This is a genomic window from Microcoleus sp. C2D2, assembly GCF_036702495.1.
Taxonomy (GTDB): domain Bacteria; phylum Cyanobacteriota; class Cyanobacteriia; order Cyanobacteriales; family Microcoleaceae; genus Microcoleus.
Map to the genome: position 1 here is coordinate 58,291 of NZ_JAUBTO010000005.1, position 57,671 is coordinate 115,961.

A 57,671-nucleotide genomic window follows, 5' to 3' on the forward strand; every position below is an offset into this window, starting at 1 on the left:
TTCTTGTGGAACAGGCATCTTGCCTGTTCATAAAGAGTGAATTTTCTTGTGGAACAGGCATCTTGCCTGTTCATAAAGAGTGAATTTTCTTGTGGAACAGGCATCTTGCCTGTTCATAAAAAGTGAATTTTCTTGTGGAACAGGCATCTTGCCTGTTGATAAAAAGCTTCTTGAGAATGGTGCAACATCTCAGATCGAACCGGGTTGCTTTGGTTGTTAGTCATTAGTTAACTGTGATTTGATAATTTTATGATCCAAACCTTAATTGAGCCGTTGCAGTACGGATTCATGCAGCGATCGCTCGTAATTGCCATTCTCGTCGGCATCGTCTGCGCGATCGTCGGCAGTTACCTCATGGTACAGCGGCTGGCCTTGCTCGGAGACGCCATCAGCCACTCGGTTTTGCCCGGATTGGCGATCGCATTTATCCTCGGAGCAAATATCTTTATCGGCGCCTTCATTGCGGGAGTTTTGAGTACAGTAATCATAGCTTGGATCAAAACTCGATCGACAATCAAAGAAGACGCCGCCATGGGCATCGTATTTTCGGCATTCTTCGCCCTCGGCATCACCCTAATTACGATCGTCCAAAAAGACAACAAAATCGACCTCAACCACTTTCTTTTCGGCAACATCCTAGGCGTTACCGCCGAAGATGCGATCGACACAGGCTTCATTGTCGCCCTAGTCTTATTAGTTGTAGTATTCTTTTACAAAGAACTGCTATTTTACACCTTCGATCCATTAGGAGCGCAAGCAACAGGCTTGCCAGTAAACCTGCTCAACTTCGGACTGATGGTACTCATCGCCCTCACAATAGTTGCCAGCCTCAAAGCCGTTGGCGTAGTGCTAGTCTTGTCCCTATTAATTACACCTGCAAGTACCGCCTATCTCCTAGTCACTCGCCTGCACCAAGTAATGATTTTAGGCGCAATAATCGGAGTTATTTCCAGCATTAGCGGAATGTACCTCAGCTACTTCTATAACTTGCCATCCGGGCCCGCAATAGTTTTAGTTGCATCGGGGTTATTTGTGCTATCATTGCTGTTCAGTCCCACTCAAGGAATCCTCACCCAGCCCCGCACAAGCTCCGGTCAAATGCCTCCAATATGGCGGGAATTAAAAAATTTAACTAAAGGCCGATAACAATTAACTTTGTAGTAACTCACATCTTGCACCATTCTCATGAACAGGCAAGATGCCTGTTCCACAAGAAAATTCACTGTTTGTGGAACAGGCATCTTGCCTGTTCCTAAAAGGCTTATTGAGAATGGTGCAACATCTCAGTAGTAACGCTTCAGCATCCCCCTCCCATTGTTAATAAGAATCTGCGTTAATCCGCGTGCATCTGCGGTTCAAAAAAGCATCTCCTTTTAGGAGTGCGAGAAAGCAAGAATGGGATGATACCGAATCGGGCGATCGCAACTGCGAACTATTGCTCAAAACAACTGTACAATAACAAAAGTTAAATTTTCACGCAAACAGAGCTACTCAGTTAAAAAACATGACAGTCAAAGTAGGAGACACCGCCCCCGATTTTACCTTACCATCTCAAACTGGCACATCAGTCAGCCTCAAAGATTTTCAAGGTAAAAAAAACGTCATAGTCTACTTTTACCCCAAAGACAACACACCCGGATGCACAACCCAAGCTTGCGCTTTTCGAGATAGTTACGAAGTCTTCAAAGACGCAGGTGCAGAAGTCATCGGAATTAGCGAAGATTCGCCAGAATCGCACCAGCAATTTGCCACCAAATATCGGCTACCATTTACACTGCTGAGCGATACTGGCAACAAAGTGCGGCAATTATACGGAGTTCCAGCTACACTGTGGATTATGCCCGGTAGAGTAACTTATGTCATTGACAAACAAGGCGTTGTCCAGCATATTTTTGACTCGATGTTAGACTTCCAAGCACACGTTGCACAAGCACTCAAAACTTTAGAAACCATCAAAAGTTAGATGGATTTGCTTAAATATATTGTTTGTAGTGAGGACGAAAGTCCTGATTGTCTAAAAAACCAAGAAGACACTAAATTCCTGACTGCGAACTAACGGTTTGTAGGGAAAAGGGAAGTTCTGAGACTAAAGATTTTCCCCTACCCAGCTTTTAAAAGCTTGAATAGCGCGGGTTCGGCCAGCAACTTGACTCTGCTGAGTGTACTGATTCACCAGTTGGACAATCGGGATATTGGGGAAAGTGGGACTCACATCAGACTCAATATATTGTTCGGCTTGCAAGACGTTGATTTGTAGCCCTCGCCGTGCGTATCGCCAAAGTTCCGGCACTCCTAGAATTTGATAATTATCCAACTGCGTGCGAGAGGTGAGATCAATTTCTATAGCTAAGTCTGGGGGCGGATCGACACTCATATCGAGGCGATTTTTACCGATAACGGCTGCTTGATTTTGAATGTAAAAACAGGTATCCGGTTCGACAGCCTGACTCATGCGTTCATTTTTCAGCGTTGTCGAACCCAAGGACTCAAATGCTATTTGTCGTGCTTCCAACAAAATTTTTACCATGTCGCCAATAATTTCCTTGGCTTTTTCATGTTCTGGCAAAGGAACCATAATTTCTAACCGTCCGTTACTGTAGGAAAGTCGGGAAGCACGACGTTCTCCTAATTCCGCCAAAATACTTTCAAATTGTTGCCAGTTCACATCCTCAACCAGTAATTGCTGACCCGGTTGAATCTTCAATTGTCTTAACTCCAATAGCATAATTGTTCATCCATTTTTTCTAGGAAATATCAGCAACATCCTTACTACGAATCATTATCTAAAAAAACCAAGAAAGGACTACGATCCTTACTACAAACCAGGAGTTTGTAGTGAGGACTTTAGTCCTTTTTTGCTAAGGGCTTGCAGCCATTAACTATTAGCAGTCAGCAATTATCTAGCTTTTCGCAACACTCGATTTTTCTGATGCAGCGCTTTCGGCATTTTTGCCATTTTTGCTATTACCGTTACCGTTGCTGTGGCGGGGTTGGATAACTCCATAGCCACCGTGAGTCTTTCGTTCGTAGAGTACGTTAATTTCGCCTGTTTCCGCATTACGAAACATATAGAAATCGTGATCGATAATCTGCAATTGTTCCAAAGCTTCTTGCACAGTCATTGGAGGCATAGCAAAATACTTAGTCCGCACCACCTCAGCAGGTAGTTCGGGAGTTCGATCGCCAATCAGATCCGCTGCTACAGGATGTTCCTCAACTACCGTAACCGTTTTGGCACTATTCTGGATCTTATTGTCGTGGCGTTTTTCCTTAAATTTCCGCAGTTGACGAGCTATCTTGTCGGCAACCAAATCGATGCTGGCATAGAGGCTTTCCGTGCTTTCCTCAGCCCGAATCACGCTGCCGTTAGCATAAATTGTCACCTCAGCAGTCTGCTTAGGATTGATCCTGGGGTTACGAGCCACCGATAGATGTATGTCCACTTCTGTCGTCAAATTTTGAAAATGGCTAACTGCCTTTTCAACCTTTTGATTGACGTACTCGCGAATCGCATCGGTGATTTCTATATTCTTACCCTGGATAACAAGCTTCATAGAGCTCCCTCCCTTCTGTAACGTGGGTCTAGTTTATACAGTAGCACTATGTATTCTCGAAAACACTTATCTTCCAAATCTTTTTTTATATGTTGACAATTCTTGATTTAAACTGCGCCAATAATCCGTAAAAACACTATTGATTTTTTCCATGATTTCCCCTCCGAACCCTCAACAGCTAAATGCACCACCCTGCTTGCTCTTCGATTGGGGACAAGTGCCCTACTCCCAAGCTTGGGAAATCCAGCAAAAACTCGTGCAAGAACGCCGCGACAAGCCTGATTTGCCTGATGTCCTGATTTTGCTGGAACATCCGCCGGTTTACACTTTGGGAATGGGAGCAAAGCTGGAATTTCTGAAATTTGACCCGGGTCAGACTGGGCCGGAACTGCACCGAGTTGAGCGGGGCGGCGAGGTGACTTACCACTGTCCGGGCCAATTGGTGGGCTATCCGATTTTAAATTTGCGCCGTCACCAACAAGATTTGCACTGGTATTTGCGGCAGTTGGAAGAAGTGCTGCTGGGGGTGCTGGAAGTTTGCGGGTTGAAGGGTTCGCGGGTTCCCGGTATGACTGGGGTTTGGGTGGATGGGTGCAAGGTAGGCGCGATCGGCATTAAAGTCAGCCGCTGGATTACGATGCACGGTTTTGCTTTAAATGTTTGTCCGGACCTGGCAGGTTTTGGGCAAATTGTACCTTGCGGGATTCCCGATCGACCTGTTGGGAGTTTAGAGCAGTTTATCCCGGGAATTGAGGTCGATCGAGTGCGATCGATCCTTGTCGCTGAGTTTGCTCGCGTTTTTGCAGTGGAAATTGTGCGATCGAATGTGTAGGGTGCGTCGCTGTCAACCTTGCTGCTAACGATCGCAGTCGGTTTTTTAAGTGCGATCGGAATTTTCCTCCTCATACACCATTAAATCTCCCGGTTGGCAGTTTAGTGCTTTGCACAAAGCATCAAGAGTGGTTTCATCAATTCTTGTCAGCCGGCGGCGGGTTTTGATTTTAGAAACAGATGTTGGGTGCATCCCAACTCTAGCCGCCAATTCTTTATTGCTGATATTGCGATCGGCCATTACAACTGCCAATTTCCAACGGATCACTGCGGGTGCTCAACTACTAGCCAGGACTTTGCAAGGTGATGTTAGCATCCTGCAACCTTCACTAACACTTGTTTTGCCGTATCGGCAATATTTTTTGTCGTATCGCTTGACTTGCAGCAGCGAATGAACTATGCTGAGGATGTACAAACGGAAAAGCGATCGCCCCTTTGCCTCGAAAACTCAAGGGCGATCGCTATCCGACTATTGTTTAGTTAAAACTCATGATATCACAGCCAAAGTCAGTTCCCGAACTCCTGCGCGAAGAAATTCCCGACGCACCCATCGGAAAGCAACCGATCCGATTGTTGATTTGCGGGATTCCCAAAGCAGTAGAAAGCATCATCAATCTGCTGCACGTTTTAGGTTTTGCTGAAGTTGGGGAATGGAGTCCGCCTTTACCGTCCCCGATAGCAGGTGAAGTAATGCGGATTTTAACCCGTTACTGGAAAGAATAATCTTTAAGGGCGATCGCCCTTTCTTGAGCAAAGTGCGATCGCTCTTAAATTATCAAAAACATCAGGCTTAATTCTTCACCCAATCGCTTAAAAACTCCAGACTAAGGATGCTAAATATCGAATCGAATTAACGCGGCGGTGTTTGCGAGACTTGGGGGTAAAATGCGCGACCGCGGGCTTCTCTAACCTTAGAGAGAAGCAACAGCGATGCAGAAATACGTCGTAAGAGTTTTGCGATCGCCCCTAGGGTCAGGTAAGCTTCTTGTTAATTATTGCGCTCCGCTCTGGAGAAAAAAATTATGGCAGATATGTCCGGTCAAGACCCCTCGGAAATTAAAATGGCGACGGTTGATGAAGAAGAAAAAGGCGCAACGTTTAGCGGTACGGTCATCCTTGCTATCGATGCCGAGGAGGGTGGGGAAGTCGTTTTCTTCAGAGACTTTTTGATTGAAGATTATAAAGGCGAACTTACCGCTTATCTGGGAACAGATGGCAATATAACAAAAGGCATTGATTTAGGCCCACTTAAGCATAAGAGCGATAGCTTTAAGCTGCCAATTCCGCTGGGAACCGATACATCACCCTACAATACAGTCGTGCTGCGCGACGAAAAAAGCAAGAAAAAAGTTGTGACGATCGAGCTGTAAAATTTGCAATTTAGCTCGTAGTTGGGCCAAATTCGTTAGCGCAGCCCTCGAAGAGGATCGCCCTTTTTTTCCTGAAGTGCGATCGCTCTTAAATTAAGGTGCGTCACTTTCGATCGAACAGTCCAGTTGTAAAGTGATGCACCCTAATTTTTAAAATGGAATCGGATCGTAATCGGGATTGTCAGCTTCGTTAGACGAACCCTCCTTGCGATCGGACTCAGAATTTGACGACTGATTCGAGTTCCAATCCGAACTAGACGTGCGGTTAGCGCCGCCTGGAGCGCTGTTAGAACTGCGGTTCCGCGAGCCTAAAGGCACTACATTGCTCGGCACATTAGCCGGCGCGCTGTCGCGAATTTGAGCCGGTTCGGGGGCGGTTCTAGCTGGGGAAGCAGCACTGATTGCATCGCCGCCGACACTGTAAATCCTTTGAGCTGTCAGTTCAGCGCGCTTTTCTTTAATACCATCTCTTTCGATCGTATTCATGCTCAGCCGCCCCTCAATAATCACGCGATCGCCCTCGTGATATTTCTCGTGAATTTCTTGAGCAAAATTTCCCCATCCTATCACTTTCAAATGTTCGGGCGGATCTTCAGGTTTTGGGCCTGGAAACTGCACCAGCATCTCAGCGATTTGAAGTTGATTGTCAGGAGTATAACGGAGTTGCGGTTGTTGAATTATTTCCGCCATCAAAATGCAGCTATTCATCAGTTATCTGTACGTAATTGGGAATTGGAAATTGGGAATTGGGAATTGGGAATTGGGCATCGGGAATTGGGAATTGGCGAAACAGGGAATTCGGGATTGGGAATTGGACATGAACTTTCAAGTAAAAAGGTAAAACTTAAAATAACGCATTTTATTTTTTTACTTTTGCATTACCAATTCCCCATTGCCAATGCCCAATGCCCTGTTTGCCCAATGCCCAATTCCCGATTACCCATTACCAAATTTATCTTGGCGAACCGCCGCCTCAGTTTGGCTGACAAAATCGTGAACCAGGCTGCGGTACTCCTTCAAAGTTTCCGATACCCAATCTCGGTCATCACTGTTGGCGAAGATATGAACGGTCGGTTCGCTCGCATCGGGCAAGACTAATACCCAATTGTCGTCGCTGTAGTTAAAAATCTTCACTCCATCTATTAATTCTAAACGATCGGGCGAATGAGTTTCTACTAAATGTCGCATCAGCGAACCCTTGATAGTCCAAGGACAGCGGACGCTGTAACTGCGGTGGGTGACGCGGGGAAGTTCGGCTTTGATCTGTCCGAGCGATCGCTCCTGAATCGTCATCATTTCTATCACTTTAGCAATGCAGAACATCCCGTCAAATCCGGGATGCAATTGCGGGAAAATAAAACCCATAAGGCCGCTGCCGCCCAAAACCACATTCGGGTTCCTATTAGCGGCTTCCATCAAAGCAGTTGGGTTCGCCTTAGTGCGGATTACCTTGCTTTGATAGCGGCGGGCGATCGCCTCCACTGCAGAAGACGCATGCACCGGCACTACTACTGTACCTTTGGGATGAGAAGTCAGCATCAAATTTACCATCAACGCCGTCAGCATTTCCCCGCGAATCGCTATCCCAGACTCATCTACCAAAATGAGTTGTTCGCCGTTGGCCGACACCTGCACTCCAAAATTAGCGCTGAGTGCTTTCACCACCCGGCCGAGTTGGTCAAGCAAATATTCCCGTTCCCCGTTGCTTAGAGAAGTCTGCTTGAGACTGGCATTGAGCACCACCGCATCGCAGCCGAACTTGGCGAGCATTTGCGGCAGAATTGCTCCGGAAACTGCGTAAACGTAATCGATTACCACCTTAGTATTGCTGTAGCGTATTGCCTCAACATTCATCTGCCGCTCAAAAATGCGGTTGTAAACGTCGAGAGCTTGGTTAAAGTACGTCATCTCTCCAATTTCCGGAATTAGAGCCCGCCGCAAATCTTCCTTAAAATAAGCCCCCTCGATTTTTTTCTCAGCCCCTTTAGTAATATTGATGCCTTTGATATCGAAGAATTCAATTAAAATGTGGTCCGAGCGATCGGGCGAAATGCGAACGTGAATGCCGCCAGCAATCGACAGCGTAGACGAAACCGTGCGCGCGATCGGAATCGCCGTCGATTCCAAATTGACCACATTAATTCCCACCGACATCAAACCCGCAATCAAAGACCTCGAAACCATCCGCGAAATGCTCCGCTGGTCGCGAGAAACCGATACCGAAGTCCCGGGTTTCAAAGTCGAGCCGTAAGCCGCGCCCAATTTCACCGCGAATTCCGGGGTAACATCCACATTTGCCAGTCCTTGAACGCCACGCTGACCGAACAAATTCCGCCTAGCTTGTTCTCCCCAAATTAAATTTTGATTTAACAGAGCGCCGGATTCAATATTTTTGCTCGGCCAGACGCGCACGCTTGGCCCGACTTGCGCTTCTTCTCCCACTATCGACATCGAACCGACGATCGCACCTTCCAATACATGAGCGCGCCTGTCTACGCGGCTGCTGCGGCAAATCACGCAGGCCCTAAGGTGAGCGTCTTCGCCGACAATTGCTCCGTTCCAGACGATGGGACGTTTGAGGTTGGCATCGGCCCCGACTGTCACGTTATCTCCGAGCACCGTACCGGCATCAATTTTAACTCGGGCTCCAATCCGACAATTGTTGCCGATCATGGCCGGTACTTCGACGATCGCGCTATCGTCAATAAAAGTATTCTGACCTACCCAAAGTCCCGATCGAACTTGGTTGTAGTAGTTCAAATCCAGTTTGACCTTTCCCCGCAGCGCGTCGTACTGAGCTTCCCGGTAAACATCAAGCTGGCCGACATCGCACCAGTAACCCTCGGCGATGTAACCGTACATCGGCTCGTTTTTTTCCAGCAGCAAGGGAAACAAGTCTGTCGAGAAGTCGCACTCTTTATGTGCAGGCAGGTAGTCCAATACGGACGGTTCTAAAATGTAGGTGCCGGTATTGACGGTATCGGAGAAAATTTCGCTGCTAGAAGGCTTTTCCAGAAAGCGGCTGATGCGGTAATCTTCCTCGGTAATCACCACCCCGAATTCCATCGGATTGGGAACGCGAGTTAAAATTAACGTGGCTTTGGATTGCTTGCTGCGGTGAAATTTCAGAGCTCCCGTCAAGTCGAAGTCTGTGATGCTGTCGCCGCTGATGACCAGAAAAGTTCGATCGAGCAATTCAGCAATATTTTTGACGCAACCAGCCGTACCCAGCGGTTGGTCTTCCTCCACAGCGTAAGTCATTTGAACGCCAAACTCTGCCCCGTCAGTAAAATATTCGCGCATGACATCGGGAAGGTAGTGCAGCGTAGCAATAATTTCCGTAATCTGATGCCTTTTTAGCAAATTGATAATGTGTTCTGCGATCGGGCGATTGAGAATCGGCACCATCGGTTTGGGCAAATCGCACGTCAGAGGTCTGAGCCTCGTTCCTGACCCCCCAGCCATCAGCACTGCACGCATAAAATCCTCCTTGCTTAAAAAGCACTCCTGATTCTTTTTAACTAGAACGAAAATCTAAAATTTTTGGGTCAGCCGTCAGCTATCAGCTCTTAATTAATTATTATCCGCGAGTCTCAGTAATCTTGGGAGGCAAGTTTAACCCTTGGTAGCGAGCGCTACCGATAACAATTCTTCAAAATTGCTTTCGGTCTGAGAAATGATAGATTAAGAGTAGCGCTTTGGCTCGCTCACTCTTAATCCAACTTAATGTGGCAAAGGGTCGCCCGTCATAACGTTTCGTTTGACGGGTGGGGAATTACCACCAGCAAACAAATGCTTCATCATCATTTTCATAATAAGAGATAATAAGAGCGTTGACATAATGCGTTAAGTGATTTACGGTTTTTGTATGATCGTAACTTACCAGTACCAAACCAACCCCACTCCTGACCAAGTTTCCCTGATGGATCATTGGTTATAGTTGTTGCTACGGCATGGGAATTATGCTTTGGGGCAGCGACTAGATTGGTTGCATCGGACAAGATGCCAGATTGACCACTGCTCAAATATCTCAGAGCCAATGGCTCAAATTCATCCTCTGGTAAATTATTACACTCAGCAAACAGCACTCAAGGAAAGTTTTTTTTGCTGATTACAAAAATATTTATTCTCAAGTTCAACAAATCAATTTTCAACGATTAGATAAAACTTGGCGGCGTTGGCTGACACCTGACCAAACCGGAAAACTTGCTCGTAGACCATGCTTCGACAGCGCCAAGATTTTCACTATAAAACAGCACATAAACTGGTGAGGAAATATGACTTAATAGCAGTTGAAGACTTAAATATTCCAGGACTTGCTCGTACTCATTGGGGCAAATCAATCTTAGATGCAGCATGGGGAAGTTTCATGACAATAGTGGAAGCAGTGGCGGTAAAACGCGGCGTTCACCTGGTGAAAGTTAATCCTAATAATACATCACAGGATTGCTCAGGATGTGGAGTTAAAGTCAGAAAAGATTTATCACTCAGATGGCATTCATGCCGTGATTGCTATACTGAGTTAGAGCGAGATATTAATGCAGCCATTAATATTTTGAAGAGAGCAATCGCAGATTTTAAAACGGTGGGACTCATCGTTTCTGCTTGTGGAGGCGATAGCGATAGCTCGCTGTTGAAGCAAGAAGCAAAGGAAATGTTAACTGGTTTTCAGTTAACTCTTTTCTGAGAAGCCCCCGCAGCCAGCGTTTCGCTCGGGCGGGGGAGAACGTCACTCAGTAGTTTAGGGGGTTATTTGATGGGATCGTTAATTGGATTGGTGTTGCTAGTCGCTTACGGCGGCGGTATTTGGAAATTGTGGAACGGTTTCGATCGCACTAACTTCGAGAGAAGTTTTGCAAATCGCCTGAAGCTGTCGCTGCTGTGGCCGGCGTTAATTTTTAATAAGCCTTACCGCAAAAACTTTACAAAAGCTCTTAAAGCTTCTAAAAGGTAACTCAAGAATGTCTAAAAAGTCCGATCGCCCCGCCGCGGGTCAGGAGCAGACTTGGTTTGCTAAAGGAAAATCAGATAGCTGGCAAGTTTTACTGTCGCAAGTTGCTTCTCGGTTCGATCGCGAATACCGAGGAGAAGCTTTCGCTTTACCCGAAGAAGTCGAAGCAATGCCGATTTTCCTGGAATCAGTCGCAGGAACTCTCCAAGAAAAAACAGTTTCTCCCTTCTGGAAAATTGCCAAACCTCAAAAAAATCAGCGCTGTTTAGACATTGGCTGCGGAGTCAGCTTTCTCATCTACCCTTGGCGGGATTGGGAAGCATATTTTTACGGTCAAGAAATCAGCAGCGCAGCGCGAGACGCCTTAAACGCTCGCGGCCCTCAGCTCAATTCTAAGCTGTTCAAAGGCGTAGAATGGGCCCCCGCTCACCAGTTAAATTACGAAGAGGAGCAATTCGATTTATGCCTCGCTACAGGCTTTAGCTGTTACTATCCCCTAGACTATTGGAGTATTGTCATGGGAGAAGTAAAGCGGGTACTAAAACCGGGCGGTCATTTTGTTTTTGATGTCCTCAATCCCAATTCTCCTCTAGCAGAAGATTGGGCAATTTTGGAAACTTATCGAGCCGGGGAAGTATTTTTAGAAACAATAGAAGAGTGGGAAAAAATGATAAAAGCTGCTGGCGCTAAGGTAGTAAAAAAGCAAAGTGGCGACTTATTCCAAATGTATAAAGTTCAATACACTTGAGAGGTAATTAATAATTGGTAATTAATAATTGGTAATTGGTAAGGAGTTTGATGGCTATCCTATAAAAGCAAGCAACGCTTGCGAGGCACAGGATATTCCACCGGAAAATCAACGGTTTTAGACTACGACGAGCTAAAAACGCCAGCGGGGGCTTACGCACGCTGACTGATGAAACCCGGTTTCTTCCTATATTTCTCGTTTCTGTTGGCAAAACTCGGAGAAACCGGGCTTCTAGCCCCCATGTGCAAGACCTAAAACTGTCCAAAGTGTTGATACTTCTAGCCAGTGAACTAACCTGACGGTCAACGGATTACCGTTAGACCGCAGGCTTCTTTTTCCTTTTTTGCAAAGGCTTTTTTGAGTGACGGAGTTCCCCCGCCACTTTCTTCGCTTAGACCAATCTTCTTTATAAGTTTGGCTGAATTTTCATCTCGCTCCAAAGATTCTCCACACTGACAAGAATGCCATCGCGATGACAATTCTTTCGGTACTTTGTTAAGGCAATTCCAGCAATGCCCAGATGTGCCTTTGGAGTCAATAAATAGAACCGTTTTACCTAACTTCCAAGCGACATACTTGAGGACGCTGGCGAATTGCCCTAAAGCAGCATCAAGCATTGATTTATTTAAGCCACTTTTAGCTGACTGACCGTTTGGCAAATAAACCAAATGGCCATCCTCAATATCGGTCTTGGGCTTGGCACGTCTAGTCAGATTTTTGACACTCAAGTCTTCAATAACTAAAACATCACATTTGCCAAATAGCTCATGTGCCGTTTTGAATTGAAAATCCAGTCTAGCTCTAGCTATAAACTGATGGAGTTTGGAAGTCCTGTCCTTGATAACTTTCCAAGGCTTGTCACCCTTAATTTTTTTAGCTAACTTCGCTTGAAGTCTTGCCAGTTTCTGGGCCGACTTCGTCAAGAATCTAGGATTTTCAACTCTTTCGCCATTAGAAAGATAAACGTAATTAGTGATTCCTAAGTCGATACCAACAGTCTTTTTGTCAGTCGGTTGAATTTCTGCAACCGTTACGGGAACCGTCTTATATTCTAGCGTCAGGGAAATATACCACCCATCCGCTTCTTTGACGACTGTACCCGTCTTAACCTTAAATCCTGTTGGTATTGAACGATGGAAAACCATAGGCACTTGACCTATTTTTGCCAGGTTAATACAAATCCTATTTTGCTCATCCTTAGCAATATCTAAGTTGTCTAATTGAGAGTAAGTGAAAGATTTGTAGTAGTGAAACCCTTTGAACTTTGGTTTGCCTCTACGATTGCCATTTTTGTCCGGCGTGGTGAAATTTGAAAAGGAAGTTTCCACTCTGTTTACAACATCCTGCAAAACCTGCGAATCCAACACTTTGTAATCAGGAAATAGTTTTTTAGTGTTTTTCCCGTCAGCAAGCTGTATGGTTTGCCACTGGACGTAACCGCCTTCAATATTTGAGAAAATGTCACCTTTTCTGGTCAAAGGATTGCCTGACTCATCCTTTTTTCTACCATCCCTAGTCTGCACCCTAGTTAAGGGAATATTTTGATAAATCTCCTCAACAGGGACTATAGAAACAATCAAGGGGCAGGCATTGATAGGTGTTCTCGTGGCTTCCCACCACCTAAATCTTTCGCGCCCGTCGGTAGTTGTACTGCCGACGACAGAGTTCTAAATGAGCCACAATTGTTGCTAGTTGGGCTTTTGTGGGTTTGAGGCGGTATTTGTATGTCAGTTGCATTGGAAACTTCCTTTTTTCGACCTACTTTAATGTACCATTTTTTCAATTTAATGTTTAGAAAGTACATCAAAGTTAAAGGTACTTGCAATGTCTAATTGTCGGCTTCCGTCCCTCCATCCGACGCTTCTGGACATCCCTGCGGTAAATTATTCGGGGTACGGGGCGCAGCGCTCAGATTAATCCCCTTTAAATATAGCGAGGGACTTCCCGGCTGATAGTTAAAAAACCCGGCCATTGCGACGCATCGCGAACAATGAGATCGTATTCACAATAGCGAAGCAAGCAGATTTGATATTAGCAATTCCCGATTCCCCATTAGCCATTACCCATTAGCAATTAATTTTCGGTAGTAGCAGCAGGAGAAGGCGAAGGCGAAGGCGCAGGTGATGGCGACTCTTCGGCGGCGGGAGATGGCGCCGCTTCCGGCTGCGGCGACACTTCAGTGGCGGGAGATGGTGCAGCTTCCGGCTGCGGGGACTCTTCGGCGGGAGATGGCGCAGCTTCAGGTTCAGGTGACACTTCCGGGGCAGGAGATGGCGCAGCTTCGGGCTGCGGGGACTCTTCGGCGGGTTGCGGCCTTGGTGCTGGCGACTGTTCGGTGGCTGGTTTAGGTTGAGGTGAGGGCGACGGTGGGGCTGCGGGCTTTGGTGCGGGCGGCGACGGTTGGGCCTCCGGCTGCGGTTTGGTTGACGGGGCCGGCGGCTTCTCTTCAGCAGGCGCTGGGGACGGAGGCTGGGCTGTTGGTCTGGGCGGTGTCGGGGCTACCCCTGGCGGCTGCTCGCCTCCTGGGTTGGGCCTGGTTGGGGCGGTGGATGGGGTGACAGGAGTGCCGCTGCAAACTTTTTCGTCGTATTTAAACGGGACAGCCAGTTGGTAAAGCTTGTGCGTGCTGGCTGCTGCAAATGTTAGAGAAGGGCTAATAATCGCGGTTTTAGCAGTATTATCGAGAATACTGTAACCCGTGGGGACGATCGGCTCAGGCACTGCGCGGAGCAAGCCTTGAGGAGTGACAACTGCTCCGAAAACTGCTGTTCCTTCGAGTTTTTGCGAGCAAGCTGCTTGGGGATAAGGGACATTCACAGGAGTCGGGCCCGTCATTTCCAAGTCAGGATAAGCCTTTCTGAATCTCTCAAACAAAGCAAAATACGTATTTGCAGCCGCAAGCTGTGTCTCTCTGTCGCGGGGTAAGTTTGAACCCAATGGTTCCAGTTGCCCCCTCCCTATTTCTTGGGGAGTTTCTAGGATTTCATTCCTTCCATCGGGATTGTTTGGAACCTCTGTTCCTACTTCAGCGCCTACGGAATTCCTGCCTGGTGGTAGGTAGTCCCTTGGCGAAGCAATTTGATTTGGATCTGAAAGACCGGGCACTCCGTCTTCAGCTATTTTACGTGCGAGTGCCTCACTGTCATCTTCCGAAATTCCGCCTGCAGGAAAGCTAGGCAATTCTCTCAGCGGTAGCGGCGATGGCGGTGGCGGCGGGATATTGGGATCGAAATTACCGGATAAGGGCGGGAAAAGCAAACCGCTGGGGGGCTGTTGCTGCACGGGAGCGGGTATATTCAGCGGGGGGTTTTTCGCTGTTGGGGATGGAGTTTTCGGAGGTGGCGGGGCTGTTGGGACGGGAGAGGGCGGGAGAGGGGAATAAGGAAGAGGGGAAAAGAATCCTGGAGGGGGCATTCCCGGCGGTAGGGCGGGCAAGTTGATAGTTGGAGGTGCGGGGGGCAAGGGCGGGGCTAACTTGGGCGAGGGCCGAAGGGGAACTGGTGCGATCGAAAACGGCTGATTGGACGGGCGCGGTGGTAGGGTTTGTGGCAGGCGGCCGGCCTCTGTGGGAGTTAGTTCTACCAAGCCGACGGAACCGGGGATATTTTTTGAGGAATTTCCACCATAAATAATGTTTGAGATCGTCGGGGCGCTTACTCCGAAGACTCCGTGAAGGCTGACAGAAGCTAGGGCTGCCCACCAATAAGGCTGGCGCAGCGGTTCGGAAAGGGTGTTGGCTAGGGAGGAAGAGTCAGTCATGACTGTGGGGAATGGGGAATTGGTAATTGGTAATTGCTAATTGGGAATTGGGAATTGGGAATGGCAAGTTAATAGTTATTAATTGATATTTTTTTATTTTGAGCGATTTTAAAAGTGGCTGTTGGCAAATCAAAGGTATAATTTTAGCACGGTGGGTATCGAAATAGCCCGATCGACTTTTATTTAGATTCCGTGACGCTCAACTCCAGCACTCAAGCCCAGAAACCGGGTTTCTTGACGGCTTCAACCCCAGAACCGAGATTTTTCCTCGCTGTTGTAGCACCGCCCATACGCTTAGGACGTGGTTAATTGCTGAAAGCATTGTTTTTCTTGCCGAATGCCTTTGGCTTTTTCCCAAATGCCCTCTGTTATACCCGGTTTCTCAATGATTGTTGACAATGGTGTTGGGGGCGTCAAGCGGACCGGACTGGGGCGAAGGAAAAAACAGACGGACCCGCTGCCATACCGTCTTTTTCCGGGTTCTGGGGCCCTACTAATTCATTACACACGATCGCTCGAACGGATCGATCGGCGTTTCCAATTCGGTTACGAGTTCAAAAAACTCAAAACTGATCGAGTGGCTGCGCCTTGTAGGCGCCGGCTGTGGCGGCAATCTCAAAACTCCCTTGATTCACCAGCGATAGCGGTAATTTTTAAAAGGAGCTCCCTCAACGGTGAGCAAGTCCATGGGATAAATTGGAGCCCCGCTTGCCATATATTGAAACATTTCGCGAACTTCCTCTCCCCGCAGAGACAACTGGTCTAATTCTTTGAGAGAATACCAGCCAGCGCACAAAGTATGCTCATCCGGCTTGCTCTTGGGCGGCGTCTTATCTTCTGGACGAGCCACAAAAATGACTCGGAGGCGCACATTACCCCTAGGCATCACTGTGTGCTCTACCCTGAGAATTCCCTCAATGATGACGGAAATGCCCGCTTCCTCGACGGTATTGCGCATAGCAGCATCCAGCAAAGTCTCCCCTTTTTCCACTCGCCCTGCTGGGAGATACCACTGCTGCTCGTACTTGCGCTCTTGTACCAGTAGAAAACGGTCTTCTAAGTGAACCACAACTAGGGTAAAATACCATGTTTGAATCGGCTCGCGAGCCATAGAAGTAGATATTCCCTAAGCAAAAAGTTTAACGAGTGGCAGATGTTAGTCATCCAAAGGATGCTTGGGCAAGCGTCTTTGAACTTGAAAAATAGATCGTAGCACTCCGGCCGCAAAATCTAAAATCTCAAATCTAAAATCTCAAATTGACAATGCCATTACCAACCGTGATTTTACCCGGATATTTTGCTGCTGCTTCCGACTATCGCGAATTAGAAAAATCTCTGGTCGATCGAGGTTTCCCAACAGTAACAGTGCCTCTGGGCAAGGGAGATTGGTTGCCGACTTTTGGCGGGCGGTCGATGGTGCCAATTTTGCGACAGCTCGATCGCACGGTCAAACAAATGTTACAGCAATACGGCGTTCCCCAGATCAATCTCGTCGGTCATTCCGCCGGCGGCTGGATTTCTCGCATCTATTTGGGGGAAAAGCCTTACACGATTCACGGCGACGTGCTTGAGGACGCGGGTTTGTGGGAAGCTCACCCCTGTGTGAACACTTTAATCACTTTAGGCACGCCGCACGTCTCTCAAGAGCGCTGGACGCGCAAAAATCTAGATTTTGTCAAAATTCACTATCCGGGGGCTTTTCACCCGCAGGTGCGCTACGTTTGCGCTGCTGGGAAGGCTGTTTTTGGCAAGCGGGGTTTAGGGACTTGGCTGGCTTATAAAAGTTACGAGTTGACTGTGGGGAAGGGCGAAACTTGGGGAGATGGAATTACGCCGGTGGAAGCTGCTGTTTTGGACGGGGCCGAAAATTTGGTTTTGGAGGGAGTTTGGCATTCGCCTCGTTCTCCGGGGAAGTGGTACGGTTCGCCGGAGGTTTTGCCGGCTTGGATTGGGTATTTGTGTTAGAAACGAATCGCTTTGAGGTTGTCTGCCAAGTTTGCCGGCACCTCGTAGATGAAAGGGAACCTCAATAATGAAACGGCTTCTGGAGGCGAGCCAATATCTCCACTAAATCCTGTATCGATGACAAATTCGATCGGTAGAGTTGAGCCGTTGGGCAGCATTCATGTCAACGTGACGGTTGCTTGTCTATCAATTACAATCCCGGAAATCACTTGTAGGCACGCTTCTTTATTCCACCGAATGATACAGCTACATTATATCCCATGCGAATGCCGCAGAGACGGAAATGTGGATGTTTTTTACTGAGCTTGCGGGCTGGTTTTAACCGATTTTCATCAATTTTGTAATCTCCTGATTCAAAGTCGATGATGACCGTGTTGCCGAGGTTTTCGTCCGTCTCCACTTGTTGACGGATGCTGTTTTTGTACAACTGTCTTGCACGCCGTGCTACTTCTTCACAGCTTAAAATGATGGTTTGCATAGTTTAACTCCCCATCGCTCCGCTACCTTCTAGAAACTCGTTTATGATATCTTTTACGGGTAAACAGGGCGGACATTGCTAGCCCTGTCAAGTTTTGTACGTGGGTTAGAAATACGAAGGCCTATCTAGGGGATAGCTTTTAGTGGGCGATCGCACTCCGTAGAATCATCGCACTATTTGGTATTTGGTGTGAGGGGCGAGACCCTTCGCCATTGAATAGCAGCTCTGCGATCGGTCAAGATACTGGTAAGGGTGAGCAGCTTTAAGGTAAACTAGAATTGCTCCTTCTGGAGTCGGGCTAGGAAACAAAGAAACTGATCTCGCCTATTGGATGTGATGGCATATTGCTTCTCCCAATGCCCGCTGAGTTTAAAAATACTATCGAAAACATAGACAAAGATGGTTAATCTGATTCAGGAGCGTGCTACTAAAGAGCAACTTGAAGAAATGTTAGAAAACCTTAGCAGTTATATTAAAGTAGCAGTGGATATCGAACGGGGAATTTTGGCAGGCGGTGGAGAACATCACGCTGATTGCGAAGCTGTGTTGCTCGAATATGGCAGCAAGTCGGTAGATATTTGGCGAGCAGATTGGTATCCACTTACACAAGATGTAGGCTATGAATTTTTAACCAATATCAGCCCCCGTCAGAACAATCGTTCGATGGAAAGTCAAGATCGGAGTATTATAAAACAAGTTGCTCAGATCGTTGAACAGTTATTAGGAGGATTATGAGAGAATGGTATACTTTAAAGGAACGCTATTTGCCAGGCTAGCTACAGATTCGTCTGGGAAATTTAGCACCGAATTTAGCACTCATTAAACCTCGCTCTCAAAATGCAGCTAATGGCGAAATAATTGAAAGTCTGCTGCAAGAAAGTAAGCTGTTTATTGAATAAACTGCTCAAGATGCAGAGATAGAAATAGCTGCTGAGTTAGTTGAGTTGCAAATTCAGTTAGCTTGCTGGCAGTATTCTTGGGCAAGGATTTGGGAGGATGCGACGCAACGAAGGAGAGTTGGAGAACCGGGAAGGATTTGGTCGGAAAAAGTGCTGAATATGTCGGGTTTGTTGGCGGTGAATTAGAGAAGAGGGCGATCGCCCTTTTTTTGCTGGGGCGATTCCCTACTGGATAGCTACGCTTCACGCCCTGTGTGCAACCATCGCACTTTAAAATTGTGGAAATGGATAAGATTGTAAGTGGAAAAAGAAGTTGGGTGACACCAGGGTTAATAGAATATGCTTGGTGGGGCGATTGCCCGTCAGAACTAGCTATAGTATAAAGTATTGACAAACTAGCTAACCTGTATAATACAGTTATTAGGAGGATTATGAGAGATTGAAATGCTTTAAAATAACGCTTGCTGATTGCTCAGGCTCAGATATCAACTATCAAAAACTCTTTACTGTAAAAAAATGATACAAATTACCACGACTGAATTACCCCAAACCCTCCAGACTCTATTTATAGAGGTGGAACGTACTAAAACCCCCCTCACCATCATCCATGAAGGGAAACCATTAGTGGTTATCTATCCTGCGACTACCCAAACCCCACGCCCCACGTTTGGCATAATGAAAGGAAGCGGTGAAATATTAGGAGATTTAATTGCTCCTGTCGCCGAACAGTGGGAGGTTTTAGAATGAAACTTTTACTCGATACCCACATTTGGCTTTGGTATTTACTCGGCGATCGACGCCTATCGCTCCAACTTCAAACGGCGATCGCCGATCCTAATACTGAACTTTGGCTCAGTCCAATTAGCATTTGGGAGACTCTCATCCTTGCAGAAAAAGGACGGATATCTTTACAGCCCGATCCGGTTACATGGGTTAACTTAGCTTTAAAAACTCTGGAAACTCGTGAAGCCCAAATGAATCACTCCATTGCCATTTTAAGTCGCGAGATTGCACTACCCCATCAAGACCCCGGAGACCGATTTATTGCGGCCACAGCTATTTATTATGGGTTAATATTAGCTACAGTTGATGCCAACCTTACAGGCACTTCGGCGCTACAAACACTCAGTTAGGCAATATTCTATATTTCTGTGGGCGAGATCCCTTTTTTTGCTAGGGCGATCGCACTCCGTAGAATCATCGCACTATTTGGTATTTGATTTGAGGGGCGATATCTTTCTAATTCAATAGCACCTATACAATTCGTCAAAATACTGGTAAAGGTGAACAGTGATCGAGGTAAACTAGAATTGCTCGAACTTTCTGGAGTCTGACATGGAAACAATGAAACTGATGTCGCATATGGGATGAGATGGTATATTGCTTCTCCAAATACCCGCTGAGTTGAAAGATACTGCTATTGAAGTTGTAGTAGTTGTACAGCCTCTACGCTCTGAGGGAATTCAGCCGAAATATAACACTTAGGGAAGTTGACTACTAAAAAATCTATTCAAGCAGCAACTGCTAGAATACTACAACTGTGACAAGAAATTGCTTTGGATAAAAGCTCAATTCGTGAAATGATAGAAGAAGGGCGCAGATTTTAAGGTAGTTTGTATGGGATTGTTCTGTAGCAATCCGGGAGAAATGCCAGAGACGGATCCTATGCAAGCACAGATAACCGGGAAACTGTCGGGCCTGATTTGTTGTGCTGTGCGCGCTACCTAGACTGTTGCTTGAACAAGCATATCCTCTACCTGCCTAATTTGCTTCCAATCAATTACTGCAACCCAAAGACTTTCCTCTTCTGAATATTGCACTACGCCATCGACTTCTAACTCTTCGCCATACAATGCTAGCAATTGACCATCTTGCAACTTAATATTTTGGCGACTCAAATCTTCAATCGTACCCACGCAATTTAGGCGAAGACGACCCTGCTCATCCGCATTATGAAAGTCTGCAAAGATTCTGGGATATTTCATATTTTTGCTCAACTCAGGATAATTGTTGTGATGGATTAGGAATCGTGGGTGTCAGCAGAAGACTTGCTTTTTCTGGTGTTAAGCCAGTTAATGTTGCATGATTTGGACTTCGGCCAGAAGTACGGATGACATCTCCATCGGAGGAGCGAACCTCGCCTACTGTCGTCACACCAACTTGTCCATGAGGGATTGTCACTGCTAACTCTGCTACAGATAATCCTACTGCACATTCTACAGAAATTCCCGTGATGCCGCTGGGGTGAGTTGCCGTACTGCGTTTAATATCTTCTGGGCGATTACGACCGCCACGAACTACTAAGGCCTCGTTTGGAATTCTTTCCACAAGTGTAGGCTGTTTGATTTAAGTACGCGCTATACTTTAGCAGAAATCTTTGTCCATAGGGCGATCGATGTTTGTTTTCCTAAAGTATCGCTTTTTGTAGAATCATCACCCTGTTTGGTATTTGCAAAAAAGAGGTTGGGTTGACACAAGGAAACCCAACCTACAAGAGCTGCGAGCACACTAACCTTTAGTCGTTCCTAAGATGTTGATTAGCGGCGGCAAGCTGTTGAGCAATGGTAGAAAGCTGATAAGCCGTTGCCACAAGTGCTTTACCAATAGCAGTCAAGGCGGCTATTTGCGCTGATTCGGGACAGGTTCGTCCCGTGTTTTCTGCTTCGAGGAGCAGAGTATTTGCCGACTTTAATAGGAGGTTTTCTTCTGACATTAGTTTACTTTTTCCATCTGAAAGATTGTATTTGTTCAAAATAGTGGGTTGACGCAAGCTAGCCCCACTTAACAATAGACGCGCTCGCACTAATAAAAATTTCCTACTCTTCCAGATATTTGATTTCGCGTTTTCTATTGCCAGCAGGAGACAGCCTCGCAAGTTCCGCTGCTTCCGCACCATGTGGGTTGTCTGAGTAACCAAACGAGAACCACAAATCATGGCCCTGCCCAATCAACATATCAATCGACTTACTGCCACGACCACTCAAGTGCTCTTTCAGTCTACGACGGATATTGTTTGATCTTCCAATATAGGCAAGAATATCCCCTACGGTTTCATCATATATTGCGTAAATGCCACCCGCATCAGGTGCTGAATTAACATTGGAACTGTTGAACGGTCGTACTTCACCTTCTCTCATTTCTTCTCCTCTGCCTGGTCGAGTTAAATGAACATATACTGGTTGAAGCACACTTATGGAGTGTAGCCTGACTTTTCCCATTATCCTTAATCAATTAAAGCTTTGTCGAGTCCAAAAAAGTTCAATTTTGTCGAGAAAATTTTCCCTATTTCATTCTCTTTAATCTGTTTTTGTATAAATATGTACAAAAAAGTGCTAAAAAGCAGGCAAAGGTGAGCTACAATAGACCCAACTATCCCATCTCCCTAGCCAGATGAATCTTAAAGAAGTGTTAACCCTCGCCGATCGCATAGTCTTCGAGAAAACGGGTCAGCACCTTGACGATTTACAAGAAGCGGTACTGCGAGGAACTCTACAACGCGAGACATACAAACACATAGCCAAAAACTTTGACTGTTCTGAAAGTAGTGTGAAGCAAGTTGGTTCGGAATTATGGCAGATACTTTCAGAAAAGTTGGGAGAAGATGTTAATAAAAAGAATTTTATATCTGCCATTTACAGGTTCCAAGTCTCTAATGTTTCAAACTTTGCACAAAACGTCAGCGAACAATACATCAGTGGTAGTTTTAACACCTGTGGAGAAGGTAGACACCCGCCAAATATCCCAAACTTACAGCCACCAAATCAGGAAACATCTAACTCAAAACAAATTAAAACTCTACATCAAGATTTAAGCGAAATGCCAGAGTTGGGTGATTTCTTCGATCGCACCCACGAACTCCAAACCCTCACAACCTGGATTCTACAACAAAACAGCCGCCTCATAACCCTCACCGGCATCACCGGCATCGGCAAAACATCCCTAGCAGTACAACTCGTAAAACAAATCAAAGACGAGTTTGAGTACGCAGTTTGGTACACGCTAGACCAATTCACCAGTATAGAAAAATTTCAATCTAACCTAATACAGCTTTTTTCCAATTCCGAAAAACAAGATTCATCCCCAACAAACCCAAAACGCTTACCGCTGATTAAGTATTTACAAAACTATCGCTGTTTAATAATATTAGATGACGTTCACAACCTTTTCTGTAGCGGCGACTTGGCAGGAAAATACAAACCTGAATGCGAAGAATATCGCTCTTTATTCAAACAAATAGAAAAATTATCCCATCAAAGCTGCTTTATGTTAATCGGTTGGGAACAACCGAGAGAAGTGACTCAAGTTAAAAACCAAAATACTTCTATTAGCACCTTACAACTCAAAGGTTTAGACATCGCAGCCGGACGAGAAATACTCAGAGATTATGGGTTAGAAGAAAGCGACAACAGTGAAGCACTCATTCATCGCTACCAAGGCAATCCCGTATGGTTAAAAAGCGTGGCGAATCTGATTCAAGACTTGGGAGGAGGCGTGACAGAGTTATTACCAAATGATACTATATTGTTGCCGGAAGATTTGAAAGATGTTTTACAGCAGCAGTTCGATCGCCTATCCGAACTAGAAAAACAAGTAATCTTCTTGTTAGGGAAAGAAAGCCAGCCGATCGATCGGGCAAAATTGCTAGAAAATGACATACTTCCGGCTTCAGATTTGCTAAATGCCGTGCAATCTCTATCGCGGCGCTGCTTGATAGAACAACAAGCAAATTTTTACACGATTTCACCTGTACTGAGGCAATATGCGATCGCCCGTGCACTGTAATTGATATCTCTTAGTCTGCGGAGGCAGACTTAGTTTGTATACTAGCGAATTCAATCGCCGAGTGATTAAATACATAAAATCGCACAAACAAAAACCGGGCAACTTCAAAGCTACCCGGCAATCGAAACTTTAGACCTCAGACAAATCTAAAATCTCAAACCTAAAATTTTTAAACAGCCACAGTTTTCTTAGCAGAAGAGCTCAATTCGCCCTTAGCATACTTAGCTGCAAAATCGTCCAAAGACACTTGCTTAATCTTTGTACCGTTACCGGCGCAACCGAAAGAGTTGTAGCGATCGCTACAAACCTTCTGCATATACTTGATCGACGGCTTCAAGAAGTGGCGGGGGTCAAACTCATCGGGCTTCGCAAACAAAGCTTCGCGCACCGCAGCGGTAATCGCCAAACGGTTGTCAGTATCGATATTGATCTTGCGAACGCCGCACTTAATGCCCTTTTGGATTTCTTCCACAGGTACGCCGTAGGTTTCGCGGATTTTGCCGCCGTTGTTGTTGATGATTTCCAGCAATTCTTGGGGCACAGAAGAAGAACCGTGCATTACCAAGTGAGTATTTGGCAAGCGGCGGTGAATTTCTTCAATGCGGCTGATTGCCAAAATTTCGCCAGTCGGCTTGCGAGTGAACTTGTAAGCGCCGTGAGAAGTGCCGATCGCGACTGCTAGAGCATCAACGCCGGTTTGCTCGACGAAATCAACAGCTTGTTCAGGATCTGTCAGCAACTGATCGTGAGAAAGCGCACCTTCAAAGCCGTGGCCGTCTTCTGCTTCGCCCATTCCTGTTTCCAGAGAACCCAAGCAACCCAGTTCACCTTCAACGCTAACGCCGATCGAATGAGCAACATTCACCACATCGCGAGTAACTTGAACGTTGTACTCGTAGCTGGCGGGAGTCTTAGCATCCGCTTCCAGAGAACCGTCCATCATCACGCTGGTGAAACCTTGGCGCATGGCAGAATAGCAAGTGCCGGGGGCATTGCCGTGGTCTTGGTGCATGGAAATGGGAATGTGAGGATAGGTTTCAACTGCTGCCAAAATCAAGTGGCGCAGGAAATTTTCGCCAGCGTAGGAGCGAGCGCCGCGAGAAGCTTGCAGGATCACAGGGCTGTTGGTTTCGTCAGCAGCGCGCATGATCGCTTGGATTTGCTCCATGTTGTTGACGTTGTAAGCCGGTAGGCCGTAACCGTTTTCAGCCGCGTGGTCGAGCAGCAGTCGCATAGGTACAAGCGCCATAGATATTCCTCCTAATTATTTGTGATTTCTGGGCAGTGAATTTTGGACAGTCTCAATTCTTACGATAATATTAAGACAATTTGCCACCGATCGCGCACTATCTTTCCAGATTTACTTAAAAGTTCAACAAACAAAATTTTGAGTTCCGAGCATTCCACTCAAAACTCAAAATTTTTCACTCACCAATTTTTTATGGGTCGCCCGGGATTTGAACCCGAGACCAATCGGTTAAAAGCCGAATGCTCTACCGCTGAGCTAGCGACCCTGGAATACATTGTTACCGCACACAATTTCTAATAGTAGCACCCATGATGTGAAATAGCAAGTGTTTTTTAAAAAAAAGTTGCACTCAGGCGAACCAGCATCTCGCAAGTCGCTCCCGGCTGCAAATAAATCAAGTGTTCGCCAGTGTTGAGGGCATTTCTAGGAGCAGTCCAAGGTTCCAAACAGTAAAAATCCTTGCCCTTCACCATCCAGAAAACCAACTTCCCATAGCTGGAGTTGTAACTGAGGGTGAGCCGCAAGTTCTGGGCCGCGTCAGTGACAGTAGCAGCAAGACCAGTGAGCTCGTCAAAGGAAACATCAATTTCATCCAGGGTCGGGTCAAAAACCCCGGTGAAGTAACCCTTGGCGTGGGTGTTCTGATCTCTGTACTGCATCCCGGGAATCTCAAACCGGAGCTTAGATTTGTCCCTCGCCAAAAAGTAGGGGTGGAAACCGCTAGAAAAAGGCATGGGTTCGGCAGACAGATTGGTGTATCGCTGAAAAATTTCCAAAGAATTGCCTTTAATCTGATAAGTGAAGGCTAGTTGGAAATCAAAGGGATAAACAGCCAGCGTCTTGTCGCTGCTGTCGAGAATCAGGGTAAGAGCGGCGCAACCCTCCGTAACTGGTTCCGCTATTCTCCAAGGCAAGTCTCGCGCAAAGCCGTGCTGTTTGAGCTTGCGCTGCACTCCCTTGTGGGTGTAAGTATTGTCAGGGAGATTGCTGCAGATGGGAAACAGGATGGGAATCCCGCCGCGTACTGTCAGATCGGGATTGGCGAACCGTTCCGCGTCCAAGTAGAAGATTTCTTTGCCTTCAACCAGCCAGCTAGTGGCAATACCGCCCCGTTCCGGCACAACTTCTAGAGCAGAGTTAGCGGTTTCGTCGGAGAGGATATAGGTTTTGTACTGCTTTTGCTTGAGCGCGATCGCAAACACATTTGTCATCGGTAGTAGGTCATTGATCATTGGTTGTCAGTAAATTGGTCGTTAATATTGGTCGCTGCTATGTTGATGTTCACCCATTACCGCCCCTATCCTCCCCCTGCCTTCTCGCTCCGACCCCCATCGGCTAACCAATGCTCCCAGCTATAGGAGGCAGGGCGAGCCGCGGCCCGGAGCGGTCGCTGCTTGTACCTGGAACGATCGTGGAGGTCGGCTGCTCTTTGAGTGCGACTTCAAAAGATACAGCCCGAGTGGGGGGAAGATAGCTTTGGGGACTCGGCACTGCTCCTTGACTGGGAGATGGGGGCGAAATAAACGGTTCTTTGATGAATGGCTCTTTCGTAAACGGATCTGCTTCCCCGCTGGGATTTTGAGGTTGAGTGCGGTAGATGCGCGGCGGCAAATTTAGATTCCTCGGCGGGTTTGACTCAATTGCAGGTTCCGTCCCGTTCGGGAAAAATGAGGAGTTGTCCGGCTGTTTGGGCGCAGGTGGCAAAGCCGGCAAAATCAAAGTTGGTTTGGGTTGTCCGGGGCCTTGCAGATTGCTTTCACCGTCGCTGGCCCCGGAACCCCGCCCGGGCCCGTAGGTACCGCTCTTTGCTGCTCCTGGCAATGGAAAAGAAGGAGTTTTTGGTGCCGTTCCTAAGTTCATTGGGGCCTCGAGAACTACAGAAGATCGCATCGGCCGATCGAAAATACTAGAAATTTGCTCAACGTGTTTGAGGATGCGCTCCGCAGCGGCTCCCTTCACCACCTTGGGCTGAAACTTTTTCACCTCCACAGGCAGAAACTCTACCTTCATATTCCTGTCTTTGAGGGATACTTTCAGGACTGCGGTATCGTAATCCCTGCCAGCATTCGGGCCGAATATAAAATTACCCAGCGAGTAAACTATCGGGCGGCCCTTGTAAATTTCTGCACCTTGCAAAACCTGGGGGTGGTGTCCCACTACCAAATCAGCTCCTTGGTCGATCGTGAACCGAGCCAAATCAATCTGCCAGTCCCCCGGATAATCTGCCAATTCGACTCCCCAGTGGTAATTAACAATAATCCAGTCTACCTGACCCCTGAGAGCTCGAATATCCTCTGCCACGCGATTGTTGCGGCGGGGGTTAGTGCCCGCTTTCCCTTGGTCGGCGGCGTGAAGGTCGGCATCGTAATAACCGAGGTAGGCGATCCGCTGACCCTTAACCTCAATAATATCTGGACGCCTCGCTTCTTTAATATCTCTGCCGGCTCCCTGGTGTTGAATCCCACTATTATCTAGAGTATTCATAGTCTCCACCAGCCCCGGTTCCGCGTAATCCATAGCGTGGCTATTTGCCAGATTGACAATATCCACTCCTCCTGCTGTTAATACTTTCACCGATTCTGGATCGGCTTTAAAATTTAATTGTTTTTTGCCAGAGTCCAATTTAGAGCGAGTCAGGGGGTTTTCTAGGTTAACCATCGCCACATCTGCTTGCCGGTACTCGTCCATATTGGCAAAAGCCCAATGGTAATCGTTGCCCGCAGATGCTCCGAGCGCATCCGATAGATTCACATTTCCTCCGAACATCAGCGTTACGGTTAGGTCGTAAGGATTAGCAAGTTGCTTTTGCTGTACTACTGGTACCACTTCTAATGCCGCTTGCACCGCATCCGCACGTTTGGCAGGCGGCCCCGAAATTACTGCAGCTTGCTGGTACCCGGATACTGGGGATACTAACCGCAGGGCCAGAGCTTCGTGGTAGCTCACCCAACACCCTAAAATAAATGAGGCAAGTGCCGACCCCACTAGCAGCAGAGAACGATACGTTTTAAATTTAACCCAATCGACGACCAGTAGGGAACGGTAACGCCGCCGCTGGCGGTTTGCCGGAGTGACAATTCGCACTGACTGTTTCCAGAGAATGTCTGGTTCCCCAGCCAAGCGCGCGTGAATACGCACCCCTTCTACTGCTGGCGAGTTGAGTCTCCAGAGTTGGTGGCAAATAAATTTGACTAAGCCTTCCCGGAGAGTGCTCCCCAGTAATCTAGTATCTGGCGCAAATTCGCGCTGAAATTCTACGAGGATTTGGACGCAGCCAGCATGAGCCTGTTCGACGCGGGCATAAATCCCTTCGGGTCGCAGCAAGCTGTCAATCCAGTAATTCAGGGCTTGAAAGTTGCCCGATCGCGCTAGCTCCAAGATAGACGGCTGCGACCAATTTTCTGCGTACACCATCAATTCGTCTCCTTAATACGCACTCGCGAGGACTCCAATTTGTTTTGAACGGAACCGCAATTCTTTTAGCTTAACCGCCACAGGTTCCGCTGCCCGTTTTGAAGCTAGTTGTTGGCCGCCACCATTTTCTACATTTAGGCGCTGCCTGCTGTCAGTGATTTTTATCACACTCCGGTCAATCGATTTTAAATTTTAGATTTTAGATTTTAGATTGAGTTCACAGGGGGTACTGAGGGCTAGAACAAACGTCGAAACAAGAGGTTTCTGGGGGACTTGAGGCACAAGAGAGCGAGATTTCTGAGGCAGAGTCTGTTTTTATTGTCGCTGTTTGAGTGTCGCTTTGGAGCTTTCGCTTTGAGATTTGAGATTTGAGATTGAGTCAAGAGACCTTAGTGGGCTAGAACAAACGTGGAAACAATAGGTTTCTGGGGGACTTGAGCCAGAAAAAAGCGAGATTTCTGAGGCAGAGTCTGTTTTTATTGTCACTGTTTGAGTGTGGCGAAAGGAGCTTTCGCTTGGAGATTTGAGATTGAGTCAAGAGACGTTAGTGGGCTAGAACAAACGTCGAAACAAGAGGTTTCTGGGGGACTTGAGCCAGAAAAGAGGGAGATTTCTGAGGCAGAGTCTGTTTTTATTGTGGCTGTTAATCGCGATCGCCCGAGTCAAGTTCTAAGGCTCGGATCTATGCTGGCAAATGCCTCCCGCGACGGATGCCACTGGCTGCAAAATCTGTAATTGGATAAATGGCGTACTAGATAGATTTGGTGGTAAAATGAAATTTGGTAACTCCCATCGGTACCAAAGTTTCGGAAAACGTGAAAATGGCCCGTCCATACGGCTGTGCCTTCCGATGTAAAACCCAAAGTACGTTACGGTAAACAGGCTATATTTTAAGCAACTTAAACTGCGCAGGAGAACTGACAAATGCTACAGCGCAAAATCTATCAACTCTGTTGTGATGGTCGTGAGGTTTCTATTTTTCTTCGAGATCAGCAACGTTGGATAGAGCGCGCTCGTATCCTAGATATTGAAGGGGATCTAGTCACGCTGCGCTACGAAACCGACGAAGAAGACGAAATCAGCTCCTGGGAAGAAATGGTGCGTCTCGAAAGTATTGGATCTGTGTCCCAGAAGTTGGCTTCGGTGTCCCGAACTAACTGCGAACCCCTAGTTTCTGACGATTGTCCCGAAGCCGAACAAATTCGCAATCACTACCCCGACTCGAATTTGGAATAGTTTTGAGCTCGCGCTTGAGGCACCAGGAAGACTTGGGGGAAAAGAAAACGACTTTTCTCCCTTTTTTGTGGAGGAATTATGCAAAAAACCCAGTTTAGGCCAAAAATATTCTGGGTTGGGAGCAAATAAGCTATTTGGCCTTTAAATTTAAGCTTGATGGCGGGCTCTCCTGCCCACCCCACAAGAGCGTAAGTACACAGTAGTTGAAAAATTCAATGGGCGACAGCTTACCCCTGGGTGACATCCTGCCGACGCTGACTCTACGAGTACAGCGCGGGCGCACCCTCGCTAGCTCTTGGATATTCCTGTCCCACGCCACTTTTCTAGGTTATAGACCCCCGACAGACCGACTTGACAGGCTGTTTCCGTTCCCCAGAGCCCTTGGGCTACTAGATTTTCTAGTCCACGATGCAAAACCATCTCTGCTGCTGCACGATTTCGATGAGTCCGATAATTACACTCGGGACAACGATGCTCTCTAACAAGAGAGCTCCTTACTGACGGTTGCAAGGCAAGCTGGGCAGGTTTGGCTAGTAGCGTTGGGATTGACTTTAGCAAAGTACACCCACGCTTCCAACAAACCCATTCTGTCAAAGAGAGAAACTGTCCTTCTTGAGCATCAACAGTCTTTACTGGGCATCCCCCTCGTCAACCCTTTGACATTGAGGTCTTCGGCAAAGATGGTTTGCGCTCCAGAGCAAAGTTTATGCGCCGTTTTCAGATGAAAGTCTTTGCGACGATTAGCAATCCGATGGTGCATTCTCGCGACTTTGATTTGCGCCTTCTGGCAGTTTTTAGAACCGTTCTGATGGTAAACGCTGATTTTACTAAGTAATTGGCTGTTTCTTCCATCAAGAGAGGATCTCGCGCCCTCGCCCATAGGTCAGGGGAGTGTCGTCAACAACCCTGCTTTCATGCCGACGCTCATCCTCGATCCGATAGAGCGCGGGACGAACCGCGAGGAAGTTAAAGGGGGTTTTTTGTCTGGGTGCGTCCAGGACTGTTCTTTTGTTTTCTTTGCCTGCGGGCTGGTTTCGAGGTGCCCGACAGCTTATTCGCCCTCTGTTTCCCCATCTAGGAAAAGTTCGGACTCCGGTATCGCTTTAAACACCGGACAGTAACCGTCGGGGGTAACTTTAAAGCCAAACAAAGCAGATAATTGGTTCCAACAGCGCTGGCCGCGGTAGTGCTGGCAATTGCCGCAGCATTCGAGGTTGGCCTGAACGGCGCTGCCTTGAAAAAGCAGTTCCCGCTGGGAGATGCCGCGCACTACCAGTTCTTCGCCTTGCCAGCGTGCTTCTACCAAACCGGTGTCGGCAAAATTGGCCCACCGAGGATCGGCTGTAATCGGACTCGGCAAGCTAATTGCTACCTCTTTCCCCAATTCGCTGAGTTCTCCCTCATAGTTAGTTTCCGGGATAGCGGGCTGCAAAAACATTTCCCCGATCGGCAGTTCTACAAGTGTTCCGACGGCGGGAGTGTGCAACTGGTAGCGGTTTCGCAGCTCGTCCAAGTTAGCCAAGTCAGCCAAATATGCAGGGGAACCGTGGATCAAAATTACGTGCTGGGGACGCAAATTGTGGATGAGCTGGGTAGTCCCTGGGCCGTCGCAGTGTTCGGCTAGCAGATAAGTTTCGACACTTCTGACTCCTGATTCGGGCCAGTTGATGACGGGATATCCGGGTTTTTGAGGTGCGAGCAAAATCCAAGGATTTGTGCTTTCGGCAACATACAAAGCCAAATCAGCAAACTTGTCTGTAATTACAATACACGGCGTGGAACCCAATCCGGGGCGCCCTTCGGCAGACAGCCTGCGGACGCGGGGTTTCACCCTTTCGTCCCAAAACAAAGGTTGGTGCAGAGCAAAATTTTGGACGGCGGTGGGAAATTGGGGCAGCAGTTCCAGATAAGCGTCGCACCCGTCGGCGACAGTGCCGTCCACCCAAATATCCAAGTCGCGGCCTGTAAAGTAGTGGTGACTGCGGAGCAGCATCAGCAGTTCTTGACCCAAACCGAGGGCCGGCGCGGGCAGCAGTACCGAGTACCCGTCGGCGATGGCGCGGTGGATGCGATCGGCTAACTGATTTTCCAGTTGTCGGCGGTGAGGGTGGCGCGCGGTGCCGTAACTGCCTTCCAAAATTAACACATCCGGCTTCATGCCCCTGAGTTCTCCCAAGGGCAAACCTTCCACCAAACGAGAATTGGACAGGAAAAAGTCGCCGGTGTACACCAGGGTGTAGGTGCGGTGGGGGGCGGCATAAGTCAGCAGCACAGTCGCCGCTCCGGGCAAATGGCCCGACGGGAACAACTGCACGCTCAATCCCGGGCGCAGTTCGATCGGCGACTGCCAGGGCAGTGCCTGACAGAACCCGGACTCTGGCTGCTGAGACGGTCCGGGCCAGTTGAGCGGTAGCAGTCGCGCTGTCACTTCGCTGGCGTAAATTGGCAAGTGGGGGAAAGATTGATGGAGTGCTAGCAAACCTCTGGCGTGGTCGGAGTGGGCGTGGCTGCACACCACGAAATCGGCTGGCAGCGATCGATTTAGTGTCGCTGACAGGGGTGCAATATCCTCTACACCGCAGTCGAGTAAAATGCGGTGCGGCCCCATTCGGACTAGCAGACAGACTCCTTCCTGTGCGTGGCCTGCGCCGTAAGGTAAACAATCGAGATCCATCACTGCGGTTAGCTCCCTGCTTTGCACGCAACTTGCAGTATCGCCACATTTAAACATTGGTTGCGACTGCATTCATTCGATCGAGTTCAGTCCCGGACGCCGAAACCGGGGAAAGATGGACGAAAACACTTTGTTGCCGTCCTCGCTCCCGGTAAAAAAACCCGGTTTATCAAAGTTGTGGTGCGTAAGCCCTGGAGTTAAATGTTTGCTCGAAGGCTCCGGCTCCCGTTGCCGGAAAATAATTGCACTTAAGATTTGATGCAGCGCCTGGAAAGCGATTTTCCGAAGGCATTGGCCGCTCCGGGCCTTCGGCCTTCGACAAAGTTCATGCTACTGGTTCTGCCATCAAAAGTTACATTTTATTGCACCATGTAAGAGCAGCGAACTCGATCTCATATTCTGAGTTTTAAACATTTTTCCACAATTTGCGCCTGCTAAAAGCTAGTCTTTTTTATGAGAAGATTTTAATTCAGATGCCCCAATATCTTGATAAAACTTTACAAATCTTCATTTTTAGGGTATTGAGGGCGGTGTATAGTCCCATCTGAAAAACTTGGAGAACCAGAATCGTGCTAGCTAACTGCTTTTGTCAGGGCAGAGAGAGACTTTATGAGTTTGATGGGTTTCTTTGTAAAAGTTTGATACATTCTTCTAAGCAAACCTTGTGGCTATCCGGGAGAGAGTTTAAATGGCTTTTTGACATCGCCGAAAAACGGATACTTGTGAACCAGGACTCGCCAGCCACCCAAAGTTTTAGACTCTTGTTCAAGTTCCCAGATTCATCTGTGGAGTAAATGTCAAATCCTTCGACGGCGAGCGCGAGCCGAACCTAAAAGCGCGGCGAGACGTTTCGCCCAACGTCACGCCGAACCTAAAAGCGCGGCGAGACGTTTCGCCCAACGTCACGCCCCCGTCTCACGCCCCCGTCTCAAACCTCAAATCTAAAATCGACTGACTGCCCCATAATAGGTTTGTTTACTCCGCTCATTGACTAGGCGACAACACGATGCGTTTTTTTGTTTTACCCCAAACACAGCCACATCAATCCCCCGACAATAGATGATATTCATGCTGTAAAAATACCATTAACTTGCCAGAAGTAATCTCAGCTTGATGAATCTCCAACCAGTCTGTAATGTCCGGTTTTTTTTTGAGCATTGCTGGGTTTTATTTAGGGTTGCGTTTTTGAGTTTTTTTTTGACCTAATCCGTTCCTGGTTAAACAGTGTGTAATAGCTTTGTTTGGAGTCAAACACCACATCGTAGTTCTCGAATATGTATCCTTGCAGTTCTGCGAGATTCCTGTTCTTTGACGGCAGCCAGCCAATGACTGCTGCGCTTTGCGCAGATTCTAGATAACCGACTGACCCGGGTCGCTCTGCCAGTTTTAACCTAGATATACCAGTAGTTTATAGAGTTTAGTCTCTTGGCAAATGAACCAGGGACTGACTTCTCGAACCTCCTGAATATCTCGGTGTTTATAGCCTTTGAAAAACATTTGAACTCAAGAAGCTCGCTTCAATTCACGTGGGTATGGATTGGACTAGCTCAACTCTTTGAGGTCGGTTAAGTAAGTGGGTACAAATAACCATAATGGGGGTCTGGCGGGTGAGATCACGAATAAAGTGGCTTGTATAGGAGTGATTCTTAGCTAAAGGGGCCCCTACTTGACCCGAGAAGATATTATTGTTTTTTGTGCGGTTATACTTAGCATTTGGCTTTATTATAAAAAAAGAGTATTTCAGGGGCTGGATCTATATTCTCCCAAATGGCTTGGGATTGCTAGAGAACTACTAGGGGCGAAAGTTGGAAGGGCGAGAGTGTTGAATTGTTTGGTATGTTGCCCTTGAATAGTACCCGATCGCAATTAAAGCTAAAATGAGGAGCGATCGCACAAACCGAGTTTTCTTAAAAAATCGGGTTTTTAGATGTGGCATTAATGGCGAGGCGTGGCAGCAGAGTGCCAATAACACCTGCAATTGACACAAGCCTCGACGCTCGCTCGTTGTCGGCGGTAAAAATTAGGTTGCCAAAAAACTTGACATCAGCGGGTCATTGAAAGCAAAAATAAATAAAAGCAATAACAAAAATGAGGCTCGATCTTTGATTCGCGATCGGCGCTCGGCAAGTATGGCATTGAGAAGTTGCTATCGGCTCAAACAATTTCGGCTAAAATACCTCCTGTAATATACGCACGATCGAGAATTTTTTCGTAATCTAAAATATTCAAATATAAAATATAAAATGGCAACAGCTATTCTTGACCTGGAATTCTCCGAACTCTTGCCGGAAATTACGCTTGAGGAGCGTTACAGCAAAGCCTTGATTTTAATTCGGCTGGACGGAAAACCGCTCGGTCAAGCTCTTTTGCCTGTAGTCGGAGGTCGCATTGGCGGTGAGGAATTACGGGAAACACTGAGGAATGCTGGTGGTGACCCGTTGTGGAAAAGCTGGCTCTACGACATTCTAGAATGGGATGAGCGGGGACCGCTCGACGCAATGCCGCTCGCCACAGTAGCAGTTTGCACGCGCGATCGACCGTCCGATTTGCGGCGCTGTCTCGACGCGCTGATGTGGCTGCCCGACGACGGTCAGGAATACGTGGTAATTGACAATTGTCCCGCCACGGACGCTACCAAGGAACTAATCAAAAATTACCCAAAAGTCCGCTATGTGCGCGAAGACGTACCGGGATCGAGCGCGGCCCGCAATCGAGCTTTACGCGAAGCTAAACACGAATTCGTAGCCTTTACAGATGACGATGCGGCCCCGGATCCGAACTGGCTGCGATCGCTGTTGCGAAATTTCAGAGATCCGCGAGTTATGTGCGTTACGGGGCTGGTGATGCCCTTGGAACTGGAAACTGAAGCGCAAGAATGGTTCGAGTGCTACAGCCCCCACGGGCGGGGCTTCAAGCGCCGAATTTTTGACGGGGCGCACTGCAACCCGCTGATAGTCTATCCAGTGGGGGTTTCGGCGAGCATGGCTTTGCGCAAAAGCTCGATCGACTTTATCGGCTTGTTTGACGAGGCTTTGGGGGCGGGAACGCCCGCTGTCGGTGGCGAAGACTGCGAACTGTTTGCTCGCATTTTGCGCGCGGGCTACCGCATTGTCTACGATCCGAGAGCGTTGAGCTGGCACCGCCATCGGCGCACTTGGGAAGAATTGCAAAAAACGCTCCAAGGCTACGGAATCGCAGTCTATGCTTTCTGGACGCGGATGTTTGTAATCAACAGAGAATTTAGTGTGCCTCTATTAGCTTGGGAATGGCTGTGGTATAAGCAAATTCCTGAATTATTTGCTTCAGTGCGAAAGCAACCGGGCTGTATTCCTAGTGATTTACTTTTAGCTCAACTGCGGGGATGCTTTAGCGGGCCGATGGCTTATTTTTATTCTCGCAAGCGCTTGCAGGAAGTTAAAGGGGAAGTCAATCGATTTGAGATTTGAGATTTGAGATTTGAGATTTACTCCACAGATGAATCTGGGAAATTAAACTAAGGTCTAAGTTTTTTGGATGAGTCAGGAGTCATTAGTCAGGAGAAAGAGGGAAGCCCGGCAACGGATTGTGTAAGGGATTTAAGGGATTTAACAGATGGATATTGAGGGGACAGGGAAGAAGTAAGAGTGTTTGAAATTTTAATCACCAATTATAAATTCCCAAATACTAAATACCAAAGACCAAAGACCAAATACCAATTACCAATCTAATAGGAACAGGGAAAATCCAACAGTTAGCATAATTATTCCCAGCCACAATCGAAGTTCTTCGCTGCGTCGCGGTCTTGATGCTTTGCACTCGCAGACTTATCCCCTCGAACTCATGGAAGTTATTGTAGTGGTAGATAAGCTGTCGCGCATTTAAATTGTATATTCAGGGCGGGCGGGACGCCCACCCCACAAGACTTTGATTTTTTTTGACATACAATTTAAATGCCGCAACAGCTTAGCTGCATAGACGATACTTTGGCAATGTTACAAGACTACAAAGCTCCGTTTAAACTGCAGGCGATCGAGGTAAATTGCCGGAGCGCTTCGATCGCCCGCAATACCGGAGCGGCTATCGCTACCGGGCAATTGCTGCTGTTTCTCGACGACGAGATCGAAGCGCTGCCGCCTTTGGTGGAAAGCCACGCGCGGGTTCACCGAGAGCGTCCGGGCTCGGCTGTTATGGGCCCCTATCCGCCTAAGTTGCAGGGAGGAACTAGATTTTTTGACGTGGAAGTGCGCTCGTGGTGGGAAGACAAGTTTTATCAGATGAGCCGGCCCGATCACCGATTTACTTATCAAGATTTGCTCAGCGGCAACCTTTCTCTGGATGCAGAACTGTTTGCTCGTCTCGATGGCTTTGATTCGGCTTTCGGCAACTGCGGTGGGGAAGATTATGAGTTTGGGCGGAGGTTGCTCAAAGCTGATATATCTTTGGTTCTGGCGGATGACGCAGTGGGCTATCATTACGAACACGAAACTAACAATCTCGATCGCTCTTTTGGCCGCTGTCGTCAGGAAGGGCGCTCGGATGTTTTGATCGGGCGCCGACACCCGGAACTCAGACCGATGCTGCACATAAAAGACTACGAAACTCCTTATTTTTTGGTAGACAAGATTTTGGTGGCGATGGCGTTTTTCTGGCCGGCGGTTGTGGATGGGCTGGCAGTGTCCGCGAGGAAATCCCTGGATTTGCTCGAAAGCTTGAGGATGCGGGAAGGCGGTGGTTGCGGACTCTCGTTGCGCGGTTATTGGTATTTGCGGGGTGTGATTGATGAGCTCAAAAGTCGATCGGCAATTTCTAGTTTTATTCTATTTTTATGAAAGGAGAGCCGGTTGGTGCTGATGTGGGCGATCGCGAAAATGTGGGTCGGGCGAGTGAGAACACTAATAAAGTGGCTTGTATAAAAGTGATTCTTAGGTAAAGGGGCCCCTACTTGACCCTACAAGATAGTATTGTTTTTTATGCGGTTCTACTTAGCATTTGGCTTTATTATAAAAAAAGAGTATTTCAGGGGCTGGCTCTATATTCTCCAAATGGCTTGGGATTGCTAGAGAACTACTAGGGGCGAAAGTTGGAAGGGCGAGAGTGTTGAATTGTTGGGTATGTCATGTTGCCCTTGAATAGTACCCGATCGCCATTAAAGCTGAAATGAGGAGCGATCGCACAAACCGGGTTTTCTTAAAAAAGCGGGTTTTTAGATTTGGCATTAATGGCGAAACCCGGTGGCGGCAGAGTGCCAATAACACCTGCAATTGACACAAGCCTCGACGATAGCTCGTTGGCGGTAAAAATTCGCTTGGAAAAAAACTTGACATCAGCGGGTCATTGAAAGTAAAAATAAATAAAAGCAATAACAAAAATGAGGCTTGATCTTTGATTCGCGATCGGCAATCAGCAAGTATGGCATTGAGAAGTTGCTATCCTCTAAAACTATGTCAGCTAAAATACATCCGGTAATATACGGAGTATCTAGGGTTTTTTCGGCATCTACAATCTCAAATATAAAATATAAAATGGCAACAGCTATACTTGACCTGGAAATCTCCAAACTCCCGCCCGAAATTACGGTTGAGGAGCGTTACAGCAAAGCCTTGATTTTAATTCGACTGCACGGAAAACCGATCGGTCAAGCTCTTTTGCCCGTAGTCGGAGGCCGCCAAGGCGGTGACGAATTACGGGAAAAACTGATGAATGCTGCTGGTGACAACTTGTGGAAAAACTGGCTCTACGACACTCTAGAATGGGATGAGCGGGGGCCAGTGGAGGCATTGCCGATCGCCACAGTAGCAGTTTGCACGCGCGATCGCCCGGAAGATTTGCGGCGCTGTCTAGACGCGCTGATGCTGCTGCCTGATGATGGTCAGGAATACCTGGTAATTGACAATTGTCCCGCCACCGAGGCCAGCAGTGAATTGGTCAAAAATTACCCAAAAATCCGCTATGTGCGCGAAGATGTAGCGGGCGAGAGCGCCGCCCGCAATCGAGCTTTACGCGAAGCTAAACACGAATTCGTAGCGTTTACAGATGACGATGCTGCCCCCGATCGGAATTGGTTGCGATCGCTGTTGCGAAATTTCAACGATCCGCGAGTTATGTGTGTCACGGGGCTACTGATGCCCCTAGAACTGGAAACGGAAGCGCAAGAATGGTTCGAGCGCTACAGCCCCTACGGGCGGGGCTTCGAGCGCCGAGTTTTTGACGGGACGCAATGCAATCCGCTGGTTGTTTATCCTGTGGGGGTTTCCGGGAGTATGGCTTTGCGGAAAAGTGCGATTGACAGCATCGGGCTGTTTGACGAAGCTTTGGGCGTGGGTACTCCCGCTAAGTGCGGTTCAGACAGCGAACAGTTTGCCCGCATTTTGCGCGCTGGCTACCGCATCGTTTACGAACCGACGGCCTTGAGTTGGCACCGCCACCGGCGCACCTGGGAAGAACTGCGCAAGTTGCTCCAATGCTACGGAATCGGAGTCTATGCTTTCTGGACGCGGATATTTGTGGTCAACAGAGAATTTAGCGCGCCTCTATTAGCTTGGTGGTGGCTGCGGTACAAACAAATTCCTGACCTAATTGCTTCGTTGCGAAAGCAACCGGGTTCTGTTCCTCGTGATTTGCTTTTGGCTGAATTACGAGGCTGCATTAGCGGCCCGATGGCTTATTTTATTTCAAGGAAGAATCAAAAAGCAATAATCAAGAAGCAAGAAGCAAGTTCGGCAACGAATTCTGTAACGGAAGTAACGGATGGAAAGATGAAGCAAGAAGGCATCGAGATGAAGATAGGAATGAAGCAAGAAGGCATCGAGATGAAGTAATAATTAATGTTGTAACCTCCAATCCTCAATCCCTTGGCTTTGCTTCGCCGCCCAATTCGCAATTACCAATTCCCGACTCAATTAACGAAAAGCAGATTGGTGATTGGAGATTAAAGTTACTAATCAATTTTCAAATCTCAAATTACCCATTACCCATTAACAAAATGAACAGGGAAAATCCTACTGTCAGTGTCATTATTCCTAGTCACAACCGAAGTTATTCGCTGCGACGGGCGCTTGATGCACTGCACTCGCAGACTTATCCGATCGACCTCATGGAAGTTACTGTAGTTGCAGATAGCTGCATTGACGATACTTTGGCAATGCTGCAAGACTACAAAGCTCCGTTTAAACTAAATGTGATCGAGGTAAATTGTGGAAGCGCTTCAATCGCCCGCAATACGGGAGCGGCTTCGGCTACCGGGCAATTGCTACTGTTTCTGGACGACGATATAGAAGCGCTGCCGCCTTTGGTAGAAAGCCACGTTCGCACTCACCAAGAGCGTCCGGGCTGTGCGGTCATGGGCCCTTATCCGCCTAAGATGCAAGGAGCAACTAGGTTTTTTGACGTGGAAGTGCGAGCGTGGTGGGAAGACAAATTTTATCAGATGAGGCAACCCGATCACCGATTCACCTATCAAGATCTGCTCAGCGGCAACCTTTCTTTCGATGCTGAACTGTTTGCCCGTCTTGATGGCTTTGATTCGGCTTTCGGGAACTGCGGCGGGGAAGATTACGAGTTGGGAGTGCGATTGCTGAAAGCTGGCGTATCTTTTGCTGTGGCGGAAGATGCTGTTGGGTATCATTACGAACATGAAACTAACAATCTCGATCGCTCTTTTCGCAGAGCTCGCCAGGAAGGGCGATCGTATGTTTTAATCGGTCAGCGACACCCGGAACTCAAGCCGACTCTGCACGTAGGGGATTACGAAACTCCCTACTCTCTGGCCGATAAGATTTTGGTCGCCCTGGTTTTTTACTGGCCGGCCGCTGTAGATTTACTGGCTGCTGGACTGAGACGGTCGCTAGATTTGCTAGAAGCTGTGGGGATGCGGGGTACTTGGCGGTGGCTGCGGACTAAACTACTGGGTTACTCGTACTTGCGGGGCGTGATGGATGAGTTGAAAACTCGATCGAACATTTCTAGTTTTATACAAGAAGGCCCGGTCCGCGCAGATTTGGGCGGATACGAAATAGAAATCGACTTGCAGCAAGGTTTGGAAGCAGCAGAACAAAAGATTGATGTCGAAAGACCCGCTGGCATTTACCTGTACTACGGCAAACTGACAATCGGTCACATACTTCCAGAAGTCGGCGCCGAACCGCTACGAGGGGTTCACCTGCGAAGGATTCTGGCACTGCATTTGGCGGAACCGCTGGCGAGAGCGATCGCGGTTAACGGTATGCCGCGCGGTTCTGAGTCGATCGAATCAAAGCCTTTTGTTGCTTCGGAAGAGCGTGTTTTGGCAGTTAAATAATGGGTAATCGGTAATTGGTAATCGGTAATCGGTAATTGGTAATCGGTAATTGGTCAGAGTTAGTAGTTTTTCTAATAACAAATGCCCCATGCCCAATGCCCCATGCCTCATGCCCCATGCCCTATTCAAGTCGTATTTTCAGGAGAAATTCATGGCAATAAAAGTGCTTGAAATCGAGTTTACTGAAGAGATAAATCCGATTAGGGGACTAGAAAGATATGAAAAAGTCCGCATCTTGGTTCGCTACCGGGGACAGCCGATCGGCTGGGCTTATGTTGATAACAATCCCTGGCAGCAAACAATCTCGGCCGATCGAGTGCGACAAACAATTGTGGAGCAGATGGGCAAGGAGTTGATGCGAGCCAGTTTGGCAGAGCAGTTAGCCCCGGTAGCAGCAGATTTCGATCGAGAACTGCCGCCCATTAGCGTTGTCATCTGCACGCGCGCTCGCACCGATTTGCTCAAAAATGCCCTGGAAGCAATTCTCGCCCTAGACTATCCAAACCGAGAAATTATCGTTATAGACAATGCTCCTGCCAACAGCAGCACCGCTGAATTGGTCGCGGGATTGCCTGTACGCTACGTTAGGGAAGAACGACCAGGATTGAACTGGGCTCGCAATCGCGCGATCGCTGAAGCCAGCCACGAGATTATTGCTTTTATTGACCCTGATATGCGGCCCGATCGGGGTTGGCTGCGGGGTATCGCTGCGGGCTTTGCTGACCCGGAAATTATGGCAGTTAGCGGTTTGGTGGCGCCGGCGGAACTGGAAACAGAGGCTCAAATTCAATTTGAATTCGGTTACGGGGGAATAGTGCAATACCTCCACCGCTTTAAAGTTGAGGGTAGCAAGCTCTCGGTGCGGGAGTTGCTGTGGGCGAAATATTACGGCGTTGGGGCGAATATGGCTTTCCGCGTACAAGTGTTCGAGGCTGTTGGCAATTTTGACCCGGCTTTGGATGTGGGGGCGGCGACTCGGGGCGCTGGGGATATTGAGATGTTTCACCGGATTTTGGCTAAGGGATACGCGACTTTTTATGAGCCGAGAGCCTTGGTGTGGAAGGTACACAGACGCAGTGGCAATGCTTTGAGTCAGCAGCTACGGGACAACGGGCAGAGTTTTGGGGCTTATTTGCTGACGTGCGATCGCAACCGCACTGTGCCGCGCCTGGAAATTTTGAAATTTGCCATCTTTAATTGGCTCGGTTGGTGGCTGCTACGCCGCTTGGGGGATCCGGGTGGGCTGCCGCGCAAGTTGGTAGTCAGCGAGTTGCTGGGAGCTCTCGACAGTCCTTTTGCTTACAGAAAAGCGCAGTTGCAGGCGCAGCAGTTAGCTGAAATTGAGCCGGAAGAGCAGCTACAGTCGGAACCTGAGCAAGTCGCCGGAGGTGTGCGGTGAGAAGTGTTCCAAGGCTGGTTGACAGGCGCAAAATCGCTCATTTCTTCGATTTGCTGCGGGTGTTGGTCGATCGCGATATGAAATTACTTTACAAGCGATCGACTTTGGGGATTGCTTGGACTTTAATCAATCCGCTGTTGCAGTTAGCTGTATTTTCCTTTGTGTTTCGCTCTGTTGTACCGATTAACATTCCGCAATTTTCTTCCTTTGCTTTCAGCGGTTTGTTAATCTGGAGTTGGTCTCAAACCGCATTATTTCAAGCAACGGGATTAATTACCAGCAATAAAGCGCTAATCAGACAGCCGAATTTTCCCACGGCAATTTTGCCGGTAGTCACGACTATGACGGGGCTAATTCACTTTCTGTTAGCTTTGCCGGTGTTAATTATCTTTCTGGCAGTTGATGGCGTTCAGCCGAGTTCAGTGCTGTTTGTATTACCCCTGCTGATGGTTATTCAGTTTGTTTTGACAGTCGGTTTTGCTTATCCCCTCGCCGCTTTGAATGTCACTTTTCGCGATACTCAGCACACTTTGGGCGTCCTTTTGCAGATGCTGTTTTACCTAACTCCGATTTTCTACGACCTCAACAGCGTCCCGAAAGAATTTCAGCTTTTCTATCAGTTAAATCCGATGGTGCCACTGCTCGAAGCTTACCGCGCCATACTGCTCAAAGGTACGCAGCCGGATTGGCAGGCGCTGTTAATTATGAGCTTGGCTGTGGCTGTTATTTTGCCGATCGGACTGGGAATTTTTAGACGGCAAAGCAATACTTTTGTGGAGGAATTGTAAATGCGTCAGGCTATTGTTGTCAAGGGTTTGGGGAAACGTTTCAACCGCTACAGTGCCGATCGACCTTATACGATTATGGAGGCTGCTTTATCGGGTTGGGGGCGGATGAAACCGCAGGCGCGTTTTTGGGCCCTGCGGGATATCAATTTCACTGTTTCTCCGGGGGAAATGCTGGGAATTCTCGGCAAGAATGGCGCGGGAAAATCGACGCTGCTGCAACTTCTCGGTGGTATCGGCACCCCTGAGGAAGGAACTATTAAAGTTAACGGCAGAATTGGCGGTTTGTTAGATTTGGGTGCGGGTTTTCACTCGGATTTAACTGGTCGAGAAAATGTGCTTGTGGGTGCGGTGGTGGCCGGTTTGACACGCCGGGAAGCGGCGCGCCGATTTGACGATATTGTGGAATTTGCAGAGTTGAAACAGTTTATTGACAGCCCCATGCGCACTTACAGTACGGGGATGCAAATGCGGCTGGCTTTTTCGGTGGCGGTTCATACGGACCCGGAAGTGCTGTTAATTGATGAACATTTGTCGGTTGGTGATGTGGCTTTTCAAACTAAATGTTTGAACAGAATTACGGAGTTTAAGACTCAAGGATGTGCGATTGTTTTGATTTCTCACAGCGCGGCGCAAATTCAGAAAATGTGCGATCGGGCTTTGTGGCTAAAATCCGGTGAAATCATGGCTTACGGGGAACCGGAAGTGGTTGCAGGTCAGTATTTGTCGTCCAGGCGATCGGAAACTGAAAAACGCACTCCCATGCGTCCTCCTGAAGTTACAAGTACGGGTTCGCAACTGCGAGTTAATGAAAATCGCTTCGGTTCTTTGGAAGTAGAAATTACGGATGTCAAAGTGTTGCCGGATGAAGAGATAAATACTGGTGATGGTATTACTATTGAAATTCATTATTCTGTGCCGAAGCCGATTGCTGCTGCTATTTTTGGCGTGACAATCAGCCGGGAAGACGGCCAAAGCTGTTTTGACACTAATACTAATCAAATGGGTCGGTTGCTACCGCTGGCGTTCGGTAAAGGCACAATCCGCCTGCACGTAGACAGGCTGGATTTAGGAAACGGTCAGTATTACGTGAATGCTGGGGTTTACGAGAAGAGTTGGGCTTACGCCTACGATTATCACTGGCACGTTTATCCGCTGTACGTGCGATCGACTGTACACCAAAAAACGATTCTTTGTCCGCCGTACCGCTGGGAATTTGACGGCAAAATGCAGGTGGCGGATTTACCCGAACCAGCCGCTCAAACTCACGCTATGAATAAGAATAATCCCGGGTACGCCAAGATTTCGACTCAGTTGAAAAATAAGCAGAAACCAGACTTTTTAATTATTGGCGCTCAAAAGTGCGGCACGGAACCTCTATCCGGCTATCTCGCAAATTACTTGCAAATTATTAAAGAAGGTTCCCGCGAAATTCACTTTTTTGAATTAAATTTCGAGCGCGGTTTTGAGTGGTACAGCAAGCAGTTGACGCGCAGTGTGGCGGGTGATAAGGTATTGCTGTGGGAGATGACTCCTTACTATATTTATCATCCGTTGGTGGCCGAGCGGGTTTACAAGTTTTGCCCAAATGTTAAGCTGATTGTAATGTTGCGAAACCCGGTAAAACGAGCGTGGATGCACTATCATTTAGAAGTGGCGATCGGCTGCGAAAAGCTGGATTTTGAAAAGGCGATCGCTTCAGAACCCGATCGGCTAAAAGGTGAAATTGAAAAAATCAAAGCCGATGAGGGTTATTACAGTTTCAATCACCAGCATTATTCCTATTTGTCGCGAGGAATTTATGTCGAACAAATCAAAAATTGGCTCGACTATTTTCCCCGGGAACAGTTGTTGATTCTCAAGAGCGAAAATTTTCAGGCAATTCCCGGCAAAGTATTTTCAGAAGTGTTAGATTTCTTGGACATTAGTGCCAGTGCAATTAAAGAATATGAAATTAATAATATCGAGGATTACAGCAAAATGCCGCCAGAAATCGAACAACAATTGACAGATTATTTCAAACCTTACAATCAGGAACTTTCCGAATTGTTAAAAGAGGATTTTACTTGGACTTAGGAAAAGAGTTTTTAACCGCAGAGAGGGTACAGAGGAACAGGAATCCTACCTCTTTATTCTCTTCCTCCGTGTCCTCTGCGCTCTCTGCGGTTAATAAAAAAAAGCTCATTCACAAACAATTTATAAAGTATAAAAATGAAACGGATATTTTTAGTCGGAGCCCCTCGCACTGGCACAACAATTCTTCAAAGTTTATTAGCCGCTCATCCCGAAGTTATTTCTTTTCCTGAATCTAAGTTTTTTCACTATTTGCTGTACGATCAGTTGGCGGGAAAGTTGCCAAATAGGATGGAAGCTTTTTTTAAGGATGAGATTAAGCGTCCTGAACTTTTGAAATATTTTGATGACAGTCAAACTGTCGAAACTAAAACTAGTTGGTTTGTCGGAGTTTTGGATGGTTTGGCTGCGGAACAAAACAAAAGCATTTGGTTGGAAAAAACGCCGGAACACATATATTTTATTGATGACATAGAGCGCTTGGTGCCGGATGCAAAATTCATACATATTTTGCGAAACGGTATGGATACAATAGCCTCTCTGTATGAGGCTACTTGTAGTCTTAACGAATTGTGGGGCCCTGGTTGGGATTTAAACCACTGTATCGAGCGCTGGGAACAGGCGATGTTAATTAGCCACAAATATGTTAATAAATCAAATCATATATTAGTTAAATATGAGGAGCTTTTAGACGACAAAACAAAATTTTTAGGAGAAATTTGTAAATTTCTGGGCATTGAATATGACGGCAAAATGCTCGTTAATTATCAAGAAAAAGCCGCGAAGCTCAGTTTAAATCTACCTTGGCATAAAGGAATTGAGAGAGATATTAAAACGAGTAACGTTCACAAATATCATAAAAATTTTAATAGAAATGAAATCCGATCTATTTTAGATAAGATTAAGCGAGTAAAGGGTGAAATTGCCTCGAAAGTTGCGGTGGAAGTGAGCGAACCAATTTCTGATATTTGCGCTCTTGGGCAAATATGCGAGATCCTGTGCTGTACCATCAAATTAGAAGGAATCCAACTCGGTATTATTGAATTGCCAGTCTGCGAGGGCATGGTTGCGGCTTCGGTGTTGGCGGATGCGATTGCAGACCAGTTTGCTTGGCAAATTATCGATCGCTTCTTCCAACGCAATAGCTGCGAAAAAGGCAATAAATTGTCGGAAACTTTGCTGGAACCATTGCAGAATAAAAATGAGTGGACGCTATTTTTGCAAGAATTATGGGGGCGTCCCGATTGGGATTTGGAGGAATTCTACAAGCCAGAAATAGCAGAGGAAGTCCCAACAATTACCATCGAAAAAAAATTGATTGCCTTAGAAGTTAGCGAGGAATTTGCTAATATAAAAGTTGAGTTCTCGGAAATAGACGTGCTGGTGAAAGTAGGCGGCGTTGCTGTCGGTATTGTCACTGTTGCGGTGGAAAATAATTTTGTTTCTGCTCAAAAATTGCGATCGACAATTACTCTAAATAGCGGTTTTGAGTTGTGCGTCGCCACAGTGCGAGAAGCCTTGCTGGGAAAACCCCTCAACGGCACGATGTCGCTGCGATCGCGCTTAGCCTCTTCTGCTAAACAAAGGCCGGATTTGCACGACTCGTTGAATGCACCCGGTGCAGGGGGCATTTACCCCCAAAATGCCGTGATGTTCGGCAGGCGATCGGGTGCCGCTGGAACGAGTGTCAGCCGCCGGGCAGCACTCCCGGCGGCGGCGCTGCGGGAAATAGAGTCAGCGGCGGCAATCGCGGGGGAACCGACAAGGCAAATTCCCCGAGAAAACGAGTTTCCAAAGCAAGTATTTTACGCACCGGAAATCATTTTGCCAAAAGCGCCGTATAGAGAAGTTTCTCACTCCGTGAAACCTCAAGTTTTTGACAATCATAGCGTTACAGAAACGCTGCCGATTCTCGCCTACCACCGCATTTCTCCTGACGGTTTAGAGGCAATTACTCCGCAGGTTTTTGAACAGCACTTACAATATCTCAAAGATCGTGGGTATTACAGTGCGAGTTGGCAAGATTGGCAAAGCGCCAAACAGGCTAGAACTCCTTTACCCGGTAAAGCTGTATTGATGACTTTTGACGGCGGCTATCTCGACTTTTTCCAATATGCTTGGCCACTGCTAAAACGCTTTGATTTTACAGCAACTCTTTTTCTAGTAGCCGAGTCGATAGGAAAGACAAATAGTTGGGAAAAAGCCGAATTTGAAGAAGTGCAGCTAATGGGATGGCCGGAAATTTGGCAACTGCAGGATGCAGGGATTGTATTCGGTTCTATGTCTGCTACTCATCAACCTCTGACTCCATTGTCGCCGACAGAAATTGTGCGGGAGGGGGCGAAATCCCGTGCTATCTTGGAACGGGGATTAGAGAAATCTGTTAAATGTTTTGCCTATCCTTACGGGGATGTCGATCCAATTGTAGCGCATTTAATTGGAGCGAGTGGGTATACTTTTGGTGTATCATATAGGTCAAGTTTTAGCAGCTTTGACGATGCTTTACTGTCGCTGCCGCGCCTTCAAGTTACAGCAGAAAATACCTTACAATTAGATTTGTAGGGTGCATCAGCCAGCGCGATTTTTCCCTCAACTAACAATCTGTCTACTCACGCACCTTACAAGTGAAATTGCTTAATCCATCCCTTGATTTTCCGCTGCAAATAACCGCCTAACCCTCGGGAAATCTTCTCAAACTTATAATTAAATAAAATATCCATAACATCTTCAGTTTTCATATACTTTAAATAAGAAATCATTTTATCTGTCAGTTCATCATTAACATCATCGATATATTTTCTCACCGCCAACCTTTCTGAAATATTCCATTTCTTATCAAACTTGCGGTGCATTTCCGTCTCATAATCCCGAAAATCTGAGATTTTCCCCTCCAAATAGCTTTGAATATATTTCCCCGCTATTTCCGCACCATCCATCCCGTGTCTAATCCCTTCGCCGCCCAAAAAATTTACTGTCGAGACAGTATCACCGATCGCAATTATATTATCCTTGCAATAAATATCCTTCAAACCAGGACTGTACTTCAGCGTCGAACCGTGTTTGTCAATAATTTTATAATTTTTAGACTTCAGATATTCATCAATCAGTAAATCAATATATTTTTTCAGCGGTGACAAATGCCTCACCGTTTTCGGATCTAAAAAAATGCGACCAGCACCAACTTTCAGCCTGTTTGGTTCCATTGGGAATATCCAGGAATAACCCTTCGGCATCCATTTATCGCCCAAAAAGAAGATTAAATCACCCCTGTACTTATTGTAAACTTCTGGCTCTACTTCAATTAAATATTCGATTCCGGTTCCCGACAAAAAATCTGGCTTATCCTTCTCTTTTTCGTACATAATCGCCCTAGCAAAGCCAGTAGCATCAACCAATACTTTCGTGCTAACTGTGATAATTTGACCGTCGGATAACTGTTTAAATTCTACGGTTGTTTCGCCCTTGGCTTGTGAATGTCGGGTGTAGCGATAACCAAGCCAAACTTCACCGCCAAATCGCTCAGCTTCGCTGGCCAAAAATGCTCTAAATTTAGCAAAGTTGAGAACAACTCCCAAGCTTTCGGGAGACTCCCAACTTTGACTGACTTTGGTAGTTTCAATAGTAAGTTTGTGCCAAAAACTGCCGATAACAGATTCGGGTAAATTGAATTTAGAAAGGGTTTCTAGAGGCGTGGCGGCGCTGGAAAAGTCATTTTTATTAAAATTATCGTTTTGCTCTGCCAGCAAGACTTTGTGGCCGGATTTGGCTAGCATTCTCGCACAGTGGCCGCCTGCTGGGCCTGCTCCTACTATTACTATGTCAAAACTTTTTAAATTCATCTTGCTTTTAACTAGCTTCCAATGTCAAAATACCCGCAGACATATCAACTACTAACCGCCGACTTTTCAGCCACTGGCGACCGATTAAAATTTCCGGTACTCCGTCACCCACATGAACGGGAATGTCAAACTCTTGCTCATCTATACGTACTTTTCCTGCATAAATATCGAAATTGAATTCTCCCTTAGCTGTCCGCATTTTTTGTCGCCTAATATAAATCCAATCAAGCCCTTCTAAATCCTGACTGTCCATTGCTAGCCAGCCAGAAAAACCTGTATCTAGTAGGACATCAACAGGTAATTCTAAGCCGTTATCAGCAATCAATTCTACTTCAAAAAATAGCTCGTCTTCATCACCAAATCTTCCTGCAATCATATCGTGCCGCACGCCCCTGTATGGTTGATGCGGAAAAGAAACGGGATAGCATTTGGGTGTTTCTGGCGGCACATTTTGGTAGCCACCATATCATCTTTGTCGATAAAATAGTCTCCGCTGTCGGGTTCAACCGCCATGTACCAGTTGTAGTGGGTTTTAATCAATTCTGGTTTTAGGCGATCGAAAATGGGTTTGCAGCGTTGATAAAATGCTTCTCTTTCGGCTCGCCACTGGGCTTTTTTTTCTTCTGACCATTGAATTTCGGGGAACAATCTTCCCCGCCGCACGGTACGATTTGGTTTCACGTTAGTCATTGTTTTTTCTCGCTTATGGTAGCTTTTCTCGATCGTATTGTACCACAAGATCCGGTTCGAGCTAAGCTGTTGCGGCATTTAAATTGTATGTTAAAGAACAATCAAACTCTTGTGGGGTGGGCGTCCCGCCCGCCCTGAATATACAATTAAAATGCGCGACAGCTTATCCGAAAGACGTACAATTTAGTTTTGAGGTATTTTTCACGGGTTATCTTGGCAAATAAAATATCATTTCGAGCGATAAAATATTCCCTGCAGGGAGTAAGTTTGGGTTAAGCACACCGTTTCAGATAGCTTTGGGCAACACAATCGCTGGGATTTCTTTCCAAACACATACCGAACAGGAATTTGGCATCCTCGATCGAGCCTTGATAGTAGCGAATCAAAGCTAATTCAAAAATCGGTTTCGTTTCCAATTTAGCTTGTTTTTGGGCTGGAGGATCGGCCTCAAATACCTCAAACACCCCCACTTTTTGAGATTTTCCTCGAACTTGCACCTGAGCGACGAAGCGCAGGGCATACTTCATCGGTTCTTCGATCCCAGCTAAGGTGGTGTGGGAAATCAGAAACGGAACTTGGTAGACTTTTGTTAATTGTTGGAGGCGCGAACCGAGATTAACTGCATCGCCAATGACGGTGGTATCGATGCGAAAGTTACCGCCTACTGTTCCTAGCCTCAAATTTCCTGTATTGATGCCAATGCCAATTTCTATGGGTTGGCGGTCGAGCAGTTGTCGGCTGAGGTTGTATTCAGCGAGGATTTTCAACATAGTCACTCCTGCATTCACCGCACTATCGGCACTCACTTCAAACAGTGCCATGATTTCATCACCAATATATTTATCAATAAAACCACTATTTTCAATAATTGCAGGTTCCATGCGCCGGAGATAGCCATTGATAAACTTAAACGTATCTTCTGGGGTCATTTGCTCCGAATGGGTTGTGAAAGCACGGATATCGGCAAACAAAACCGACATTTTTTTCTCAATAGATTCTCCCAGTTTAATTTCGTTGATATTTGTTCGAGCCAGAAATTGCAAAAATTGACGGGGAACAAATCGGGAAAAAGATTCATTAAGTTGGAACAATTCTTGGGTAAACTGTTCTCGTTCAGCTTCAGCTTGTTTGCGCTCGGTGATATCATGAAAAGCCGCGATCGCCTGAGAAATTTTGCTTTTTTTATCCCGAATGGGTGTAGCCGAGACTTCTAAAGGAACGATCCGATCGGGGTAACGAATTTCGATATCCTCAGCACGAACTGTTTCCCCGGCTAAAGCGCGCACGATCGGCGATTTCTGTGCGGGATATAATTCCTCAGTTCCCCCCTGATAAATTTTGAAATCCGTTGAACCTTGCTCGATTTTGGTTTCAGGTAAAATGTCTAGCTGGAGTAATTCCTTGGCTTTCTGATTGGCATAAGTTATTTTTCCCGCATTATCGTGAACTGTAACACCAATGGGCATTGCTTCTAAAATCTGAGTCAGCCGACGTTCATTTTCCCGCAGTTGAGCATTCTGTTCTTCGAGTTTTTTGCTTCGCCAATACTTGCTGAGAGCTTCTTTAACCGTCAGATGGAGATCCGTAGCATCCCAGGGTTTGGCAATATAACGGTAGAGATTAGCTGAATTCACAGCATTGCCCACTGCATCTGCTGCGGCTTGACCTGTGAGCATAATCTTCAATACATTGGGATATTGGGCATGAATCTGACAGAGGAGTTCGTCGCCTTTCATTCCCGGCATCAGATAGTCAGAAACAACCGCAGCAGTTTCGATACCTTCTGCTTGCAGTTCTTCGAGAAGTTCGAGGGCTTCTTCACCGCTTTGGGCCGCTTCAATCTGGTAATCTTGACCGAAGTTTCTTTGTAATTCCTCAGCAAGACCTTCCAACAGCATCGGTTCGTCATCTACCACAAGAATTGCTAGTTCGTTCATCCTAATTTCAGGGCTGTTGTGATGGTTTCGAGCAACTCTTCTTGCCGCCACGGTTTATGAATGCAGCAGTACAGATTAGCTTCCCGCTTGGCTCGTTCAATAGCTTCCCCATCGGCTTGTCCGGTTAACAGAATCTTTGTAATATCGCCGAATTGCTGGTGGACTTGAACTAAAAACTCGTCTCCCCGCATTCCGGGCATCAACCAATCAGAGACAATTACAACAATCTTGACTCCCCCGTCAGTTAGCTCTTCAATAATTTCTAGAGCTTCCTCACCACTTTCGGCAGCTTCATACAAAAATTGCTCGCCAAAGTGACGGCTAATTTGCTCTTGAAGAACTTCTAGGATAACTATTTCATCATCAACACAGAGAATTGCTACTTCAGTCATATTTTTAGGGTTATCGAATTGAGATTATGTCCGGTCATCTAAGCATTATATGTTTGTACTATGGACTTCAGTTCTTTGTTACGGATTTGAGCAAAATGCGGACGCGCATTCCTCACTACAAACCTCTTTTGTTACGGTCACTCGACCGGATAAGCTGTTGTGCATTTAAATTGTATGTTGAGGGCGGGCTCTCCTGCCCACCCCACAAGAGGAAAAATTTATTTTACCATGCGATTTAAATGCGGATTAGCTTATGATATGAAATGGCAGTCAAAGACGAGCTTAAAAAAATCATTGATTTTGTCATCTATATTACCCCATAGGCAGTGTCACCGTGAAGGTAGTTTTGCCACACACAGAGGCAAAAGTAATTGTTCCCTGATGTTTTTCCACGATCTTTCTGACAATATCCAGCCCTAAACCGCTCCCTTCTCCTGCTGGTTTGGTAGTGAAGAAAGGTTGAAAAATTCGCTCTTGAATATCTGGAGAAATCCCACAACCCGAGTCTGTGAGTTCTACTACAATATTTCGCTCTTTCTGATGCACGCCGATTTCCAGCGTCCCTTTGCCATCCATAGCTTGAACTGAATTGTGAATTAAGTTTGTCCACACTTGCACGAGTTCGTCGGGATAGCAAGGAATCTCTGGAACGGGTTGATAGTGACGAGTGACCTCGACACCTTTCTTGAGATAATTGTGATACAATTCGAGCACGGTTTCAATGTTGTCAGTAATCTGAACCGATCGTTTTTCCCCAGTGTGGTCGTAACGAGCGTAGCTCTTGAGGGCGAAGACTATTTTTGAAGCTCGTTCGACGGCGTTGTTAATGTTTTGGCTGTTGGCTTGCAGGCGGGCGATATCGTAGGCAATTTGTACGATTTGATTGGCTTGGGCCGTTTGCAGCAAAGACAGTTGAGAGTCAAAACTCTGATGTATTCCTCCTTCTGTTAGCAGGTGAGCCAGTTGTTTGGCATTGGCAATGTGATGAGATTCAAGCTGTTGAGTCAGCGTGCGTTTAATTTGGCGTTTTTCGCGGGTACTGAGGCTGGATTGACTGCTCAGAGCTTGTTTGAGGACGCTGAAAAAGTCGGCTTGCTGTTGCTCGGTGAGTTGGGGCAACAGTTGGGGCAGTTGAAACAACGAGGCTTCTAAGGCTTTATCCGTGTTGCCGATCGCGGCGCGAATTGCTCCCAAAGGCGTGTTAATTTCATGGGCTACCCCGGCCACCAGTTGTCCGAGGGCAGCCATTTTTTCCGATTGAATTAGCTCGTTTTGAGTGGCTTGGAGAGTGTCGAGGGTGTTTTTCAATTCCCGAGTCCGATCGGCAACTTGATGTTCTAAAGTTCGGTTGTAGTTTTCGAGAATTTTCTGAGCCTGTTTGCGATCGCTGATGTCGAAGAAAGCGGCGATCGCATATGCAATCTTGCCTGTATCATCAAAAATTGGCGTGGTGGAAACTTCTAAGGGAAGTATCTTATCTGGTTGGTGAAGTTCTAAATCGTCTGCTTTGGCAGCTTCACCGGCTAGGGAACGCACGATCGGCAGTTGGTCAGTGGGGTACAAATCCTGGGTGCCGGCACGATAAATTTGATATCCTTTGGCTATTTGCTCGGTTTTGGATTCTGGTGCTATGTTGAGGCCGAGTAACTGTTGTGCTGTCTGGTTGGCATAGTGGAGTTGTCCTGTTGGTGAGTGGATAGCGACACCCACAGGCATTGCTTCTAGGAATTGAGTCAACCGTCCTTCGCTTTCTTTAACTTCGGCGTAGAGTTTGGCATTGGCGATCGCGATCGCCGCTTGCCCCGATAATAGTTGGATAATTTCCAATCTGTCGGGGGTAAAGGCTTCTGTGGTGAGATTATTTTCCAGATAGACAATGCCGCCCAGTTGACCTTGATTAATCAGCGGCGCACATAAGATAGATTTGGTTTTATTCGCTTTGATGTATGGGTCAAGTGTAAATTTGCCTTGATTTGCCGCATCGTTCTTGACAACTGTTTCTCTTGTACGGGCAACATAGTTGACGATCGATGCGGGTAAGCGGTTGTCAATGGGGATTGACTGCAATACGTTGATGCGATCGGAATCCACCTCCCCAGAGGCTTCGATCGCCCATTGCCCTGCTTTGTCCAAAATCAGAAAGCCTGTTTGCGCCCCAGCATTTTCGATGAGAATCTTCATCAAGCTGGCAAGTAACTTATCGAGCACAATTTCAGCGGAAATGGCTTGAGAGGCTTTCATGACGCTGGCGAAATCTAACGCTTCACCTGACTGACTACCACTTGTGGACTTGATAGTTGTCGTCGAGGTAGAGGTAATGCTTCTAGTGGCAGATGATTTGGGAAGTAACTGCGGGTATTTTGCTTCCAAATCCTCAACCTTAGCTTTGGCTCCCCAACGTGTGTAGGCGTAGTGTGCCTCTTTCATATAAGTTTGGGCAATCTTTGTCCTGCCACGCTCTAGATAAAACTTGGCGGCTAATTCATAAGCTAATGCTTCTTCCTGGATATATTCATTTTCCTTAGCACCAGATATAGCTCGTTCATAAAATTCTTCAGCTTCAACAACTTGCCCCAAGACCCGCGCCTTCTCTGCCTCTACCAAATAAAATTTATGCAAAAAATTCATCGGGGCATGATGCGCCCATCTTTGCATCTTTTCTTGGTTAGTGTTAATCCGATTAAGCAAAGCTTCTTTTTCAGAATTTAAAGCATTAGTAAATACGCTCAAATGAGCTAGAGAATCATAGAAATGGAAAAGCGACACAGCCATCAAGGCTGTCACATTACCCAAATACTGTTCTGCCAAAACAGCATTTTGTGCAGCTTGACGATAATCACCAAATAAATAACAGAGGATAATCTTATTTAGATACAAGCAGTGCAACTCAATTCTGTCATTTATTTCAATGGCAAGGGGGAGTGCTAGCTCTTCATTGTAAGCATCACCACTTAATAAAGTAGGGTTCTCTTCCTGGCCCAGTAAGTTACGAACTGCCTGCAAAAATATTGCGATCCAATTAAAGGGTCTTTCCCGCCTTATTTGACTAATGGCTTTACTATAATTCGATATTTTTTGTTCTATCTCAGTAAGTTCGTGACCGATAAAATATGAATGATAGCCATTTAAAAATGCCGAGTAGCCAGCATATTCAAAATCTCCCATTTCCATCCCGCTTTGATAGGCATCAATCAGAGTAGGCAGTGTTTCCTTGAAATGCTCTTTCCAATGGATTACGAAGCCTCCAAACACCTGCAATGTCTTACACTTGATGTCCTTGATATCTAGCAACTCAAGTAACTTTAAACTCAATCTACCAAAACTGTAACCAGAATCAATGTCTTGAACTACCCCACACAAAATTAATCCGTAACCAACATAAACAAATGGAGACCAACGTGAATTACCATATTTGATAGATAAATTCACCTGTTCGCACATCATAAGTATAAACAGTGCTGGCGCAGATGCTAAAGCACTAGCAGCTATACTCGAAAAGATAAGTAGGGCTGCCTGCTTATCCGGTTCAATCATTAAAGGTAGGTTAATTAAATCTTCAATGTCTCGATCGCCAACGAGTGAAGCCGTTTTTTCGAGTCCTCTTTGAACATCCCACTGGCTCGGATCTTCTGGTAAGCTTATCCCTAACTGTGTCAGTGCAATAAGGCTAATTTGAATTCCTTCTTTTATTTTACTTTGTGCACCAGCCGCTTGAATTTTTACATCATAAACTTTTACTTTGTCCAGCACAGTTTTAGCACGATTTAATACTACTTCTGCCAGGTGTTCCATTTTTGGAAAGTCGCCATTGAGATATGCTGCTTCTGCGGCTTCTTCGTGTAGCGCTAAAGTTAAGCCATAGTTACTCTGCCAACTATCTACATTTAGTAGGTTTAGTCCTGTATTCAAATAGTCAACGGCTGCCACATACGCTGTTGCAGCTTTAGCTTTTTTGCCTGCCATCAAATTTAGTTGGGCAATTTTATCTCGTTCGGCTCGATCGGTCACAATTTCGACGCCTAGATTGAGGTGATCGACGATTTCAAATATCTCCTCTGATACGGCTTTCGGATCTGTATTCTGCAACAGTAGCCGACCAATTTGTAAGTGAACTGCTGTTTTTTGCGCTTCATCAATCAAGGCATACCCTGCTTGTTGAACTCGATCGTGCAGAAACTTGTAATCCTGAATTAACAGTTGAGTATCTAACTCAGAGGTGGGCAAAATCAATCCTGATTGAATTGCCGTCACCAGATCGGGGAAAACGGCCTCTTTGGATTTTTCACAAACAATAGAGATAGTGGTTAAATCAAAACAAGCCCCGACACAAGCTGCCAAGCGTAAAACTTGCTGTGTGGATTCTGGCAGTTTCTTCAAGTTGCCAATCATCAACTCCACTACATTATCAGTAATGTCCTGTGCTTCAATGTTTGAAATATCCCACACGAAGGCGTGACGCTGAAAATCAAAAGTTATTAAGTTTTCGGCGTGCAGGGTTTTCAGAAATTGATTGGCAAAGAATGGATTGCCAATTGTTTTCCGATGAACCAGTTCTGCTAAAGGTTTTACCGACTTAGTGTCGCTATGCAATGTATCAGCAATTAGCTGATTGATATGTTCTAATTCTAACGGTGCTAAGGTAATAAAGTTGATAGTTGCTCCCCGGTTACGCAGCCCATCAAGCATCATCATTAACGGATGAAGCGGGTTGACTTCGTTATCCCGATACGCCCCAATTAGGAAGAGATATTGCGTCTCATTATCCACCATCATCAGTTCGATCAACTTGAGAGTGGCAGAGTCTGCCCACTGCAAATCGTCCAGAAAAATAACCAAAGGATGCTCTTTTGTACAAAATGCTCGGATGAACTGACCAAAGACGAGATTAAAGCGATTTTGCGACTCGGTTGGACCTAACTCAGGCACGGGTGGCTGTTTGCCGACAATCAGTTCTACTTCGGGAATTACATCAATAATGACTTGTCCGTTAGCACCCAATGCTGCTAGAAGTTTTTCTCGCCATTGGGCAAGCTGTGAAGAGTTTTCGGATAAAAGTTGTCGCACTAATCCCTTAAAGGCGCTGACAATAGCTGAGTAGGGAATATTCCGCTGAAATTGGTCAAATTTCCCTTCTGTGAAATAGCCGCGCAGTCGAGTATTTGGTTTATGAATTTCGGCAACTAGGGATGATTTTCCGATACCGGAATAACCCGCTACCAACATCATTTCGATCGCCCTCTCGTACCCCGAGGATGCTGCGGTATTCTCTTCTCCGGGCAAATTTTCCCAAGTCTCCCGAAGAACGGGGGGTTGGGGGGAGCGTCCGCCCCCTGCTGCTACTCGCTCAAAAGCTGTTAGTAAAGTTTCAATTTCTGCCTCGCGTCCGTAAAGTTTTTGGGGAATTTGAAACTTATCAGAAATATCCTTGGATGCGAGCCAGAAGCAAGATATATTTCCTGTTTTCTGTAACTGAGATAGACAATTCTCCAAATCTGTTTTGAGTCCCCAAGCACTTTGATACCGTTCCTCTGCCGTTTTTGCCATCAGTTTCATCACAATATCTGAAACCGCTTTGGGAATTTCTGAATTAATCTCACAAGGCGATACCGGCACTTTAGCAAGATGACAATGCACCAATGAGAGCGCATCAGCAGACTCAAATGGTAGCTTGCCGGTAAGTAGTTCGTAGAAGGTGACGCCGAGGGAGTAAAAATCCGTGCGGTAATCTAGGGAACGGTTCATCCGTCCCGTTTGCTCCGGCGACATATAGGCTAAAGTCCCTTCTAAAACATTGGGATTTTTTAGGGTAGGATTTTCGCGGCTTAACTGAGTGGAAATGCCAAAGTCGATGATTTTGAGAATTCCCGTTTCTGGATTGAAGACGATATTGGAGGGGTTGATATCTTTGTGGATAATGTTGCTGCTGTGAATTTGACCTAAAATTTCAGTGATTTTGATGGCTATTTTGAGAAATTCAGGGAGAGAAAAGTTAGAATTTGACTCAATATGACTGTCGAGCAGTTGTCTGAATGAGAATGCACCAAAATCCTCAAGGATGATGACTAATGTTCTTTGATATGGTTCTAATCCATAAGTCTTAACTATCCCCTCTCGATCTAAGCTGCAAGTGATTTCATATTCCTGTTTGTATCGAGTGAGTTCCGCAGGTGTAGGATAGTCTTCTTTGAGTACCTTGAGGATAACTGCTCGATCGTCCTGTTCTCGGCTAGCTCGATAGACTGCGGAATTAGCACTTTCGTAGATTTGTGCCAGAATTTGGTATCCAGGAAATTTCATCATAAGTCGCCGTCAAAAATTGTGTGGTAATTGATTGTAAACCTCGCCCGGAGAGAGTTTTCCGACATCTGCGT

54 protein-coding genes and 1 tRNA gene are annotated in these 57,671 nt (G+C 46.7%); 27 read left to right on the forward strand and 28 right to left on the reverse strand.

Annotated features, from left to right (window positions below; all coding sequences use genetic code 11):
- Nucleotides 1-249 precede the first annotated feature (249 nt).
- Together QUB61_RS03100 and QUB61_RS03105 are read left to right on the forward strand one after the other, a co-directional pair.
- Nucleotides 250-1,146, forward strand: coding sequence for a metal ABC transporter permease (locus QUB61_RS03100; protein ID WP_333123466.1), 897 nt, complete (start codon nt 250-252; stop codon nt 1,144-1,146).
- A gap of 358 nt (nt 1,147-1,504) precedes the next feature.
- Complete coding sequence (locus tag QUB61_RS03105; RefSeq protein WP_333123468.1) at nt 1,505-1,963, forward strand: peroxiredoxin; 459 nt, start codon at nt 1,505-1,507, stop codon at nt 1,961-1,963.
- Between the two features lie 123 nt (nt 1,964-2,086).
- On the opposite strand, the gene QUB61_RS03110 is transcribed toward QUB61_RS03105, so the two are convergent.
- A complete protein-coding gene (locus tag QUB61_RS03110; RefSeq protein WP_333123470.1) occupies nt 2,087-2,725 on the reverse strand; it encodes a Uma2 family endonuclease in 639 nt (212 codons plus the stop codon).
- A 175-nt stretch (nt 2,726-2,900) separates the two neighbouring features.
- Nucleotides 2,901-3,554, reverse strand: coding sequence for a ribosome hibernation-promoting factor, HPF/YfiA family (hpf, locus tag QUB61_RS03115; RefSeq protein ID WP_333123473.1), 654 nt, complete (start codon nt 3,552-3,554; stop codon nt 2,901-2,903).
- 151 nt (nt 3,555-3,705) lie between these two features.
- Between hpf and lipB the strand changes: the two genes are divergently transcribed.
- The gene (lipB, locus tag QUB61_RS03120) at nt 3,706-4,386 is read left to right on the forward strand and encodes a lipoyl(octanoyl) transferase LipB (RefSeq protein WP_333123476.1); all 681 of its coding nucleotides are present in this window, start codon (nt 3,706-3,708) and stop codon (nt 4,384-4,386) included.
- Between the two features lie 45 nt (nt 4,387-4,431).
- Here lipB and QUB61_RS03125 read toward each other — a convergent pair whose 3' ends face one another.
- Nucleotides 4,432-4,653 carry a helix-turn-helix domain-containing protein gene (locus QUB61_RS03125; protein ID WP_332984474.1) on the reverse strand — a complete coding sequence of 74 codons (222 nt, stop codon included), beginning with the start codon at nt 4,651-4,653 and terminating at the stop codon, nt 4,432-4,434.
- 221 nt (nt 4,654-4,874) lie between these two features.
- On the opposite strand from QUB61_RS03125, the gene QUB61_RS03130 reads away from it, so the two are divergent.
- Both QUB61_RS03130 and QUB61_RS03135 read left to right on the forward strand, forming a co-directional pair.
- A complete protein-coding gene (locus QUB61_RS03130) occupies nt 4,875-5,108 on the forward strand; it encodes a hypothetical protein (protein ID WP_333123479.1) in 234 nt (77 codons plus the stop codon).
- Between the two features lie 299 nt (nt 5,109-5,407).
- On the forward strand, nt 5,408-5,755 hold the full coding sequence (locus QUB61_RS03135; protein WP_333123481.1) for a hypothetical protein: 348 nt from the start codon (nt 5,408-5,410) through the stop codon (nt 5,753-5,755).
- A 150-nt stretch (nt 5,756-5,905) separates the two neighbouring features.
- On the opposite strand, the gene QUB61_RS03140 is transcribed toward QUB61_RS03135, so the two are convergent.
- Entirely contained in the window at nt 5,906-6,463 is a 558-nt protein-coding gene (locus tag QUB61_RS03140) for a single-stranded DNA-binding protein (protein ID WP_333123484.1), read from the reverse strand.
- On the opposite strand from QUB61_RS03140, the gene QUB61_RS03145 reads away from it, so the two are divergent.
- The gene (locus QUB61_RS03145; RefSeq protein ID WP_333123487.1) at nt 6,450-6,596 is read left to right on the forward strand and encodes a hypothetical protein; all 147 of its coding nucleotides are present in this window, start codon (nt 6,450-6,452) and stop codon (nt 6,594-6,596) included. The two genes, QUB61_RS03140 and QUB61_RS03145, sit on opposite strands and share 14 nt — an antisense overlap.
- 95 nt (nt 6,597-6,691) lie before the next feature.
- Here the strand turns inward: QUB61_RS03145 and QUB61_RS03150 are convergent, their stop codons facing one another.
- Nucleotides 6,692-9,235, reverse strand: coding sequence for a mannose-1-phosphate guanyltransferase (locus QUB61_RS03150; RefSeq protein ID WP_333123490.1), 2,544 nt, complete (start codon nt 9,233-9,235; stop codon nt 6,692-6,694).
- 739 nt (nt 9,236-9,974) lie between these two features.
- On the opposite strand from QUB61_RS03150, the gene QUB61_RS03155 reads away from it, so the two are divergent.
- The 3 genes from QUB61_RS03155 to QUB61_RS03165 all read left to right on the forward strand — a co-directional run bounded on the left by QUB61_RS03155 (nt 9,975) and on the right by QUB61_RS03165 (nt 11,454).
- Nucleotides 9,975-10,442, forward strand: coding sequence for a transposase (locus QUB61_RS03155; RefSeq protein WP_333123493.1), 468 nt, complete (start codon nt 9,975-9,977; stop codon nt 10,440-10,442).
- Between the two features lie 69 nt (nt 10,443-10,511).
- Nucleotides 10,512-10,709, forward strand: coding sequence for a hypothetical protein (locus QUB61_RS03160; protein WP_333123496.1), 198 nt, complete (start codon nt 10,512-10,514; stop codon nt 10,707-10,709).
- A gap of 7 nt (nt 10,710-10,716) precedes the next feature.
- Nucleotides 10,717-11,454 (forward strand): class I SAM-dependent methyltransferase, encoded by a 738-nt coding sequence (locus QUB61_RS03165; RefSeq protein WP_333123499.1) that lies wholly within the window; start codon nt 10,717-10,719, stop codon nt 11,452-11,454.
- Nucleotides 11,455-11,756: 302 nt separating this feature from the next.
- Here QUB61_RS03165 and QUB61_RS03170 read toward each other — a convergent pair whose 3' ends face one another.
- From QUB61_RS03170 to QUB61_RS03185, 4 genes are all read right to left on the reverse strand, one after another.
- The gene (locus tag QUB61_RS03170) at nt 11,757-13,034 is read right to left on the reverse strand and encodes a transposase (protein WP_333123503.1); all 1,278 of its coding nucleotides are present in this window, start codon (nt 13,032-13,034) and stop codon (nt 11,757-11,759) included.
- 40 nt (nt 13,035-13,074) lie between these two features.
- Entirely contained in the window at nt 13,075-13,191 is a 117-nt protein-coding gene (locus QUB61_RS03175; protein WP_333123506.1) for a helix-turn-helix domain-containing protein, read from the reverse strand.
- A gap of 336 nt (nt 13,192-13,527) precedes the next feature.
- Nucleotides 13,528-15,213: a hypothetical protein gene (locus QUB61_RS03180; RefSeq protein WP_333123509.1), complete on the reverse strand. Its 1,686-nt coding sequence runs from the start codon at nt 15,211-15,213 to the stop codon at nt 13,528-13,530.
- A gap of 631 nt (nt 15,214-15,844) precedes the next feature.
- Nucleotides 15,845-16,324: an NUDIX domain-containing protein gene (locus QUB61_RS03185; RefSeq protein ID WP_333123512.1), complete on the reverse strand. Its 480-nt coding sequence runs from the start codon at nt 16,322-16,324 to the stop codon at nt 15,845-15,847.
- Between the two features lie 152 nt (nt 16,325-16,476).
- Here QUB61_RS03185 and QUB61_RS03190 point away from each other — a divergent pair, with 152 nt between their 5' ends.
- Nucleotides 16,477-17,178 carry an alpha/beta fold hydrolase gene (locus QUB61_RS03190; RefSeq protein ID WP_333123514.1) on the forward strand — a complete coding sequence of 234 codons (702 nt, stop codon included), beginning with the start codon at nt 16,477-16,479 and terminating at the stop codon, nt 17,176-17,178.
- Here the strand turns inward: QUB61_RS03190 and QUB61_RS03195 are convergent.
- A complete protein-coding gene (locus QUB61_RS03195; RefSeq protein ID WP_333123517.1) occupies nt 17,175-17,336 on the reverse strand; it encodes a hypothetical protein in 162 nt (53 codons plus the stop codon). The genes QUB61_RS03190 and QUB61_RS03195 overlap by 4 nt on opposite strands.
- 47 nt (nt 17,337-17,383) lie before the next feature.
- The gene (locus tag QUB61_RS03200) at nt 17,384-17,656 is read right to left on the reverse strand and encodes a hypothetical protein (protein ID WP_333123519.1); all 273 of its coding nucleotides are present in this window, start codon (nt 17,654-17,656) and stop codon (nt 17,384-17,386) included.
- A gap of 399 nt (nt 17,657-18,055) precedes the next feature.
- Between QUB61_RS03200 and QUB61_RS03205 the strand changes: the two genes are divergently transcribed.
- The 4 genes from QUB61_RS03205 to QUB61_RS03220 all read left to right on the forward strand — a co-directional run bounded on the left by QUB61_RS03205 (nt 18,056) and on the right by QUB61_RS03220 (nt 19,688).
- Nucleotides 18,056-18,391 (forward strand): DUF5674 family protein, encoded by a 336-nt coding sequence (locus QUB61_RS03205; protein ID WP_333123522.1) that lies wholly within the window; start codon nt 18,056-18,058, stop codon nt 18,389-18,391.
- Between the two features lie 226 nt (nt 18,392-18,617).
- Nucleotides 18,618-18,791, forward strand: a complete 174-nt coding sequence (locus QUB61_RS03210) for a hypothetical protein (RefSeq protein ID WP_333123525.1) — start codon at nt 18,618-18,620, stop codon at nt 18,789-18,791.
- A 280-nt stretch (nt 18,792-19,071) separates the two neighbouring features.
- Nucleotides 19,072-19,302, forward strand: a complete 231-nt coding sequence (locus tag QUB61_RS03215) for a type II toxin-antitoxin system Phd/YefM family antitoxin (protein WP_333123529.1) — start codon at nt 19,072-19,074, stop codon at nt 19,300-19,302.
- Nucleotides 19,299-19,688, forward strand: a complete 390-nt coding sequence (locus QUB61_RS03220; protein ID WP_333123532.1) for a PIN domain-containing protein — start codon at nt 19,299-19,301, stop codon at nt 19,686-19,688. Before QUB61_RS03215 ends, QUB61_RS03220 begins: the two co-directional genes overlap by 4 nt.
- A gap of 591 nt (nt 19,689-20,279) precedes the next feature.
- On the opposite strand, the gene QUB61_RS03225 is transcribed toward QUB61_RS03220, so the two are convergent.
- The 4 genes from QUB61_RS03225 to QUB61_RS03240 form a co-directional block, all read right to left on the reverse strand.
- The gene (locus tag QUB61_RS03225) at nt 20,280-20,540 is read right to left on the reverse strand and encodes a hypothetical protein (RefSeq protein ID WP_333123535.1); all 261 of its coding nucleotides are present in this window, start codon (nt 20,538-20,540) and stop codon (nt 20,280-20,282) included.
- Between the two features lie 13 nt (nt 20,541-20,553).
- The gene (locus QUB61_RS03230) at nt 20,554-20,883 is read right to left on the reverse strand and encodes a flavoredoxin (RefSeq protein WP_333123538.1); all 330 of its coding nucleotides are present in this window, start codon (nt 20,881-20,883) and stop codon (nt 20,554-20,556) included.
- 187 nt (nt 20,884-21,070) lie between these two features.
- Nucleotides 21,071-21,268 (reverse strand): hypothetical protein, encoded by a 198-nt coding sequence (locus tag QUB61_RS03235; RefSeq protein ID WP_333123541.1) that lies wholly within the window; start codon nt 21,266-21,268, stop codon nt 21,071-21,073.
- Between the two features lie 103 nt (nt 21,269-21,371).
- Nucleotides 21,372-21,692 (reverse strand): GIY-YIG nuclease family protein, encoded by a 321-nt coding sequence (locus QUB61_RS03240; protein ID WP_333123544.1) that lies wholly within the window; start codon nt 21,690-21,692, stop codon nt 21,372-21,374.
- A gap of 253 nt (nt 21,693-21,945) precedes the next feature.
- Here QUB61_RS03240 and QUB61_RS03245 point away from each other — a divergent pair, with 253 nt between their 5' ends.
- Nucleotides 21,946-23,337 carry an NB-ARC domain-containing protein gene (locus tag QUB61_RS03245; RefSeq protein ID WP_333123547.1) on the forward strand — a complete coding sequence of 464 codons (1,392 nt, stop codon included), beginning with the start codon at nt 21,946-21,948 and terminating at the stop codon, nt 23,335-23,337.
- Nucleotides 23,338-23,506: 169 nt separating this feature from the next.
- Here QUB61_RS03245 and fba read toward each other — a convergent pair whose 3' ends face one another.
- The 5 genes from fba to QUB61_RS03270 form a co-directional block, all read right to left on the reverse strand.
- Complete coding sequence (gene fba / locus QUB61_RS03250) at nt 23,507-24,586, reverse strand: class II fructose-bisphosphate aldolase (RefSeq protein ID WP_333123550.1); 1,080 nt, start codon at nt 24,584-24,586, stop codon at nt 23,507-23,509.
- Between the two features lie 193 nt (nt 24,587-24,779).
- Nucleotides 24,780-24,851: transfer RNA gene (locus QUB61_RS03255), tRNA-Lys, on the reverse strand.
- Nucleotides 24,852-24,918: 67 nt separating this feature from the next.
- Nucleotides 24,919-25,788, reverse strand: a complete 870-nt coding sequence (locus QUB61_RS03260; protein ID WP_445300169.1) for an aldose epimerase family protein — start codon at nt 25,786-25,788, stop codon at nt 24,919-24,921.
- A 133-nt stretch (nt 25,789-25,921) separates the two neighbouring features.
- Nucleotides 25,922-28,000, reverse strand: coding sequence for a CapA family protein (locus QUB61_RS03265; RefSeq protein ID WP_333123556.1), 2,079 nt, complete (start codon nt 27,998-28,000; stop codon nt 25,922-25,924).
- Nucleotides 28,001-28,012: 12 nt separating this feature from the next.
- Nucleotides 28,013-28,168, reverse strand: a complete 156-nt coding sequence (locus QUB61_RS03270) for a hypothetical protein (protein ID WP_333123558.1) — start codon at nt 28,166-28,168, stop codon at nt 28,013-28,015.
- A 327-nt stretch (nt 28,169-28,495) separates the two neighbouring features.
- Between QUB61_RS03270 and QUB61_RS03275 the strand changes: the two genes are divergently transcribed.
- From QUB61_RS03275 to QUB61_RS03285, 3 genes are all read left to right on the forward strand, one after another.
- Nucleotides 28,496-28,735 (forward strand): hypothetical protein, encoded by a 240-nt coding sequence (locus tag QUB61_RS03275; protein WP_333123560.1) that lies wholly within the window; start codon nt 28,496-28,498, stop codon nt 28,733-28,735.
- Nucleotides 28,736-28,924: 189 nt separating this feature from the next.
- The gene (locus QUB61_RS03280) at nt 28,925-29,236 is read left to right on the forward strand and encodes a DUF6679 family protein (RefSeq protein WP_015177146.1); all 312 of its coding nucleotides are present in this window, start codon (nt 28,925-28,927) and stop codon (nt 29,234-29,236) included.
- Nucleotides 29,237-29,451: 215 nt separating this feature from the next.
- Nucleotides 29,452-29,718, forward strand: coding sequence for a hypothetical protein (locus QUB61_RS03285; RefSeq protein ID WP_333123562.1), 267 nt, complete (start codon nt 29,452-29,454; stop codon nt 29,716-29,718).
- 137 nt (nt 29,719-29,855) lie between these two features.
- Here QUB61_RS03285 and QUB61_RS39740 read toward each other — a convergent pair whose 3' ends face one another.
- Nucleotides 29,856-30,116: a transposase gene (locus QUB61_RS39740; RefSeq protein WP_445300168.1), complete on the reverse strand. Its 261-nt coding sequence runs from the start codon at nt 30,114-30,116 to the stop codon at nt 29,856-29,858.
- Between the two features lie 171 nt (nt 30,117-30,287).
- The gene (locus QUB61_RS03290) at nt 30,288-31,910 is read right to left on the reverse strand and encodes an MBL fold metallo-hydrolase (protein WP_333123656.1); all 1,623 of its coding nucleotides are present in this window, start codon (nt 31,908-31,910) and stop codon (nt 30,288-30,290) included.
- Nucleotides 31,911-34,153: 2,243 nt separating this feature from the next.
- Here QUB61_RS03290 and QUB61_RS03295 point away from each other — a divergent pair.
- The 9 genes from QUB61_RS03295 to QUB61_RS03330 all read left to right on the forward strand — a co-directional run bounded on the left by QUB61_RS03295 (nt 34,154) and on the right by QUB61_RS03330 (nt 47,004).
- On the forward strand, nt 34,154-35,356 hold the full coding sequence (locus QUB61_RS03295; protein ID WP_333123565.1) for a glycosyltransferase: 1,203 nt from the start codon (nt 34,154-34,156) through the stop codon (nt 35,354-35,356).
- Between the two features lie 322 nt (nt 35,357-35,678).
- Nucleotides 35,679-35,771, forward strand: a complete 93-nt coding sequence (locus tag QUB61_RS39745; RefSeq protein WP_445300170.1) for a hypothetical protein — start codon at nt 35,679-35,681, stop codon at nt 35,769-35,771.
- A 68-nt stretch (nt 35,772-35,839) separates the two neighbouring features.
- Entirely contained in the window at nt 35,840-36,718 is an 879-nt protein-coding gene (locus QUB61_RS03300) for a galactosyltransferase-related protein (RefSeq protein ID WP_333123567.1), read from the forward strand.
- A 693-nt stretch (nt 36,719-37,411) separates the two neighbouring features.
- Nucleotides 37,412-38,707, forward strand: coding sequence for a glycosyltransferase (locus QUB61_RS03305; RefSeq protein ID WP_333123570.1), 1,296 nt, complete (start codon nt 37,412-37,414; stop codon nt 38,705-38,707).
- Nucleotides 38,708-38,871: 164 nt separating this feature from the next.
- The gene (locus QUB61_RS03310) at nt 38,872-40,185 is read left to right on the forward strand and encodes a glycosyltransferase family 2 protein (RefSeq protein ID WP_333123573.1); all 1,314 of its coding nucleotides are present in this window, start codon (nt 38,872-38,874) and stop codon (nt 40,183-40,185) included.
- Between the two features lie 151 nt (nt 40,186-40,336).
- Nucleotides 40,337-41,584 (forward strand): glycosyltransferase, encoded by a 1,248-nt coding sequence (locus tag QUB61_RS03315; RefSeq protein WP_333123576.1) that lies wholly within the window; start codon nt 40,337-40,339, stop codon nt 41,582-41,584.
- On the forward strand, nt 41,581-42,372 hold the full coding sequence (locus tag QUB61_RS03320) for an ABC transporter permease (RefSeq protein ID WP_333123577.1): 792 nt from the start codon (nt 41,581-41,583) through the stop codon (nt 42,370-42,372). The genes QUB61_RS03315 and QUB61_RS03320 overlap by 4 nt, the downstream gene beginning before the upstream one ends.
- Nucleotides 42,373-44,445, forward strand: coding sequence for an ATP-binding cassette domain-containing protein (locus tag QUB61_RS03325; protein ID WP_333123580.1), 2,073 nt, complete (start codon nt 42,373-42,375; stop codon nt 44,443-44,445).
- A gap of 135 nt (nt 44,446-44,580) precedes the next feature.
- A complete protein-coding gene (locus QUB61_RS03330) occupies nt 44,581-47,004 on the forward strand; it encodes a sulfotransferase (protein WP_333123585.1) in 2,424 nt (807 codons plus the stop codon).
- A 56-nt stretch (nt 47,005-47,060) separates the two neighbouring features.
- Here QUB61_RS03330 and QUB61_RS03335 read toward each other — a convergent pair whose 3' ends face one another.
- The 6 genes from QUB61_RS03335 to QUB61_RS03360 form a co-directional block, all read right to left on the reverse strand.
- Nucleotides 47,061-48,281, reverse strand: a complete 1,221-nt coding sequence (locus tag QUB61_RS03335; RefSeq protein ID WP_333123588.1) for an NAD(P)/FAD-dependent oxidoreductase — start codon at nt 48,279-48,281, stop codon at nt 47,061-47,063.
- 7 nt (nt 48,282-48,288) lie between these two features.
- Nucleotides 48,289-48,657: an aspartyl protease gene (locus QUB61_RS03340; protein ID WP_333123591.1), complete on the reverse strand. Its 369-nt coding sequence runs from the start codon at nt 48,655-48,657 to the stop codon at nt 48,289-48,291.
- Entirely contained in the window at nt 48,654-48,971 is a 318-nt protein-coding gene (locus QUB61_RS03345; RefSeq protein WP_333123593.1) for a hypothetical protein, read from the reverse strand. The genes QUB61_RS03340 and QUB61_RS03345 overlap by 4 nt, the downstream gene beginning before the upstream one ends.
- Before the next feature lie 272 nt (nt 48,972-49,243).
- Nucleotides 49,244-50,908, reverse strand: a complete 1,665-nt coding sequence (locus tag QUB61_RS03350) for a response regulator (protein WP_333123596.1) — start codon at nt 50,906-50,908, stop codon at nt 49,244-49,246.
- On the reverse strand, nt 50,905-51,300 hold the full coding sequence (locus QUB61_RS03355) for a response regulator (protein ID WP_333123599.1): 396 nt from the start codon (nt 51,298-51,300) through the stop codon (nt 50,905-50,907). The genes QUB61_RS03350 and QUB61_RS03355 overlap by 4 nt, the downstream gene beginning before the upstream one ends.
- 312 nt (nt 51,301-51,612) lie before the next feature.
- Nucleotides 51,613-57,600 carry an AAA family ATPase gene (locus tag QUB61_RS03360; RefSeq protein WP_333123601.1) on the reverse strand — a complete coding sequence of 1,996 codons (5,988 nt, stop codon included), beginning with the start codon at nt 57,598-57,600 and terminating at the stop codon, nt 51,613-51,615.
- Nucleotides 57,601-57,671: the final 71 nt, after the last annotated feature.

Excerpts from the sequence above, each read along its gene's own strand:
- QUB61_RS03290 (WP_333123656.1), bottom strand. The coding sequence starts at position 31,910 with ATGGATCTCGATTGTTTACCTTACGGCGCAGGCCACGCACAGGAAGGA.
- QUB61_RS03355 (WP_333123599.1), bottom strand. The coding sequence starts at position 51,300 with ATGACTGAAGTAGCAATTCTCTGTGTTGATGATGAAATAGTTATCCTA.
- QUB61_RS03330 (WP_333123585.1), top strand. The coding sequence starts at position 44,581 with ATGAAACGGATATTTTTAGTCGGAGCCCCTCGCACTGGCACAACAATT.
- QUB61_RS03175 (WP_333123506.1), bottom strand. The coding sequence starts at position 13,191 with ATGCAACTGACATACAAATACCGCCTCAAACCCACAAAAGCCCAACTA.
- QUB61_RS03310 (WP_333123573.1), top strand. The coding sequence starts at position 38,872 with ATGAACAGGGAAAATCCTACTGTCAGTGTCATTATTCCTAGTCACAAC.
- QUB61_RS03300 (WP_333123567.1), top strand. The coding sequence starts at position 35,840 with ATGCCGCAACAGCTTAGCTGCATAGACGATACTTTGGCAATGTTACAA.
- QUB61_RS03200 (WP_333123519.1), bottom strand. The coding sequence starts at position 17,656 with ATGCAAACCATCATTTTAAGCTGTGAAGAAGTAGCACGGCGTGCAAGA.
- QUB61_RS39740 (WP_445300168.1), bottom strand. The coding sequence starts at position 30,116 with ATGGGCGAGGGCGCGAGATCCTCTCTTGATGGAAGAAACAGCCAATTA.
- QUB61_RS03340 (WP_333123591.1), bottom strand. The coding sequence starts at position 48,657 with ATGATTGCAGGAAGATTTGGTGATGAAGACGAGCTATTTTTTGAAGTA.
- QUB61_RS03305 (WP_333123570.1), top strand. The coding sequence starts at position 37,412 with ATGGCAACAGCTATACTTGACCTGGAAATCTCCAAACTCCCGCCCGAA.
- QUB61_RS03215 (WP_333123529.1), top strand. The coding sequence starts at position 19,072 with ATGATACAAATTACCACGACTGAATTACCCCAAACCCTCCAGACTCTA.
- lipB (WP_333123476.1), top strand. The coding sequence starts at position 3,706 with ATGATTTCCCCTCCGAACCCTCAACAGCTAAATGCACCACCCTGCTTG.
- QUB61_RS03100 (WP_333123466.1), top strand. The coding sequence starts at position 250 with ATGATCCAAACCTTAATTGAGCCGTTGCAGTACGGATTCATGCAGCGA.
- QUB61_RS03205 (WP_333123522.1), top strand. The coding sequence starts at position 18,056 with ATGGTTAATCTGATTCAGGAGCGTGCTACTAAAGAGCAACTTGAAGAA.
- QUB61_RS03160 (WP_333123496.1), top strand. The coding sequence starts at position 10,512 with ATGGGATCGTTAATTGGATTGGTGTTGCTAGTCGCTTACGGCGGCGGT.
- QUB61_RS03165 (WP_333123499.1), top strand. The coding sequence starts at position 10,717 with ATGTCTAAAAAGTCCGATCGCCCCGCCGCGGGTCAGGAGCAGACTTGG.
- QUB61_RS03185 (WP_333123512.1), bottom strand. The coding sequence starts at position 16,324 with ATGGCTCGCGAGCCGATTCAAACATGGTATTTTACCCTAGTTGTGGTT.
- QUB61_RS03105 (WP_333123468.1), top strand. The coding sequence starts at position 1,505 with ATGACAGTCAAAGTAGGAGACACCGCCCCCGATTTTACCTTACCATCT.
- QUB61_RS03220 (WP_333123532.1), top strand. The coding sequence starts at position 19,299 with ATGAAACTTTTACTCGATACCCACATTTGGCTTTGGTATTTACTCGGC.
- fba (WP_333123550.1), bottom strand. The coding sequence starts at position 24,586 with ATGGCGCTTGTACCTATGCGACTGCTGCTCGACCACGCGGCTGAAAAC.
- QUB61_RS03135 (WP_333123481.1), top strand. The coding sequence starts at position 5,408 with ATGGCAGATATGTCCGGTCAAGACCCCTCGGAAATTAAAATGGCGACG.
- QUB61_RS03295 (WP_333123565.1), top strand. The coding sequence starts at position 34,154 with ATGGCAACAGCTATTCTTGACCTGGAATTCTCCGAACTCTTGCCGGAA.
- QUB61_RS03360 (WP_333123601.1), bottom strand. The coding sequence starts at position 57,600 with ATGATGAAATTTCCTGGATACCAAATTCTGGCACAAATCTACGAAAGT.
- QUB61_RS03150 (WP_333123490.1), bottom strand. The coding sequence starts at position 9,235 with ATGCGTGCAGTGCTGATGGCTGGGGGGTCAGGAACGAGGCTCAGACCT.
- QUB61_RS03195 (WP_333123517.1), bottom strand. The coding sequence starts at position 17,336 with ATGCTGCCCAACGGCTCAACTCTACCGATCGAATTTGTCATCGATACA.
- QUB61_RS03225 (WP_333123535.1), bottom strand. The coding sequence starts at position 20,540 with ATGAAATATCCCAGAATCTTTGCAGACTTTCATAATGCGGATGAGCAG.
- QUB61_RS03315 (WP_333123576.1), top strand. The coding sequence starts at position 40,337 with ATGGCAATAAAAGTGCTTGAAATCGAGTTTACTGAAGAGATAAATCCG.
- QUB61_RS03140 (WP_333123484.1), bottom strand. The coding sequence starts at position 6,463 with ATGAATAGCTGCATTTTGATGGCGGAAATAATTCAACAACCGCAACTC.
- QUB61_RS03280 (WP_015177146.1), top strand. The coding sequence starts at position 28,925 with ATGCTACAGCGCAAAATCTATCAACTCTGTTGTGATGGTCGTGAGGTT.
- QUB61_RS03345 (WP_333123593.1), bottom strand. The coding sequence starts at position 48,971 with ATGACTAACGTGAAACCAAATCGTACCGTGCGGCGGGGAAGATTGTTC.
- QUB61_RS03335 (WP_333123588.1), bottom strand. The coding sequence starts at position 48,281 with ATGAATTTAAAAAGTTTTGACATAGTAATAGTAGGAGCAGGCCCAGCA.
- QUB61_RS03155 (WP_333123493.1), top strand. The coding sequence starts at position 9,975 with ATGCTTCGACAGCGCCAAGATTTTCACTATAAAACAGCACATAAACTG.
- QUB61_RS03325 (WP_333123580.1), top strand. The coding sequence starts at position 42,373 with ATGCGTCAGGCTATTGTTGTCAAGGGTTTGGGGAAACGTTTCAACCGC.
- QUB61_RS03130 (WP_333123479.1), top strand. The coding sequence starts at position 4,875 with ATGATATCACAGCCAAAGTCAGTTCCCGAACTCCTGCGCGAAGAAATT.
- QUB61_RS03265 (WP_333123556.1), bottom strand. The coding sequence starts at position 28,000 with ATGGTGTACGCAGAAAATTGGTCGCAGCCGTCTATCTTGGAGCTAGCG.
- QUB61_RS03180 (WP_333123509.1), bottom strand. The coding sequence starts at position 15,213 with ATGACTGACTCTTCCTCCCTAGCCAACACCCTTTCCGAACCGCTGCGC.
- QUB61_RS03110 (WP_333123470.1), bottom strand. The coding sequence starts at position 2,725 with ATGCTATTGGAGTTAAGACAATTGAAGATTCAACCGGGTCAGCAATTA.
- QUB61_RS03350 (WP_333123596.1), bottom strand. The coding sequence starts at position 50,908 with ATGAACGAACTAGCAATTCTTGTGGTAGATGACGAACCGATGCTGTTG.
- QUB61_RS03240 (WP_333123544.1), bottom strand. The coding sequence starts at position 21,692 with ATGAGAGAAGGTGAAGTACGACCGTTCAACAGTTCCAATGTTAATTCA.
- QUB61_RS03245 (WP_333123547.1), top strand. The coding sequence starts at position 21,946 with ATGAATCTTAAAGAAGTGTTAACCCTCGCCGATCGCATAGTCTTCGAG.
- QUB61_RS03285 (WP_333123562.1), top strand. The coding sequence starts at position 29,452 with ATGGGCGACAGCTTACCCCTGGGTGACATCCTGCCGACGCTGACTCTA.
- QUB61_RS03235 (WP_333123541.1), bottom strand. The coding sequence starts at position 21,268 with ATGTCAGAAGAAAACCTCCTATTAAAGTCGGCAAATACTCTGCTCCTC.
- QUB61_RS03145 (WP_333123487.1), top strand. The coding sequence starts at position 6,450 with ATGCAGCTATTCATCAGTTATCTGTACGTAATTGGGAATTGGAAATTG.
- hpf (WP_333123473.1), bottom strand. The coding sequence starts at position 3,554 with ATGAAGCTTGTTATCCAGGGTAAGAATATAGAAATCACCGATGCGATT.
- QUB61_RS03190 (WP_333123514.1), top strand. The coding sequence starts at position 16,477 with ATGCCATTACCAACCGTGATTTTACCCGGATATTTTGCTGCTGCTTCC.